The following is a 57,671-nucleotide window of genomic DNA, read 5'->3' on the forward strand; positions in this document are numbered from 1 at the left end:
ATCGAGACCCATATGGCCGCGAGCAGCCTCAAGGACGTGCTCGAACTGCGCCGCCATGTGACGCACATGGAAGAGCTCGTGCAGGAGATGCGGCGGGGGGGGGGGGGGGGGGGGGGGGGGGCGGCCCGGGCGCGGGCCCCCCCCCCCCCCCGCCGCACTCTTTTCCCCTCCTTCTCATCCCTTTCCGCCCAAGTACCGCTACGTCGAAGGGACATCGACGATGCACGGCAACAACGCAGCGCGCACAACCGTGGCCCGCGCCTCCCGGAGAGGTCTGCTGGCCGCCGCGCTCGGCGGGGCCGCCGCCCTCGCTCTGCCCGCCCACGGCGCGCGGGCCGCGAGCGCCCTCACCAACGGTGGCTTCGAGAACGGCCTGACGGGATGGTCCGGATACGGCAGCACGGGCGCCGCGTTCACGGAGGCGGGTGGCCGCAGCGGCAGCACCCGCCTCTCCCACTGGTCGGCCTCCGCCTACAAGGTGGAGACGTACCAGTACCTCACCGGCCTGGCCGACGGCCCGTACACGCTGACGGCCTGGGTCCGCTCCAGCGGCGGCCAGAACGCCGCCTACATCGCGCTCAAGAGCGGAAACGCCGAGCAGCGCACGGACCTGCCGACCACGCCGAACGGCGGCTGGATCCGGCTCGTCACGTCCGTGCGGGTCACCGGCGGCGCCTGCACCGTGCGCCTGTACTCGGACGCCCACGCGGGGGAGTGGGCCAACTTCGACGACGTCACCTTCGCGCCCGGCTCGACCGGCCTGGCCGTCAAGGGCGGCGACGTCTCCACGCTCGCCAAGAACGAGGCGCACGGCGCCACCTACCGCTACGCCGACGGCACGGGCGGCGACGCCCTCGCCATCCTGAAGTCGGCGGGCATGAACTACGCCCGCCTGAAGGTCTGGGTGAACCCCGCCGACGGCTACAACAACAAGGCGAAGGTCCTCGCCATGGCGGCACGCGCCAAGGCCCGCGGCATGAAGCTCCTCATCGACTTCCACTACTCCGACAGCTGGGCCGACCCGGGCAAGCAGAACAAACCCGCCGCCTGGGCATCGCACGGCTACAGCCGGCTGACCAAGGACGTGTACGACCACACGTACGACGTCCTGAACGCCCTGAAGGCGCAGGGCACCACCGCCGACATGGTGCAGATAGGCAACGAGCTCAACGCGGGCATGCTCTGGCCCGAGGGCTCGACGGACAACTGGGCGCAACTGGCGGGCCTGTTGACGTCCGGCGCCCGCGCCGCCAAGGCCGTGTCGTCGGGCACGCGGGTCGCCCTGCACCTCGCCAAGGGCGGCGACAACGCGGGCACGCGGTGGTGGTTCGACCAGGCCGTCTCGCGCGGCGTGCCCTTCGACGTCATCGCCCTCTCGTACTACGGCTACTGGCACGGACCGCTCAACGAACTGCAGGCCAACCTCGATGACACGGCGGCCCGTTACGGCAAGCCGGTCCTCGTCGCCGAGACCGCGTACGCGCACACCCTCGCCAACGGCGACGGCCTGGAGAACAACGTGGCCAGGGCCGACCAGCTCGCCGCCGGCTACCCCGCGACACCCGCCGGACAGGCCGCCAACCTGCGCGACGTCATGAACGTCGTCGAGGCCGTGCCCGGCGGCCGCGGGCTCGGCGTCGTGTACTGGGAGCCCGCCTGGACGGCGGTCGACGGCAGTGGCTGGGACCCCGCCGACCCTTCCTCGGGCAACGCCTGGGAGAACCAGGCGCTGTTCGGCTACGACCGTCAACTGCTTCCGGCGGCACGCTGGTTCGGGCACCGCTGACGTCGCCGGGAAATTCGCCGGCGCTTCTTTTGTCAGAAGCGTTGACGAAGCCGGGGCGCCCTCTTAGCTTCTACGCGTCGTACTTCGTACGTCATATATGAGACGTGATACGCGATACGTGAGATCTGAGGGTGCCCATGACGTCCGTGCCGACCCCGATCCCCTCGCGCACGCAGTTCGTGCTCGAAGCGATCAAACACCGCATCCTCACCGGCGAGTTGAGACCAGGACAGCCACTGGTCGAGACGGAGCTCGCCGGTGAGTTCGGGGTCTCCAAGACGCCCGTCCGCGAGGCCCTCAAGACACTGGCGGGCACCGGGCTCGTCGCGATGAGCCAGTACAAGGGCGCAGCGGTACGCACCGTGGACGCGGCCATGGCGCGCGAGGTGTACGACGTTCGGCTGCTCCTGGAGCCGGAGGCGCTGCGCCGCACCGTCCGGCGCGGCGCGGCGCTCGACACCGCCCGCGACGCGCTGGCGCGGGCCGACCTCGCCGAGGACGCGGCCGAACGCTCCCTGGCCAACCGGGAGTTCCACCGCACGCTGTACTCGGCCTGCGGCAACCCGCTCCTCGGCCGCCTCCTCGACGAGGTGCGGGACCAGGCCGCCCTCGTCTCCGCCGTCGCCTGGTCGGCCGACCCCTCGTGGGCCCGCGAGGCGACCGAGCACCAGGAGATCCTGCGGCTCGCCCTCGCCGGTGACGCCGACGGTGCCGCGGAGGCGCTGCACCGCCACATCGCCTCGTTCGTGCAGCGCGCCTTTCCCTCGGAAGGGGACCTCCAGTGACCCACGTGACACCGCCGCCCTTCGCGGACCGGCGTGCCGCGCTCGCCGACGTCGTGGCGATCCCGGTGACGCCCTTCGCCGAGGACGGCTCGATCGACCACGGCGCCCACCGCAAGCTGCTGCGCCGGCAGCTCGACGCCGGGGTGCGCACCCTCACGCCGAACGGCAACACGGGGGAGTTCTACGCCCTCACCCCCGACGAGCGCCGCGCCGTCGTCGAGACGACCGTCGACGAGGCGGCGGGGCGCGCCGCGATCCTCGTCGGGGTCGGCCACGACGTGCCCACCGCGGTGGCCGCCGCCCGGCACGCCGAGGCTCTCGGCGCCCACATGGTGATGGTGCATCAGCCGGTGCACCCGTACGTCTCCGACGGCGGCTGGGTCGACTACCACCGGGCGATCGCCGAGGCCGTCCCCGGGCTCGGCGTCGTCCCCTACCTGCGCGACGCCGCCCTGCCCGGCGCCCGCCTCGCGGAACTCGCCGACGCCTGCCCCAACGTCATCGGCGTCAAGTACGCCGTGCCGGACGCGGTCCGCTTCGCCGGGTTCGCGCGCGACGCCGGACTCGACCGGTTCGTATGGGTCGCCGGGCTCGCCGAGCCGTACGCCCCCTCGTACTTCTCGGCGGGCGCCACCGGCTTCACCTCCGGGCTCGTGAACGTCGCCCCGCGCCTTTCGCTGCTCATGATCGAAGCGCTTCGATCCGGGGACCACCCGGCCGCCATGGCGGTGTGGGAGCGGATCCGCCGCTTCGAGGAACTGCGCGCCGCCGACGGCTCGGCGAACAACGTCACCGTCGTCAAGGAGGCCCTCGCCACGCTGGGCCTCTGCCGCCGCGACGTACGCGCCCCGAGCAGCCTCCTGCCGGAGGCCGAGCGGGCCGAGGTCGCCGCCATCGTCGCGGAGTGGTCCATATGACCGGCGCGGGCGGACACCCGCCCCGGGAGCTGCGCAGCAGCCAGTGGTACGGGGACAGCGTCTCCGCGGGGCTGCGGTCCTTCAGCCACCGGGCCCGCACCCGGCAGCTCGGCTACCTGCCCGAGGAGCACCTGGGCAAGCCCGTCATCGCGGTGCTCAACACCTGGTCCGACATCAACCCCTGCCACTCCCACCTGCGCGACCGCGCCCAGGCCGTCAAGCGGGGCGTGTGGCAGGCGGGCGGCTTCCCGCTCGAGTTCCCGGTCTCCACGCTCAGCGAGACCTTCCAGAAGCCGACCCCGATGCTCTACCGGAACCTCCTCGCCATGGAGACCGAGGAGCTCCTCCGCTCCTATCCCGTCGACGGCGCCGTGCTGCTCGGCGGCTGCGACAAGACGACGCCCGCGCTGCTCATGGGCGCCGCGAGCGTCGACCTGCCGGCCGTCTTCGTGCCCGCGGGGCCCATGCTGCCCGGGCACTGGCGGGGCGAGACCCTCGGCTCCGGCACGGACATGTGGAAGTACTGGGACGACCACCGCGCCGGACTCATCGGCGACTGCGAGCTGACCGAACTGGAGAGCGGGCTCGCCCGTTCCCCGGGTCACTGCATGACGATGGGCACCGCCTCCACGCTCACCGCCGCCGCCGAGGCGCTCGGCGTGACCGTGCCGGGCGCCTCGTCCATCCCCGCCGTCGACTCCGGGCACGACAGGATGGCGGCCGCGTCGGGACTGCGGATCGTCGAACTCGTCCGCCGTGACCTGCGGTTGTCCCGAATCCTGACCCCGGACGCCTTCGAGGACGCCGTCACCACCGTCCTCGGCCTCGGCGGCTCCACCAACGCCGTCATCCACCTCATCGCGCTGGCCGGCCGCGCCGGGGTGAAGCTCACCCTCGACGACTTCGACCGGATCGCCCGCACCGTGCCCGTCCTCGCCAACGTCAGGCCGGGCGGCGAGAAGTACCTGATGGAGGACTTCCACTTCGCGGGCGGCCTCCCCGGGTTCCTCTCCCGGATCACGGACCTGCTGCACCTGGACCGCCCCACCGTCGCGCACGACACCTTGCGCGAGCAGCTCGCCGGCGCCCGCGTCCACCACGACGACGTGATCCGGCCCCGCGACAACCCCGTCGCCGGGGAAGGCGGCGTCGCCGTCCTGCGCGGCAACCTCTGCCCGGACGGCGCCGTCATCAAGCACATCGCCGCCGACCCGCGACTGCTCCGGCACACCGGACCCGCCGTCGTGTTCGACGACTACCGCACGATGCAGCGCACCATCCACGACCCGGCGCTCGGCATCACCCCCGACCACGTGCTCGTCCTGCGCGGATCCGGCCCCAAGGGCGGACCCGGCATGCCCGAGTACGGCATGCTGCCCATCCCGGACCACCTGCTGAAGCAGGGCGTGCGCGACATGGTGCGGATCTCCGACGCGCGGATGAGCGGCACCTCGTACGGCACGTGTGTGCTGCATGTCGCGCCCGAGTCGCACGTCGGCGGGCCGCTCGCCCTGGTGCGCACCGGCGACCTCATCACCCTCGACGTCGCGGCGCGCCGCCTCCAACTCGACGTATCAGACGAGGAGTTGGCGCGTAGGCGGGCCGATTGGACCGCGCCGCCCGCCCGCTACGAGCGCGGCTACGGCGCCCTCTACAGCGAACAGATCACCCAGGCCGACACGGGGTGCGACTTCGCGTTCCTGGCCAGGCCGGGCACGGTGCCGGACCCGTACGCGGGCTGACCGCCACACCCAGCCCCCCCTTTTTCTTGTCCGAGATACCGGACGCCGTACGCGAAGCGCTTCACTCGTACATCCACGATCGGAGAAGTGTCATGGCCCACGCCGCAGCCGTGGCGAAGCCACCGCCCAGCACCGCCGGGACGGCGCCACCGCCCCCGCACAAGAAGCGGCGCAGGACCGGGACGACCCCGCGCCGCCTGCCGTACCTGCTGATCGCCCCCGCCGCCCTGCTGATGCTCGGCTTCATCGCCTACCCGGTGATCAGCGTCTTCTACTACAGCCTGCGCCACTACAACCCCACCAAGCCGTGGCGCAACGGCTACGCGGGCTTCGAGAACTTCGTGACGGCGTTCACCGACGACCCGGACTTCTGGCGCACCCTCGGCTTCAGCTTCCAGTGGGTGGCCGTCGAGGTCGTCCTGCAACTCCTGCTCGGGCTCGCGCTCGCCCTGCTCGTCAACCAGACCTTCGTCGGCCGCGCGATGGCCCGCGCCCTCGTCTTCTCGCCGTGGGCCGTCTCCGGCGTGCTGACCTCCACGATCTGGCTGCTGATATTCAACTCCCAGACCGGCATCACCCGTTACCTCGCGGACGCCGGCATCGGCTCCTACGGCACGTCCTGGCTCTCCGACACCGGCACCGTCTTCCCCGCCGTCGTCGTCGCCGAACTCTGGCGCGGCGTGCCCTTCTTCGCGATCCTCATCCTCGCCGACCTCCAGTCCGTCTCGAAGGACCTGTACGAGGCGGCCGAGGTGGACGGCGCGAGCCGCGTCCGGCAGTTCTTCCACATCACGCTGCCGCACCTGAAGGACGCGATCATCCTGTCCACGCTGCTCCGCGCGGTCTGGGAGTTCAACAACGTCGACCTGCTCTACACCCTCACCGGCGGCGGCCCCGCGGGCGAGACCACGACCCTGCCACTGCGCATCGCGTCCATCGCCGTCGACTCCCACGACTTCGGCTACGCCTCCGCGCTGACCGCCATCGCCTTCGTGATTCTTCTCTTCTGCTCGCTGCTCTATCTGCGGCTCAGCAAGTTCGGGGGGCAGGACAAGTGACCGCCGTGACCACCGCGACCGTCGCGGAACAGCAGCAGCTTCACCACCAGCACAAGCAGCGGCCGGGCAAGGGCAGGAAGCGCGCCTGGGACGAGGCGCCCCGCTGGCAGATCTACCTCCCCCTCGGCCTCTACCTCCTCTTCACCCTCATCCCCTTCTACTGGATCCTGCTCTTCGCCCTGCGGCCCAGCGGCTCCACCTCGCTCGTGCCGTGGCCCATCACCTTCGAGCACTTCGACAAGGTGTGGACCGAGCGCAGCTTCGCCACCTTCTTCCAGAACAGCCTGCTCGTCGGCGTCGCCTCCATGGTGATGACCACGCTCGTCGCCCTCGCCGGCGGCTACGCCCTGGCCCGCTTCGACTTCCGCATCAAGCGCGGCTTCATGCTGGCGCTGCTGTGCTCGCAGTTCATTCCCGGCGCCCTGATGCTCGTGCCGCTCTTCCAGATCTTCGCCGAGCTCCAGATGATCAACTCGCTCGGCAGCGTCATCATCGCGGAGACCGTCTTCCAGCTCCCGCTCTCCATGATTTTGATCAGCGGCTTCATCAAGAACGTGCCGTACTCCCTGGAGGAGGCCGCCTGGGTCGACGGCTGCGGCCGCTTCCGCGCCTTCTGCGCCATCGTCCTGCCGATGCTGCGGCCCGGCCTCATCGCCGTCGGGTCCTTCGCCTTCGTGCACAGCTGGAACCACTTCCTGTTCGCCCTGATGTTCCTCAGCGACCAGGGCAAGCAGACGATCCCGGTGGGCCTCGCCACCCTCATGGGCGCCGACAGCGTCGACCTGGGCGCGCTCGCCGCGGGCGGTGTCGTCGCCGCCGTGCCCGTGGTGATCGTCTTCGCCTTCATCCAGAAGTGGCTGGTGACCGGGTTCAGCGCCGGGGCGGTGAAGGGATGAGGGACCTGCGCCCACCGCTGCCAGTCGTCCTCGCCGGGGCGCGCGGTCACGGTGCCTGGCACCTGGAGAACATCCGCCGTCTCCAGCACGCCGGTCGCGTACGCCTCGTGGGCGTCTGCGAGCTGCGGCCGCTCGACGGCGCGGAGCTCACCGGGTTCGACACGGTGCAGCAGTCCGACGACTTCGCTGGGCTGCTCGACTCGACCGGCGCCGCCGTCGCCGTCGTCTGCACCCCCATCCCCACCCACACCACCCTGGCGCTCGCCGCCGCCGCGCGCGGCGTCCACCTCCTCCTGGAGAAGCCGCCCGCCCCGTCCTACGCGGAGTTCCGGCGGATGGCCGACGGCGCTGCCGCGGCGGGCATCACCGTCCAGATCGGCTTCCAGTCGCTCGGTTCGCACGCGATCCCCGCGATCCGCCGACTGATCGCGGACGGGGCGGTCGGTGAGGTGACCGGGGTCGGCGGTGCGGGCGCCTGGGTGCGGGACGAGGCGTACTTCCGTCGCGCGCCGTGGGCGGGGCGCCGCCGCCTCGACGGCGTGGACGTCGTCGACGGCGTCCTGACGAACCCCCTCGCGCACGCCGTCGCCACCGCCCTCGCGCTGGCGGACGCCACCACCGCCGAGGACGTCAGCTCGGTGGAGACCGAGCTGTTCCGGGCCAACGCCATCGAGTCCGACGACACCTCGTGCGTCCGCGTCCACACGGCGGGCGGCGCCCGGATCGCCGTGGCGGCGACGCTGTGCGCGGACACGAGCGAGGAACCGTACGTCGTCGTGCACGGCACCCGGGGGCGCATCACCTTCTGGTACCGGCAGGACCGGGTGGAGGTGCGCCGGGAAGGTGCGGGCCCCGTCCCGGCGCACACCACCCTCCACGGCAGGACCGACCTCCTGGAGAACCTGGTTGAGCACCTCGCCGGACGCGCCCGCCTCCTCGTCCCGCCCGCCGCGACCGGCGCCTTCATGCGGGTCGTCGAGGCCGTCAGGACCGCCCCCGACCCGGTCGCGCTGCCCGCGCCGGCCTGGAGCACCGCTCCGGGGGAGCGCGCGGAACGCCGCATCGTGCACGGCGTCGACGAGCTGGTCGCGGTCGCCGCCGACACGCTCTCCCTCTACTCCGAGCTGGGCGCCGACTGGGCCCGGCCCGCCCCGACGACATTCACAACGAGGTGAGTACGTCATGAACCACGCCCTCGTCCTGCGCTGCGCGGGACGCCCCGTCGGCCGCTACACCTACCGGCCGGAGCTGGACCCGCACCTGTCCCCGCGCCCCTACCTGCACCCGGTCAGCACCCTCGCGGGCACGCCCGTCAGCGAACTGTGCCCGGCGGACCACCTCCACCACCTCGGCGTCGGCGTGGCCGTGCCCGACGTGGCGGGCCGCAACTTCTGGGGCGGCCGGACCTTCGTACGGGACCAGGGCCCCGTCGATCTCGACAACCACGGAGCCCAGCGCCACCAGGGGTTCAAGCTCCAGGACCCGGACGGGTTCGTCGAGGACCTGACCTGGTCGGCCGGGGGAGAGGTCCTGCTGCGGGAGCGCCGCACCGTCGCCGCCGCCGAACTCACCGCCGCCGCATGGGCGTTGGACTTCACCTTCTCCCTCACCAACGCCACCGGTGAGGAGCTCTCCATCGGTAGCCCCGCCACCAACGGCCGTCCCGGCGCCGGATACGGCGGCTTCTTCTGGCGCGCCCCGAAGGAGCCCGCGCCGCCGCGCGTGTTCACCGCGGACGCGGACGGCGAGGCGGCGGGGCACGCCGCCCGCGCGGACTGGCTCGCGCTGTCCGGTGACGGCTGGACCCTGGTGTTCGCCGGGGCCACGGCGGCGACCCGCGACGACCCGTGGTTCGTGCGCGCCGCCGAGTATCCGGGTGTGGGTTCCTCCCTGGCCGCCGACGGCCGACTGCCGATCGCCCCGGGTGACACGGTCGTACGCCGCGTGGTGACCGTCGTCGCCGACGGCGCCCTCGGACGCGACGAGGCGGCGGCGCTGGTCCGCAAGGCGGTGACGGCGTGACCGCGCCCGGACCGAGCCCGGTCACCGGGGACCTCGGCGACGGCACCTACCGCAACCCCGTCCTCGCCGCCGACTGGTCCGACCCCGACGTGCTGCGCGTCGGCGACGACTTCTACCTCACCGCCTCCAGCTTCGGCCGGGCCCCCGGCCTGCCCCTGCTGCACTCGCGGGACCTGGTCAACTGGACGCTGATCGGGCACGCCGTCGAGCGGCTCGAGCCCGCTGAGGCCTTCGCCGTGCCGCGGCACGACTGCGGGATCTGGGCGCCGTCCCTGCGCCACCACGACGGGCGGTTCTGGATCTTCTGGGGCGACCCCGACCACGGCGTCTTCCAGATCAACGCTCCCGCGATCCGCGGCCCCTGGACCCGGCCGCACCTCCTCAAACCCGGCAAGGGCTACATCGACGCGTGCCCCCTGTGGGACGAGGAGACCGGCGCGGCCTACCTCGTGCACGCCTGGGCCAAGTCACGGTCCGGCGTGAAGAACCGCGTCACGGGCCACCTCATGAGCGCCGACGGCCGTGAACTCCTCGACGAGGGGCAGGTGTTGATCGACGGCGACCGCATCCCCGGCTGGTTCACCCTCGAAGGCCCCAAGATCTACCGGCAGGACGGCTGGTTCTGGATCCTCGCACCGGCCGGGGGAGTCGAGACCGGCTGGCAGGGCGCCTTCCGCGCCCGCCGCTTCCACGGCCCCTACGAGGAACGCACCGTGCTCCAGCAGGGCGGCACCGACGTCAACGGGCCGCACCAGGGCGGCTGGGTGCGCACCGCGCGCGGCGAGGACTGGTTCCTGCACTTCCAGCAGCGCGGCCCGTACGGACGCGTCGTCCACCTCCAGCCGATGCGCTGGGACGCCGAAGGGTGGCCGGTGCTCGGCGACGACGGCGCCCCCGTCGACGTACACAGGAAGCCCGTGCTCCCGGAGCAGCCCCGGTCCGCGCCCGCCACCGACGACGACTTCCCCGGCGGGCGGTACGGACGGCAGTGGCAGTGGACGGCCAACCCCCGTGACGGGTGGGCGGCCTCGCACTCCGGGGACGGTCTGCACCTGGCCTGTGTGCGCGGCCCGCGGGCGGACGACCTGCGCACCCTGCCGCACGTGTTCACGCAGCGCCTGCCGCTCAGGCCGTGCGTCGCGGAGGTCGGGCTGACCCTGCCCGCTCAGGCGCCGGGCGCGCGCGCCGGGTTCGCGGTGCTCGGCGACGCGTACTCCTGGATCGGCCTGGAGCGGGACACCGACGGCACGGTCCGGCTCGTGCACCGGTTCGCCGAGCGGGGCGGCCAGGAGCGCGACGCCGAACGTCCGCGACCGGCGCCGGACGGCACGGCCCGGCTGCGCGTCGAGGTCACCGCGGGCGCGCGCTGCCGCTTCCACGCCGACACCGGCGACGGCTTCCGCCCCTCGGGCCCCGTCTTCGCCGCCACCCCCTGGAACTGGGTCGGCGCCCTGTTCGGCCTGTTCGCGGCCGCGCCCGCCGGCACGGGACCCGCCGGTACCGCCCTGTTCACGCACTTCCGGATCACCCACTGAAGAAGAGAGCCGACGATGAACACGAGAACGAGAACGAGTACGACCGCCATCGCCCTGACCGCCGTCCTCGCGCTGACCGCCACCGCCTGCGGTGACGACGGCGGGGGCGCGGCCGGGGACGGCGGCGGCGAGGGTTCCGGCAAGGGCGAGATCACCTTCTGGGACAACAACACGGCCGTCCGGCACGACATCTGGAAGGAGATCATCAGGGACTTCGAGAAGGCGAACCCCGACATCAAGGTCAAGTACGTCGGGGTGCCCGCGGAGAGCGTCCAGTCCAAGTACGACACCGCCATCCAGGGCGGCGGCCTGCCCGACGTCGGCGGTGTCGGCGCCGCCATGCTCGCCGGGATCGCCGCGCAGGACGCCCTGGAGCCGCTCGACAAGCGCCTCGACGGCAGCGCGCTGAAGGGCAAGCTGAACACGGGCATGGTCGACAGCGTGCGCGCGGCCGGCGGCGGCAGCGACCTGTTCACCGTGCCGACCTCCGCCAGCAACGGCGTCCTCTACTACCGCACCGACCTGTTCGAGGCGGCCGGTCTGGACGCGCCCACCACCTGGTCCAAGTTCTACGAGGCGGCCGGGAAACTCACCGACCAGAAGGCCAACCGCTTCGGCTACACCATCCGCGGCGGCGAGGGCTCCATCGCGCAGGCCCTCGACGCGATGTACGGCCAGTCGGGCATCGGCTCGTTCTGGGACGGCGACGAGACCACCGTCAACCACCCCAAGAACGTCGCCGCGCTGAAGAAGTACGCCGCGCTCTACAAGAAGGCCACGCCGTCCGCCGACCTCAACAACGACTTCACCAAGATGAACGCCCAGTGGGACAACGGGCAGATCGGCATGCTCAGCCACAACCTCGGCTCCTACGCGGACCACGTGAAGGCGCTCGGCAAGGACAAGTTCCGCGGTCTGCCCAACCCGACGACCGACGCCGGGGTCCGCGTCCAGGTCTCCAACCCGGTCGACGGCCTCGGCCTCTTCAAGTCGAGCAAGAAGAAGAAGGCCGCCTGGAAGTTCATCGAGTTCGCCGCCTCGCACGCCTCCAACAGCAAGTGGAACGAGTCGGCCGGCGCCATCCCCGCCAACACCGAGGCCGCCAAGGACGGCTGGATCAAGAAGGCCGAGCCCACCAAGCTCGCGGCCGCCGCGCTGAACGACGGCTCCACGAAGATCGTGCAGCTGCCGTACTACCTGCCGGACTGGAACACCATCAGCAAGGCCGAGAACGAGCCCGACTACCAGAAGGTGCTCCTCGGCAAGATGTCCGCGAAGGACTTCCTCGACAGCCTCGCCGAGCAGCTCAACGAGGCGCAGGCCGAGTGGCAGAAGCAGGACCGGTGACGGCGGCGGGTCCGGGCGTGCGCACCCTGTATGTCGCCGGGGACTCCACCGCCGCCCAGAAGTACGCGTCCGCCGCGCCGGAGACCGGCTGGGGCATGGCTCTGCGGTTCTTCCTGCGCGACTGGCTGCCGGTCGCCAACCACGCGATGAACGGCCGCAGTTCGAAGAGCTTCATCGACGAGGGCCGGCTCGACACGATCCTCGGCCTGATCACCCCCGGCGATTTCCTTCTCGTCCAGTTCGGCCACAACGACCAGAAGAAGGACGACCCGGCCCGCTACACCGAGCCCTGGACGAGCTACCGGGACCACCTGCGGCGGTACGTCGACGGGGCGCGGGCACGCGGGGCCCGGCCGGTGCTCCTCACCCCGGTGGAGCGCAGGAGGTTCGACACGGCGGGCAACGCGCTGCCCACCCACGGCGAGTACCCCGCGGCGATGCGCGCCCTCGCCCGGGAGGCGGACGTCGCGCTCCTCGACATCCAGGACCTGTCGCGGACGCTGTGGCAGAAGCTCGGCGCCGAGGAGACGAAGAAGTACTTCAACTGGACGGCGACCGAGCAGGACAACACGCACTTCAATCCGCCCGGCGCGATCGCCGTGGCCCGCCTCGTCGCCGCCGAGCTGCTGCACCGCCGGGTGCTCGCCCCCGGTGACGTACGCCGTCTCGACGACGAGATCCCCGAGTCCTGGATCACCTGGCCACAAGGAGCCTGACCATGCGTACGTCCTACGCGGTCCTCGCGGGCTGCACCGCGCTCGTCCTCGGAGCCACCGCCACCGCCACCACGGCGCAGGCCGCCCCGCCCGCGCGCCACGTCCTGCCGCCGCACGACGGCTGGGCGTCGGCGGACGGCGGCACCACCGGCGGCGCGGGCGCCGACGCCGCGCACACCTTCACGGTCACCACCTGGGAGGAGTTCCGGGCGGCGCTGGCCGCGGGCGGCGACGTCCCCAGGCTCATCAAGGTCAAGGGCACCCTGCGCGCCGACGCGGCGGGCTGCGGCGCGTTCGAGGCCGAGGGGTACGACTTCGCGAAGTACCTCGCCGCCTACGATCCCGCCGTGTGGGGCAGGGACCGGCCGGTCAGCGGCGAACAGGAGGAGCTGCGCGCCGCGTCGGCCGCCCGGCAGGCCGCGGCCGTCAAGGCGTACATCCCCTCCGACACGACGATCGTCGGCGTCGGCAGGAACGCGGGGATCACCGGCGGCAGCCTCCAGATCAAGGACGCCGACAACGTCGTCGTCCGCAACCTCACCCTGGAGAGCCCGCTGGACTGCTTCCCGCAGTGGGACCCCACGGACGGCGCCACCGGGGCCTGGAACTCCGAGTACGACAGCGCGGTCGTGCACGGCTCGACGCACGTGTGGCTGGACCACAACACGTTCACCGACGGCGCCCACCCCGACAGCACGCTGCCCTCCTACTACGGAGAGCTCTATCAGCAACACGACGGTGAACTCGACGTCGTGCGCGGCGCCGACCTCGTGACCGTCTCCTGGAACGTCTTCGCCGACCACGACAAGACCCTCATGATCGGCAACAGCGACAGCGCGGGCGCCACCGACCGCGGCAAGCTCCGCGTCACCCTGCACCACAACCAGTTCCGGAACGTCATCGAGCGGGCTCCGCGCGTCCGCTTCGGCAAGGTCGACGCCTACAACAACCACTTCGTGGTCCCGGCGAGCGGCTACCAGTACAGCTTCGGCATCGGTGCGGAGTCGCAACTCGTCGCCGAGGCCAACGCGTTCACGCTCCCCGCAGGAATCGGAGCGGGACGCGTCCTCAAGAAGTGGAAGGAGGCACCGGTCACCGCCACCGGCAACCGCGTCAACGGCAGGACCGTCGACCTGATCGCCGCCCACAACAAGGAGTTCCCCGCCGAGCCCCTGCGGTCCGGGGCGGGCTGGACCCCGACGCTGCGGACCGGTGTGGACGACGCGCGGCACGTGCCGCACACCGTCGGCAGGGGCGCGGGGGCAGGCCGGATCCGCTGACGCCCGGCCCCGCTCCGGCCCTTGTCAGAGGGGCTGGATGCGGGCGCGCAGCAAGCAGAACTCGTTGCCCTCCGGGTCGGCCAGGACGTGCCAGTTCTCGGTGCCGGTCTGGCCGACGTCGGCGGGCTTCGCGCCGAGCGCGAGCAGCCGCTCCAGCTCGGCGTCCTGGTCCCGGTCGGTGGCGTTGACGTCGATGTGCAGCGGCAGCTTGCCGGCCCGCGGGGCGCTGCTGGGGCTGAGGACGAGAGTGGGCTGCGGGCCGCCGAAACCGGTGCCGGGCGGTCCGATCTCGATGCTTCCGTCGTCCTCCCGGCCCAGTTCGACGTATCCGAGCACCTCGCTCCAGAAGGCGGCGAGCCGCTCCGGGTCGGCGGCGTCGAGGACGAGCTCACTGATGCGGCATGCCATGCGCGTCAGTGTACGGAGATCGCCGGAGTCGTCAGAGTTCTTTTCGGCGCTGGTCCCGCATCTCGGGGAGCTGCGCGAAGCCCGCCGACCGGTAGGTGGCGACGGCGGCCGTGTTGCGGCTCGGGGTGTAGACGACCGCGCTCGACGAGCCCAGTTCCCGCAGCGCGGCCGACGCGGCGAGCGTGATCGCCCTGCCGTGGCCGTGACCCCGGTGGTCCGGGTGCACACCCATCGGCTCCAGCAGGCCGGGCCTGTCCGGTCCCGCCGACCACACCGTCACCGCCGCCACCGCGTCGTCCCGCTCGTCGTACGCGACCAGACACCGGGCGTCGGCGTACGGCAGCCCGGCCGCCATCGTGCGCCAGCGCTCGTCCGTGAACGTCGGCCTGTCGAACGCCGCCCGCTGCACGGCGGTCCGCACGTGCGCCCGCTCCGGCCCGACCACCTCGATCCGCACGCCCGGGTCCGCGACCGGCTCCGTCAGGTCACGGCGCAGCGGCGTCCACGGCTCGTCGGCCGACCAGCCGCTCTCCGTCAGCAGGTCCTGGACCAGGGCGCCTCGCGGAGCCTCGACGTACGCCTTCTCCCCGGCCAGCACGCCGCGCTCCGGCCGGCTCGCGTCCTCGGCCAGCCGCCGCGCCAGCTCCTCGTCCGCCACGGCGTCCGGCGCGATCGTCAGCCGCAACAGCCCGGGCTCGTCCAGGAGTCCCAGGGCGACGATCCGGCCGTCCTTGCGCCACGCCCGGACCGCGGCGGCCACCGCCTGCGCGCCGAACCGCCAGAACCAGCCCAGGTCCCCGGGGTGCAGCTGCATCGGCGCCCCTTCGTACTGCCACTCCCGCAGCACGGCCACGACCTCGGCAAGCCCGTCGGCCTCCGGCGCGCGCAATGTGATCGGCATGCGCCGAGGGTAGCCGAGCCGATACCGGCCACTCCCGGCGCCCGCCGTCCGGACGGCACCCGTCAGCGTGAGCGGCGCGCCGCCGTGTCGCCGTAGATGATGCCGCGGCCGTTCGTCGCCACGTACACCCGGCCGAAGACCTTCGGGTCACCGGTGATCGCCGCGCCGGTCCAACCCCACTGGTGGCGACTGTCGTTGACGCGCACCCAGGTCGCGCCCGCGTCCGTGGAGCGGAAGATGCCGCGGACCCCGCCGATCTTCGCGCTGGTGTAGAGCGTCTGGTACGAGGCGCCGGGCGCCGCCTTGCCGAAGCCGATGGTGTCGGCCTCCTGGACCCCCTTGTTCTTCTTGAAGGTGGCGCCGCCGTCGGTGGAGTGCCACAGGCCGTACGTCGCCCCCGACTTGCCGCCCGCCAGCCAGATGTCACCCTTCCTGCCGGGCAGGGCCTGGAACTTCACGGGCCCTTCGGCGGGCAGCCCGGCCGACGCCTTCGCGCTGAACGTCGCACCGCCGTCGGAACTCACATAGAACGTGCCCGACTTGAAGCCGTAGAACGTCTTCGGATCGACCCGGTCGGCCTCCACGACCGCGCCCTGCGGTATGCCCTTCGACGCCGTCCACGACGAGCCGAACCCGGCCGCCGTGTGCACGCCCGCGCCGTCCGGGCTCCACACGAAGCGGCTCCCGTCGGCCGCCGCGGCGACCGTGCCGCCGCCCGTGACACCGGACGGCTCCTGCCCGGCGAACCAGTGGGCGCCGTTGTCCGTGGAGAAGCCGATGCGCGGCGCCGCGTCGGCGTTGCCGACCCGCACCACCGTGTTCGGATTCGAGGCGGCGTAGTCCAGGCTGGTCGTGGTGGAGAGGTTCGGCTGCGTGTACATCAGGGGCGGCACCTTGGACACGTCCGTGTGGCGGAAGCCGCCGATGTCACCGAGCGCGCTGAACAGCGGCGCGCCGGACGGGGGCGCGGCGAGGTCGTTGACCGCGGTCTCCTCCAGTCCCTTCACCATCGGCCTGATGCCGAACTTGCCGCCGCTCGCGTCCCATTGAGTCAGGTTCTCCGTGCCGTAGACGGTGGCGCCCGTGCCGTACAGCATCCGGTCCGAGTCGAACGGGTCGATCTCCAGGGCCTCCGTCATCCAGCCGAGCTTGGGGGTCTGCTCGGGCGGAGCGGGGTTGGCTCCCCAGGAGAGCCACGGCACGGACGAGACGTCCATCGTGTAGCGGTTCTCGCGGTTCGGGTACGAGGAATAGCTCCACGCCGACGTCCAGTTGGAGCCGCTGTCCGTGGAGCGGAAGATCTGCGTGTCGGGCCACCAGGAGCTGTAGCCGGTGACCATGACCGTGCCCGGGCGCTGCCGGTCGACGGTCAGCCCGCTGTAGCCGTAGAACGTGTCGGCCTCGGCGGCCGGGCTGATGTTCTTCCACTCACCGCTCTTCGTCGCGTACCGCCACACCTGGCCCTTCCCTCCGTCGTAAGGGCCGCCCTTGTCGCTGTACGCGAGATAGAGGTATCCGTTCTCGGCGTCGAGGACGCCCTTGTGCGGGAGGTAGCCGGTCGGCTGTCCGCCGACCCGCTCCCAACTCGCCCCAGCGTCCGTCGACTTGTATACGGCGTTCTCCTTGTCGGCGACCCCGGCGTAGATGGTCCGGGTCCTGCCGCCGCCCGTCCCCGTCGACTCGTCGAAGGTCACCCAGACGACGCCCTGGTTGTCGGAGGCGTAGCCGCTGGTGTCCGCCGGGTTCTCCGCGTAGTTCCCGGGGTTGGGGAAGCTCGTGACCTGCTGCCAGGTGGCGCCCGAGTCCGTGGAACGCCACAGGCCCTTGCCGCTCGGCGCGCCCAGGTACAGCACGCTGTTGTCGTGCGGGTCGACGGCGAGGCGCTCACCCATGCCGCGCCCCGGCATGTTGCCGCCCAGCTTGAAGGGCAGATCCGCCTTGCGCCAGGTCTCGCCCCGGTCGCCGGAGCGCAGCACGGCACCGTTGCCGGGGTCCCAGTCGTTCGTGTACGTGCCGACGGCCGCGTACACCTTGTCCGGGTCGACGGAGTCGGAGGCGATGCTCGCGACGCCGGTATGCCCCCAGTCGTCCCAGCCGACCGAGTCGAGCAGCGGCTTCCACGACTCGGTGGCCTCCTGCCAGCGGTAGGCGCCGCCGATGTCGGTGCGGGCGTAGGCGAGACCGGGCTCGGTGCGGTTGAAGACGATGCCGGGGACGAAACCGCCCCCGTCGACGCGGACGTTCTTCCAGTCGTACGGCACGGAGGCGGGCGCGGCCGCCGCCGTCCCGTCGAAGGTGTCCGCACCGGCGGGCGCCACGGGCCCACCGGCGAGAAACCCGACGAGCAGCCCGAGGAGGGCGGGGAGGGCGCGCGCTCTGCGGGCGCGGGGGAGAGGGGGCATGGGGGTTCCCTTCACATGGGGGACGGAGGACGGACCTTCGCTCGGCGGACGGGGAAGGAGCCGGCCGGTCCCCCCGGCGGGGGTCCCGACCGGCCCGTACACGGAGCGGCAGGGCTAGACGAGTAGCTCCGCATACGCCCCGAGCGCCAGCGCGATGTCCGCCTGCGCCCAGAACCGGTGGTACGTGAAGGTGGGCACCGCGCCGCCCGCCAAATACGCTTCGACCTTCGGCCAGTCGGGGTCCTGCTTGTAGAAGGAGCGGATGGAGAGGAACGTCGACGACCCGTTGATCGGGTCGCCGTTCGGCATGGTGCCGCTCCAGCCGTTCGGCACGTACACGGCGTCCTTGAAGCGGCTGAAGTCGGCCCGCTTCTCCGGCACCGCGATGCCCCGCGCGTCCTGGTGGTGCGTCCACATGCCGTCGAGGAGCGCCTTGGCGGTCCGCTTCGCCGCCGCGTGGCCGGACTTGGCGGCGTAGTAGACGAGGGTGCGCGCGTACGCCCCGGCCACACCCACGTCGTTCGTGCGGTCGACCACCGAGACGTGCAGTCCGCTGTTGGCGCCGGGCCTCGCGGGGTTCCAGGTGTCGGGCGCGCCGCTCCACCGCAGCGTGGAGGGGAACGTGTACGTGCCGTCGGCGGCGACCCGCGTCTCGGCCAGCGCCCAGGCCACCCACTTGTCGAGGACGGCCTTGGCGTCGGCCGCGCCCGTCTGGTGGTAGTACTCGGCGACCCGCTCCATCGACCACGCCTGGAAGCCGAACCACTGGTTGGACGGCGGGTCGTGGTAGACGGGCTTCTCGTCGTAGTACATGCCGTAGAAGGTGGGCGTGCCCGCGGGCGGCTGCGCGTACCGGCCCTGCCAGCTGTTGGTCGCGCCGCCCGCGATCGCGCCCTCGGCGGACTGCAGCCAGCGGTAGAACTCCAGCTGGCGGGTGAGGCTCTGGCGCCAGTCCGCCCTGCCGGTCGCCGACTTGGGCGCGAGGGCCGAGTACGAGCTGAGGGCGTAGGCCGCGAGGGGGTTCTGGTAGCCGCCGTGGCTGTGGCTGCAGCCGATGCGCCAGGCCCAGCCCGCCGAGGTGTCGAGCGCGCCGCCCCAGGCGTAGTACCAGGACAGCAGGTAGTGCGAGCTGCTCTTGCCGCTGCCGGGGGCGCAGCCGGACGGGCTGGTGCAGTCGCCGACCTTCTTGAAGTACTTGTCGAACAGGGCGTACCGGAGGTAGTCACCCATCTTGGCGGCCTTGGCGACGGTCGCCGCCACCTGGCTGGCCCTGCCCTGCGCGGAGGCCCACTTGTGCGCCCAGTAGGCGGCCTGCACGGCGCGCGCGTCGGCGTCGGGAGCATTGGTGAACTTCCACTGCTTCGCGTACGAGGAGTCGCCGGTGAACAGGTCCAGATAGCCGTTCCTGCCGCCGTAGGTGAACGCGTCGCGGCAGGGCTGCGTGACCGTCTCCCACACGGACTCCTGCGCGCCGCGCTGGAAGGTGTTGATGTACGTCGGCGCGGAACCGGAGCCGCCCAGGCCGTAGGTGTTGTCGACGTCCTGGAGCCAGTGCATGCCGTAGACGTCGTCGGTGCCGTACGCGCTCCTCAGCTCGGCGGCGAGCGGATCGGTGCCGGTGGAGACCGAGGGGTCCAGGCGGGCCGGATACTGGGAAGGCTGATCCCATTCGGGAGCGTAGGTGGCCGGTTTCGAGGGATTGTAGAAACTGTTCGTCGGCTGGTCCGCGCGGGTCGGGATCATGAATTTCTCCATGGTTTCCCACGCCGCGTTGAAACGGCTCCAATCACCCGTGACCTTGCCGTACATGGCTTGCAGCCAGATCAGATAGCTGTATGCCTCGGACGTCGTCTCGTGGCCGTGGTCGGGGGCCTCGACGATGAGTGTTTCGACGGAGTGGTACGGAATGCCCTCCGGCGAGAAATAGCCGTTCGCCGGGTCGGTGATCTTCGCGTAGAGGTCGAGGAAGCGCTGCTCGTACTCGTTCGCGGCGGCGGCCGGGGCCTCGCCCGCGTGGGCCGTCCGACCTGCGGGTGTCAGGGCGGTCGTGGCGGGTACGGCGACGGCGGCGGCGCCGATCGCGAGCAGCCGGCGTCGGCTGAGTGGGGGGCTGGTCTCCTCGGGCTCTGCTGCTGATCCGGGGAAGGCGCGCATGCGCTGGTCCCTCCTGTCGGTGCGTAGGGGGGCGAGCTCCAAGAGATGGGAGCGGGGAACCAGTGGGAGCGCTCCCAAGGTCAACGTGTTACAAGAACATGTCAAGAGAGTCGGCGCGCATTGGCGCGTCGAATTCATTCGACGGCGGAACTGTCGAATGAATTCGACAAGTAAATCCCCGGAGAATGCGCGAACCCATCTGGCCCCGGCGGCAACTCACTGATAGCTTCCGCGTTCAACAGTGGGAGCGATTCCGTTCAGTTGACCTCGGAACCGGCCGTGCGCCGACGTCGAGTTGACCGCGAAGGACTCGCTCATGCGACATACCCCACGCCTGTCACGCATGTTCGCCCTGCTGGCCGGCGTCCTGCTCACCGCCGGCGGCCTGACCGCGCCGGCCGTACTGTCCACGGCGAGCGCGACCGAGCCCGCCGCGCCCGGGACCGCCTCGGCCGCACCCCCGCCCGTCCTGCGCGCCGAGGGCAACAAGCTCGTCGACGCGCGGGGAGACACCCGCCGCCTCCTCGGAGTCAACCGCTCCGGCGGCGAGTTCGCCTGCGTCCAGGGCTGGGGCGTCTTCGACGGCCCCGTCGACGACGCCTCGGTCCGGGCCATCGCGGACTGGAAGGCCAACACCGTCCGCATCCCCCTCAACGAAGAGTGCTGGCTCGGCACCGCCAACATCGACCCGAAGTACGCGGGCGCCAACTACCGGGCCGCGATAGACGAGTTGGTCCAGCGCGTCCAGCGGCACGGCATGACACCGGTCGTCGAACTGCACTGGTCCCACGGCCAGTACACCGGCAACTCGGCCGGCTGCCACGACATACACGCCAGCTGCCAGAAGCCGATGCCGAACGCGCGGTACACCCCCGCGTTCTGGACCTCGGTCGCCCGCACCTACAAGGACGACCCCGAAGTCGTCTTCGACCTCTTCAACGAGCCCTATCCCGACCGCGCGACCCCCACCACCGCCGAGGCCTGGACCTGCTGGCGCGACGGCGGCCGCTGCCCCGGCATCGGCTACGAAGTCGCCGGGATGCAGGACCTGCTGGACGCGGTCCGCGCCACCGGCGCGAAGAACCTCGTCCTCGCCGCCGGTATCGCGTACGCGAACGACCTGAGCGGCTGGCCGCGGCACGCGCCCGCCGACCCGGCGGACAATCTCGCCGCGGCGTGGCACGTCTACAACTTCAACACCTGCGCCGACGAGGGCTGCTGGAACCGCACCCTCGCCCCCGTCGCCGCCGAAGTCCCGCTCGTCGCCGGCGAGATCGGCGAGAACACCTGCTCCCACGGCTTCATCGACCGCGTCATGAAGTGGTTCGACGACCGCGGGCTCTCCTACCTCGGCTGGACCTGGAACGCCTGGGACTGCTCATCGGGTCCAGCCCTCATCAGCTCCTACGACGGCACACCCACCCCGTTCGGCATCGGGCTGCGCGACCACCTGCGCGCCCTCGACACCCGGAAGGCAACGACCACATCATGAGCCGCACCCACCACAGATCACGCACCCTCCTCCTCGCACTCGCCACGGTGCTCGCCGTGAGCGGCGGCACCGCCGTCGCGCTCACCGGCGGCACCGGGGCCGAGGCCGCCGCCGCCCGCGTCGACAACCCCTACGCGGGCGCCAAGGGCTATGTGAACCCCGAATGGAAGGCGAAGGCCGACGCCGAACCGGGCGGCAGCCGCATCTCCAGCCAGCCCACCGGCGTCTGGCTCGACCGGATCGCAGCGATCCAGGGCGCCAACGGGAAGATGGGCCTGCGCGCCCACCTCGACACGGCCCTCCGGCAGGGCGCCGGCGTCATCCAGCTGGTCATCTACAACCTGCCGGGCCGGGACTGCGCGGCGCTGGCCTCCAACGGCGAGCTCGGGCCCACCGAGATCGACAGGTACAAGACGGAGTACATCGACCCGATCGCGAGGATCCTCGCCGACTCCAAGTACGCCAACCTGCGCATCGTCACGACCGTCGAGATCGACTCCCTGCCCAACCTCGTCACCAACACCGGTGGCCGCCCCACAGCGACCCCCGAGTGCGACGTGATGAAGGCCAACGGCAACTACGTGAAGGGCGTCGGCTACGCCCTGAACAAGCTCGGCGCCGTCCCGAACGTCTACAACTACGTCGACGCGGGCCACCACGGCTGGATCGGCTGGGACGACAACTTCGCCGCCTCCGCGCAGATCTTCCGCGAGGCGGCCACCGCCGAGGGCAGCACGGTCGACAAGGTGCACGGCTTCATCACCAACACCGCCAACTACAGCGCCCTGAAGGAGGAGAACTTCAAGATCGGGGACTCGGTCAACGGCAGGTCGGTCCGCGAGTCCAAGTGGGTCGACTGGAACCGCTACACCGACGAGCTCTCCTTCGCCCAGGCCTTCCGCAACCAGCTGGTCTCCACCGGCTTCCGGTCCGACATCGGCATGCTGATCGACACCTCCCGCAACGGCTGGGGCGGCACGGCACGGCCCACCGGACCCGGCCCGACGACCGACGTCAACACCTATGTGGAGGGCGGCCGCTACGACCGCCGCATCCACATCGGCAACTGGTGCAACCAGTCCGGCGCGGGCCTCGGTGAACGTCCCAAGGCCGCACCCGCCGCCGGCATCGACGCCTACGTGTGGATGAAGCCGCCGGGCGAGTCCGACGGCGCCAGCAAGGAGATCCCGAACGACGAGGGCAAGGGATTCGACCGGATGTGCGACCCCACGTACGGCGGGAACGCGCGCAACGGCTACAACAAGCCCGGCGCGCTGCCCGACGCGCCGCTCTCCGGACACTGGTTCTCGGCCCAGTTCCAGGAGCTCATGAGGAACGCCCACCCGAAGCTGTAGGGCGGGCCGGGGCGGACCGGGCCCGGCCCGGTCCGCCTGCCCGGCAGTCGAAGCGCTTCGACAGGCCTCTGGACAGGTCAAGCCCGCAGCTTTAGGGTCGGTGGGCCGGTCCGCATCGAAGCGGTTCACCGCCCGAACCGCTCAGTCGGAGGAGTTACTCCATGGTCACCCTAGCCGAGGTAGCCAAGCACGCCGGGGTCTCGGCCAGCACGGTCAGCTATGTGCTCAGCGGCAAGCGCTCGATCTCCCGGGGCACCCGCGAGCGCGTGGAGCGCAGCATCGAGCAGCTCGGCTACCACCCGAACGCGGGCGCCCGCGCCCTGGCCAGCGCGAAGTCGAACGTCATCGCGCTGATGATGCCGCTGCGCACCGACATGTACGTGCCGGTGATGATGGAGATCGCCCTCGCGGTCACCACGACGGCCCGGACCTACGGGTACGACGTCCTGCTGCTCACCGGCGCGGAGGGCCCGGCCGCCGTGCGCCGCGTCACCGGCAGCGGCATCGCCGACGCGATGATCCTCATGGACGTCGAACTCGACGACGAGCGGCTGCCGTTGCTGCGCGCCAGCGACCGGCCCGCCGTCCTCATCGGCCTCCCCGCCGACCCCGGCGGACTGACCTGCGTGGACCTCGACTTCGCGGCGACGGGCGCGCTCTGCGCCGAGCACCTGGCCGGCCTCGGCCACCGCGACGTCGCCGTCATCGGCGAGGCCCCCGCCGTCTACGAGCGCCACACCGGTTTCGCCGAGCGCACCCTCGACGGACTCCGCACCAGGGCGCGGGAGCTGGAGCTGCGGCTGCTGCACCGCCCCAGCGACGGCGGTTACGACGCGATGGCCACGACGCTCTCCCGGATCTTCGACGAGCGCCCCGGCACCACGGGCTTCGTCGTGCAGAACGAGTCGGCCGTGGAGCCGCTGCTCGCGCTCCTGCGCCAGCAGGGCCGCGCGGTCCCCGAGGACGTCTCGGTGGTGGCGATCTGCCCCGACCAGGTCGCGGTCGGGGCATCCGTGCGGCTCACCTCGGTCTCCATCCCCGCGCAGGAGATGGGGCGCCGTGCGGTGGAGCGGATCGTCGCCAAGCTGGAGGCCCGCGGCACGGACGGGGTGGAGCTCCTCGCCCCCGAGCTGACGGTGCGGGCCAGCACGGGCCCCGCACCGCACCCGGCGCCGACGCGCTGAGAGCCTGTCTCTGAACCCCCGTCGTATCGCCGGGCCGTTCGCCTACGGGAGGCTGTGCACCTTCGGGCCGACCGCGTTCGACCAGGCGTTGCCCGCCGTCGCGTCCCAGTTCGTCGACCAGGTCATGGCGCCGCGCAGCGACGGGTAGGTCTTCGACGGCTTGAAGGAGCCGCAGCCGGTGCCGCGGGTCAGGCAGTCGAGGGCGTTGTTCACGATCGACGGGGCCACGTAGCCGCTGCCCGCGCCGCGCGTCGACGCCGGGACGCCGATGCCGACCTGCGACGGGTCGAGGCCGCCTTCCAGCTGGATGCAGGCGAGCGCGGTCAGGAAGTCCACGCTGCCCTGGCTGTAGACCTTGCCGTCGCAGCCGAGCATCGAACCGCTGTTGTAGTACTGCATGTTGACGACGGTGAGGATGTCCTTCACGTTCAGCGCCGTCTGGAAGTAGCCGCCGGACGTGGACTGCATGTCGATGGTCTGCGGCGCCATCGTGAGCACCATCTTCGGGCCCGCCTTCGCGGAGAGCTGGCGCAGCGCCTTCGTCATGTAGGTGGGGTTGAGGCCGTTCTCCAGGTCGATGTCGACGCCGCTGAACCCGTACTCCTGCATCAGTGCGTAGGCGCTGTTGGCGAAGGCCGTCGCGGAGGCGTCGCTGTTGACCGAGATGGTGCCCTTCTCGCCGCCGACCGAGAGGATCACGGACTTGCCCGCGGCCTTCTTCGCGGCGATGTCCGCCTTGAAGTCGGCGGTGGAGGAGTAGCCGACGGCCGGGTCCAGGTTGAAGGTGATCTGGCCCGGTGTGGCGGTGGCGTCGGCGAAGGAGACGGCGATGATGTCGTACTGCGACGACACGTCCCGCAGCTTCTGCACGGCCGCGCCGTTGTCGAAGTTCTGCCAGTAGCCGGTCAGCGCGTGCTTGGGCACCGTGCCGCCGTCCCCGCCGCCGCCCTTGGTGGTCCGCGCGGAGACCGCAGTCGACTTCGCGGACTCGCCCGCCGCGTTGGAGGCGCTCACCTGGAAGCTGTAGGTGGTCTCCGGGGTGAGGCCGGTGACGGTCGTGGCGGCGCCGCTGACCGAGGCGACCTTCGTGCCGTCGCGGTAGACGGTGTACCCGGTGGCGGTGGACACCGGGGTCCAGGACAGGTCCACCGACGTGGACGTCGTCGTGCCCGCCGCGAGGCCTGCCGGCACGGCCGGTATCTCCACCGGGTCGGTGCCGCCGCCCCCGTCGGGCCCGAGGACGCTGACGTCGTCGACGTAGTACGCGCTCTGCCCGTACCAGCCGTGCGTGTACACGGTGACCGACGTGGTGTTCGCGCCGGTGGTGAAGCTGGTGGAGAGCTGCTGCCAGGACGAGGTGCCCGGCGTCCACGTCGACACGTCGGTGGTGCCGGTGCCGCGTGCGCCGAGGTAGGCGTAGCTGCCCTGCACCCAACTGCTGAGCTTGTACGTGGAGTTGGGCTTGACCCTGACGATCTGGAAGCACTCGGCGGTGCCCTGGCCCGACGGGGTGGCCTTGAGCGCCTTGGCGCCGCCGTGCACGGGGGACGTGACGGCGGCGCCGCTGTTCGAGGCGCAGGTCCAGTTGGCCAGGTCCGACTCGAACCCGGCGTTCTTGGCGACGTTGACGTCCGCCGCGACGCCGGGCGGCGGGGCGTCCGCCGACCGGGCGGGCGCGGCGAGTGCGGTGACGGCGAGCGCGGCGGCGGCACCGGTGGCGATCACCGCACCGAGTCGCCGGCGGATGCCGGGTCTGCCCTGACGTACACGGTCCACGGAGTGCCTCCAGGAAGAGGTGAAGGGCGGATGTGAACGACGGTGGCCACCGCTGCTGTGCGCATAGTTGGTCCAGACCAATCAGCTTGTCAAGACGGTCAGCGAGTTCGTCGTGAAGTCGAGACCGCCGGCCGACCCGCTGATCTCGTAACCGAACTGCACGTCACCGATGGTCTCGTTGCCCATCCAGCCCTTGGTGTTCTTGATCCACTTCAGGATGGGGAGGATGTCGACCGTCCCGGCCGACGAGTCGGAGGTGCGCAGGAACGAGAAGACCTCGTTGTGGCCGTTGCTGCCCTTGTAGACGTTCCAGGTGTGGCCGCCGCGCGTGACGGTGCCCTGCGGGGTGCCGAGCGGCCCGACGTTGCCGTGGTGGTTGACCCACAGCATGATCTCGTAGTCGTAGTCGGTGTCCCAGATGTCGTACGAGGAGTTGTAGTCGCCCGCCGCCGGGACCGTCACGTTGTACGAGCTCTTCAGCGAGGTCAGCGAGTCGACCGGCTTGCCGATCACCTTCTTGGAGTTCGGGTAGGACTTGATGCCGCTGGTGTTCGGGTGGTCGGCGCGCACCTTCCACTTGGTGCCGGAGTCGGCGGAGACGCACTGGCTGCCCGCGCCCGAGCCCCAGATGTTGTTGTAGAGGGTGTAGCCGTTCAGGGTGGTGTTGCCCCACTGCTCGCAGCTGCTCCACACGGCGGCCTGGGCCGGCGCGGAGGTCAGCCCGACGGCCACGCCCGCGGCGAGCGCGGGGGCGAGGAGCAGCCGGGTCACGGTGGTGCGGCGGGTGTGTCGTCCCATGGTGTTCTCTCCAAGGTGGGGGGATGTCTCCGCGGACTCAGGACGAGCCCGCGGGTCGTGCGTCCTCGCGCAGGACGGCCACGCCGTGGCGGCCCAGCGTGACCGTGCCGTCGACCGGCTCACCGGTCAGCAGGTCCCGGTGCGGGCCCGGCACGGTCACGGTCACCTCGGTGCGGCCGTGGTGCAGGAGGAAGAGCAGGTCACCGCGGCGTACGGCCTCGACTCCGTGGGGGAGGCCGGGGAGCGGAGGCCGTACGCCCGCTTCGGTGGCGGCGCGGACCAGCAGGCCGCGCAGGGCATCGGGTTCGAGCAGCGTGGACACGTACCTGGCACGGCCGTGGCGCAGCACGGCGGGCAGTCCGTCGAGCTCGCCGCCCCGGTACGCGGCGACCGTCTCGGCCCCGTCGGCGGCCGTCAGCTCCTCCGACCAGAGGGTGCCGGTGAACTCCCCGCAGTCCACGTTCTCGTCGGCGTCCAGCGGCCACCACTCGTGGAGGGTGCGGATGCCGAGCAGGGCGCGCAGCCGCGCGTCGGTCCCGCCGGGCCGCACCCGGTCGTCCCCGTCGGCCACGCCCGTGAAGAAGCCGCAGACGAGCGAGCCGCCCCCGCGGACGTACGCGACGAGCCGGTCGACCGCGGTGTCGGTGAGGAGGTAGAGGTGCGGCACGACGACCATGCGGTACGCCGACAGGTCGCGCTCCGGGTGGGCGAAGTCGGCCTGGAGGTTCGCCTCCCACAGGGCGCGGTGCCAGGCGCGGAGCACCTCGGCGTGGTCGAGCAGGGAGGAGGGGCGGCCGTCCTGCTGCCCCGCCCACCACGACTCCCAGTCGTGCAGGACCGCCACCTCGGCGGTCACCCGTGTGCCCGCCACCTCCGGTCCCAGCGCGCGGAGTTCGGCGCCGATCCGCTTGACCTCCTGGAAGGTGCGGCCCTCGTCGCCCGCGTGGCCCACCATCCCCGAGTGGAACTTCTCCGCGCCCTGCCGGGACTGCCGCCACTGGAAGTAGCAGACGGCGTCGGCGCCGCGCGCCACGGCCTGCCAGGTCCAGAGCCGGTTGAGCCCGGCGGGCTTGGGGTGGTTCACACCGCGCCAGTTGACGGGTCCCGCGGCCTGCTCCATCAGCATCCACGGCCCGCCGCCCGCCTGCGAGCGCGTGAGGTCCTGGACCAGCGCCCCGTACTGGCCGCCCAGCGGATCCTTCGGGTCGGGGTACAGATCCACCGACACCACGTCCTCCTCCGCCGCCCACTTCCAGCCGTCCTGGCCCTGCCACAGCGGCATGAAGTTGGTGGTGACCGGGAGATGCGGAGTGTGGGCGCGGACGATGTCGCGCTCGGCGGCGTAACACTCGAGGAGGGCGTCGGACGTGAAGCGCTTGAAGTCGAGGACCTGCGTCGGATTCTTCAGGTAGTGGGCGCGGCGGGGCGGCAGGATCTCCTCCCAGGCGTCGTAGCTCTGACCCCAGAAGGCGGTGCCCCAGGCGGAGTTGAGGTTGTCCAGGCTGCCGTACCGCTCCCGCAGCCAGCGGCGGAAGGCGGTCGCCGACTCGTCGCCCCAGTCGTAGGTGCAGTACTCGTTGTTGATGTGCCACATGGTGAGCGCGGGGTGGTGCGCGTACCGGGCGGCGAGGGCCTCGGTGATGGCGGCCGCGTAGCGGCGGTAGGCGGCGCTGGAGTGCGCGAAGTGCTGGCGCGAACCCCACCACTCGACGTTGCCGTCCTCGTCGCGCGGCAGCGTCTCGGGATGCAGCCGGCCCAGCCACGGCGGGGGAGAGGAGGTCGGGGTGGCGAGGACGACGCCGATGCCGTGCTCGTGCATGAGGTCCATCAGCCGGTCCAGCCAGCCGAACTCCCGGGCGCCTGGGCGCGGTTCGAGCTTCGCCCAGGAGAAGACACCGAGGGTGACGGTGGTGACGCCGGCCTCCTTCATCAGGCGCACGTCGTCGTGCCAGACCTCCTCGGGCCACTGCTCGGGGTTGTAGTCGCCGCCGAAGAGGATCCGGCCGCGGGTGACGTCCTGGAGGGAAGGCATCGGTGTGGTCAGCCCTTCACTGCGCCGGTGAGCATGCCCTGCTTGAAATGCCGCTGCACGAACGGCGAGAGCACGGCCACGGGGATCAGCGCGAGCACCATCACCGCCATCTGGATGGCGAGCGGCGACAGGTGGCCCGTGTTGATGGCCTGGCTCAGACCGGTCGGCTTCTGCTGCTTGAGGACCAGCTGCTGCATGATGTTCTGCAGCGGCAGCATGTCCGGGTCGCTGAGGTAGATCGACGCGTTGAACCACGCGCTCCAGTAGCCCACCGCGTAGAAGAGGGTGATCACGGCGATCACCGCGCGCGAGAGGGGCATCACGATCCGCCACAGGATGCGCAGATCGCCGGCGCCGTCGATGCGGGCGCTCTCGATCAGCTCCTGCGCCGTGCCCATGAAGAACGCGCGCAGCACGAGGATGTTGAACACGTTCAGGGCGCTCGGCAGGATCAGGGAGAGATACGTGTCGGTGAGGCCGAGGCCCTGCACCACCAGATACGTGGGGATGAGACCGGCGCCGAAGAACATCGTCGCGACGATCACAAGGAGGATCGGCCGGTGCAGCACGGACCCGGGCCGCGACAGACCGTACGCGCAGAGGATCGACACGACCATGCTGAACAGCGTCCCGACGACCGTGACGCCCACGCTGACCAGCGCGGCCCGCGACACCTGACCGCCGCCGAGCAGCTCCTGGTAGTGGATGAACGTGACGCCCCGGGGAATCACCACGAGGCCGCCCGTCTCGGTGATCGTCCGCACCGAGGACAGGCTGGTGACGACCACCACCCACACCGGGAAGAGCACCGCCAGGCAGACCAGCGTCAGGGTCACGCCCTTGGTGGCGAGCCCGGCCCGCGTCGGCGGCTCCTCCCACACCGGGCGCAGACCGGACCTGCTGCCCGGCTTGACGCCGAAGTTCAGCACGTTGAGGGAACTCACCGCTTGTACACCCCCTGCTCGCCCATGAGATGGGCCACCTTGTTGGCCCCGAGCACCAGCAGCAGCCCGAAGACGCCCTTGACGATGCCGATCGCGGCGCCGTAGCCGAAGTTGCCGTTGTCGAGGCCGGTGTTCCACACGTACGTGTCCAGGACCTCGGAGGCCGCGGCGCCCACCGCCGCACGTTGCAGGAGGATCTGCTCGAAGCCGACCGTCAGCGCGTTGCCGACCTGGAGGACCAGGAGCAGGGCGACGACCGGGCGCAGCGCCGGGAGCTGGATGTGCCACATGCGGCGCCAGCGGTTCGCGCCGTCCATCGCCGCCGCCTCGTACAGGTCGGGGCTGACGGCGGCGAGCGCGGCGAGGAAGACGATGACGCCCCAGCCCGCGTCCTTCCAGATCATCTCGAAGGTCAGCAGGAACTTGAACAGGCCCGGGTCGGTCATCAGGTCGAAGCCGTCGTGCCCGTGGTCCCGCAGGACCTGCGCGACCAGGCCCGCCCCGCCGAACATCTGCTGGAAGACCGTGATGACGAGGACCCAGGAGAAGAAGTGCGGCAGGTACAGGATCGCCTGCGCCACCGCCCGTACGCGCGGGCGCACGAAGCTGTTGATGAACAGCGCGAGCGCGATCGGCACCGGGAAGAACAGCGTCAGCTGGATCGCGAAGATGGCGAGGGTGTTCCTGACCGCCTGCCAGAACAGCCGGTCGTCCACCATGTGCCGGAAGTGCTCGAAGCCGATCCACGGGCTCTGCGACATCGCCTGGAACGCGTTGTCCGCGATGTACGGGTCGTAGTCCTGGAACGCGACGACGTTGCCGGCCAGCGGGACGTAGTTGAAGACGATGAGCAGCAGTAGCGCGGGCATCACCATCAGGAGCAGGACGCGGTCGCGGCGCAGCCGGTGCCGGAGCGGGACGCGCGCCGGGCGCGCCTTCACCGGCCGGGGCGGCGGCGTCTCCGGTGGGGGCGCGGCGGCCTTGCCGGGGGCGGCCGGGCGGGTGCCGGTCGTACCGTGCGCCATGTCAGGACGCCGATCCGCCGGACTCGTCGAGCAGCTTCTTGTACCAGTCGCGCAGCTTGTCGCCGCCGCCCGACTTCCAGTCCGATGCCGCCCGCTGCATGTCGGAGACCTTCTTGCGGCCGCGCACGATGTCCTTCTCCAGGTCCTCGAACTCGGCGTTCAGCTCGGTGTACCGGGTCGGCTCGATGATCATCATGCCGTGGAAGAGCGGCTTCTTCGTGTGCGCGCCCTGGCGCTGCTGCCAGCCGACCATGCCCTCGGTCACGTCCGGCAGGTCGGGGTAGGCGACGAAGGGCGCGGGCGACGCCAGGTACTCGTACGTCGAGAAGACCTCGTTGTTGCCCTTGCCGTTCTTGGTGAGGACACCGTCGTCGTACGTGTGGTGGACGCCCTCGACGCCGTACATCCGCAGCCGCTGCTCCTTCGAACCGTAGGGAGCGGCCGTGTAGTTGGCGAGGGCGAGGATGTCGCGGACGGTCTTCTCGTCGGCCTTCTCGCTGATGAACGTCCAGATGTCGGCGGGCGGCCGCGCGTACAGGGTGGGCGCGCCGCCGTCGGGGGCGAAGTAGTCGAACGCCTCCATCCGGAACTTCTTGTTGTCGACGCGCTGCACGGCGGCCTTGCCGTACCAGTCGGACAGGTCCTGGCAGTACATCCAGACCTTGCCGGCGGCGCACAGGTCACCGATGTTGCCGGTCTCCGCCTTCGCGTCGGGGTGCACGAAGCCCGCCGAGTAGAGCTTGCGGGACCACTCCAGGGCTTCCAGGTACTCGTCGGTCTCGTAGCGGTTGACCAGCTTGCCGCCGACGAGCTTCCAGTAGTACGGCTTCTCGGGCAGCACGCCGAAGATGTGCCAGGCCGCCCATGTCATGTCGCCGCACGCCCACACCCTGCTCTTCGGGGCGTTGAGCTGCTTGCACAGGTCGTAGAACTCCTGCGCGCTGGTCGGCGCCTCGATGCCCTCCTTCTCGAAGAGGTCGGTGCGGTGGAAGGGCGCGATGTTCGGGGTGGTGGCGGCGGGCATCGGCAGCCCGCGGAGCTTGCCGCCGAAGACCGAGCGCTGCCAGGCGCCGGTGGGGATCGCCGCGAGGTTCGGGTACTCCTTGACCTTGTCGCCGCTCAGGTAGGGGCCGAGGTCGGCGAACTTGTTGGCGATGGCGCTCGGTATCTTGCCGGTCAGCTCCCAGCCGGGCACGACCACGGCGTCCGGCACCCGGCTGGAGGCGAGGACCGCGCCCAGCTTCTGGCCGTACGTGTCGCCCTGCTGGTTCTGCCACGTGACCCGGACGCCCGCGGCCCGGTCCATCGCCGTCCAGTACGGGTTGCCCTGCTTGGGGACGTTGCCCCAGATGGGGGCCATGACGGTGAACCGGCCGCCCTTGCCGAGCCGCTCCGGCACCGACACCTTCAGCTCGGCCGCGGGCAGGGCCTTGGTGAAACCCGCGGCCGAGCCGTTCTTGGCCGGGATGTCCGGCGCGGCGACGTCCGAGGCGACGTACGCGGGCAGCAGGTCCTTGAGCTTCTTCCCCGTCGTGGTGCCCTCGTTCTTCGAGCCGCTGCCGCCGCATGCGGCGAGCAGCGGGGCACCGCCCGTCAGGGCGAGCGCGGCGAGCCCGGAGGAGGCGAGGAAGCCCCTGCGGCTCGTACCGGCCCTCGGGGAGGGGGAGTTCGGCGTCATTGCGTCAACCCTTCGTGGGGCGGGCACTCGAAACCCTTGTCGAAGCGCTTCGATTTCGGAGCGAGATTAGGTGAAGGGGAGAAGCGGGACAAGGCTTCGGAACCGAATTCGTCGACGACGTAAGTAAGTTGGCGGGCGCAGTTGCCGCACGAACTAGCGGGCCCTTCGGGCGGGGAGCCCCGGACCTTCCCTTGACATGGACGGCACCGAACACAGAGCATCGAAGCGCTTCGAAGGAGCCTGTCGCCAGCCCGGAGGACCCCCACGTGACCGAGAACCCGCCGCCGTTCCGCGACCCCGGCCTGCCGCCGGACAAGCGGGTGGACGACCTCCTCGCGCGGCTGACCGCCGACGAACGCGTCGCGCTCCTGCACCAGTTCACGCCCGCGGTCGAGCGGCTCGGCATCGCCGCGTTCCGCACCGGACAGGAAGCGCTGCACGGCGTCGCCTGGATGGGCCCCGCGACCGTCTTCCCGCAGGCCGTCGGGCTCGGCGCGACCTGGAACGACGACCTGCTGCGGCGCGTCGGCGAGGCCGTCGGCACCGAGGCGCGGGCCATGCGCGCGCGGGACGACCGCGTCGGCCTCAACCTCTGGGCGCCCACCGTCAACCTCCTGCGCCACCCGCTGTGGGGCAGGAACGAAGAGGGTTACGCCGAGGACCCCCACCTCACCTCGGCCCTCGCCGTCGCCTACACGCGCGGCCTGCGCGGCGACCACCCCACGCGCTGGCGCACCGCGCCCGTACTCAAGCACTGGCTCGCCCACAACAACGAGACGCACCGCGACACGTCGAACTCCTCCGTGCGCCCGCGCGTCCTGCACGAGTACGACCTGCGCGCCTTCCGCGCCGCCGTCGAGGCGGGCGCGGTCGCCGGCGTGATGCCCGCCTACAACCTGGTCAACGGCCGCCCCAACCACGTGTCGCCGTACCTGCGCGAGCAGCTGCGCCGCTGGACGGACAAGGACCTGCTCGTCTGCTCCGACGCGGGCGCGCCCAGCAACCTCGTCGACTCCGAGCACTACTTCGACACCCACGAAGAGGCGGTCGCCGCCGCCCTCGTCGCGGGCGTGGACAGCTTCACGGACCACGGCACCGACTCGTCGGTGATCGTCGGCCGCCTCCAACAAGCCCTGCACAAGGGTCTGTTGACGGAGGCGGACATCGACGCTGCGGTGCGCAGGCAGCTCTCGGTGCGGCTGCGGCTCGGTGAGTTCGACCCGGACGGCGGTCCGTACGCGACCGCGTCCCCGGACGACATCGACACGCCCGCCCACCGCGAACTCGCCTTGGAAGCCGCCGAACAGGCCGTCGTCCTGCTCAAGAACGACGACGGCCTGCTCCCGCTCGCCGAAGGCACCCGGATCGCGGTCGTCGGCCTGCTCGCCGACGAGTGCAAGACCGACTGGTACAGCGGCACCCTGATCCGCCGCAGCACCGCCCTCGACGGCCTCCGCACCCGCTTCGGCGCCGACCGGGTCACCTTCGCGGAGGGCGCGGACCGGGTGCGTTTGAGGTGCGGGGCGGGCTGGCTGCGGGTGCCGCCGCCGACCCCTTCGGACCCGGCCGGCCAGGCCCCGGCCGCCGAGGGCGCGCTCGATCCCGCCCTGCTCGCAGGCCGTACCGACCTGCCGCCACTGACCGTCTGCGGGGAACAGGCCGACGCCACCGAATTCGCCCTCGTCGACTGGGGCGGCGGGGCGTGGACCCTGCGGGCCGCGGACGGGCGCTACCTCTCGGTCGCCGACGACGGGTTCGTGCGTGCCTCGGCGGAGCAGCCGGGCGGCTGGGTCGTGCAGGAGACGTTCGGGCTCGTCGAGCACGGGGGCGGGCACGGGGACGGGCACGGGGACGGATACCTCATCACGCATGCGGGAACGGGTGGGTACGTCTCTGTCGCCGCCGGTGCGGTGAAGGTTGCCGCAGTGGGGGAACTTTTCACCGTCGAGGTGCTGGAGCGCGGCGAGGACGCCGTGGCCCGGGTCGCCGCCGACGCGGACACCGTCGTCGTCGTCGCGGGCAACGACCCGCACATCAACGGCCGCGAGACCCAGGACCGCACGACCCTCGCCCTGCCGCCCCACCAGGAGCGGCTGTGGCGCGCGGCGCGCGCCGCCAATCCGCGCACCGCGCTGGTGCTCACCTCCTCCTACCCGTACGCGGTCCCCGACGCCCACGCGGAACTGCCCGCGCTGCTGTGGACCGCGCACGGCGGCCAGGCCGCGGGCACCGCGCTCGCCCGCGTCCTCGCCGGTGACGTCTCCCCGGCCGGCCGGCTCCCGCAGACCTGGTACGCCGCCGACTCCGACCTGCCGGATCTGCTCGACTACGACGTCATCGGCTCGCGGCAGACCTACCTGTACGCGGACGCGGACGCCAAGCGGCCGCTGTATTCCTTCGGGCACGGCCTCAGCTACTCCGCCTTCACGTACAAGGGCTTCACGGCCGTACGCGAGGGCGAGCGGCTCCGGGCCGCGTTCACCCTCACCAACGCCGGCGCCGTCGCCGCGGACGAGGTGGCGCAGCTCTACGTACGCGCACCACGGAACGGCGCGGCGGGCCTCACCCTGCCGGACAGGCAGCTCGTCGCCCACCGCCGCGTGCACCTCGCCGCCGGAGCCACGTGCCGGCTCGACTTCGAAGTGCCGCTGTCCGGCCTGGAGTTCTGGGACGTGCGGCACGACCGCTGGGCCCTGGCGCCCGGCGCGTACGACCTGCTCGCCGGGGCCTCCAGCGCGGACATCCGGCTCACCGCGTCCGTCGGCATCGACGGCGACCCGATCGCCGCCAGGCCGACGCGGAGGGACGGCCTGGCGGCGACCGGCTACGACACGCAGTCCGGTACCGAGATAGTCGACCGTGCGAGGACGGCGGCGGGCGATGCGGTGCGCGCCCTGGATGACGGGGCCGGTGAACTGCTCTTCTGCGACTGCGACTTCGGTTCCGGCGTGCGCGGCGTCTCCGTCGAGGCTGCGGGCGAGGGCGCCGTCGACCTCATCTCGGGCAGCACCGCGACCACCGTCACGGTCCCGCCGACGGGCGGCAGGTACGACTACGCCGTCCACGGCGCGGTCTTCGCCGCCTCCGGGGTGCGTGACCTGCGCGTACGGCTGCGCGGACCGGTGCGGCTCGCGCGGATCACCTTCACGGCAGGCGGAGAGGGCGAGGGCACGGCATGAGGTTCACCGACGGTTTCTGGCTGATGCGGGACGGGGTCCGGGCCTCGTACGCGACCGATGTGCGCGAGGTGCGGGAGAGCGGCCGCGGCTTCACCGCGTACGCCGCCGTCAAGCCGGTGCGCGAGCGCGGCGACACGCTCAACTCGCCGCTGATCACGGTCGAGTGTTTCTCGCCCGCCGAAGGGGTGATCGGTGTCCGCACGACACACCACGCGGGGAAGGCCCACCACGGGCCGGACTTCACCCTCTTCGCCAGCGAGGGCGCGGCGGCCTCGGGGGACGTGCCGCTGCTCCGGCGCGACGGCACCGTCACCGAACTGACCAGTGGCCCGCTCACCCTCCGGCTGGACAGCGACGGGCCCTGGGGCCTGGAGTTCCTGGACGGCGACGGGCAGCCGTTGACCGCCGTCGAGCGGCGCGGCACCGCCTTCGCGACCACCCCCGACGGGGCCCACCACATGATCGGGCAACTTGCGCTCGGCGTGGGCGAGTTCATATACGGGCTCGGGGAGCGCTTCACCCCGTTCGTCAAGAACGGGCAGAGCGTCGACATCTGGCAGGCCGACGGCGGCACCAGCAGCGAGCAGGCCTACAAGAACATCCCCTTCCACCTCTCCTCACGTGGCTACGGCGTCTTCGTCAACCACCCCGGCAAGGTCTCCTACGAGGTCGGCTCCGAGTCCGTCGGCCAGCTCCAGTTCAGCGTCGAGGACCAGTCCCTCGAGTACTACGTCATCGCGGGCCCCACCCCCAAGGACGTCCTGCGCCGCTACACCGCGCTCACCGGCCGGCCCGCCCTGCCGCCCGCCTGGTCCTTCGGGCTCTGGCTCACCACCTCCTTCTGCACGCCGTACGACGAGGAGACCGTCGCCGGGTTCGTCGACGGCATGGCGGAGCGCGACATCCCGCTCAGCGTCTTCCACTTCGACTGCTTCTGGATGCGCGAACACCAGTGGACCGACTTCCGGTGGGACCCGGACGTCTTCCCCGACCCGGAGGGCATGCTGCGCAGACTCCGCGAGCGGGGACTCAAGGTCAGCATCTGGATCAACCCCTACATCGCCCAGAAGTCCCCGCTGTTCGCCGAGGCCGCCGCCGAGGGCTTCCTCGTCCGGCGGCCGAACGGCGACATCTGGCAGTGGGACCTGTGGCAGCCCGGCATGGCCCTCGTCGACTTCACCCACCCGGGCGCCCGCGCCTGGTACGCGGCCAAGCTGCGCGCCCTGCTCGACCAGGGCGTCGACTGCTTCAAGACCGACTTCGGCGAGCGCGTCCCCACGGACGTGGTCTGGCACGACGGCTCCGACCCGCACCGCATGCACAACTACTACGCGCAGTTCTACAACAGCACCGTCTTCGAACTCCTGGAGAAGGAGCGCGGCACGGGCGAAGCGGTCCTCTTCGCGCGCTCCGCGACCGCCGGCGGCCAGCAGTTCCCCGTGCACTGGGGCGGCGACTGCTTCGCCTCGCTCGGCGCCATGGCCGAGTCGCTGCGCGGCGGCCTGTCCCTGTCGCTGAGCGGCTTCGGTTTCTGGAGCCACGACATCGGCGGCTTCGAGGGCACCCCGGACCCGGCGGTCTTCAAGCGCTGGCTCGCCTTCGGCCTGCTCTCCTCCCACAGCCGCCTGCACGGCAACGTCTCCTACCGGGTGCCGTGGGCGTTCGGCGAGGAAGCCGTCGACGTGGCACGGAAGTTCACCCGCCTCAAACACCAGCTGATGCCGTACCTGTACGGTGCGGCCGCCGAGGCCCACCGCGACGGCGTGCCGGTGATGCGCCCGATGGTCCTGGAGTTCCCCGACGACCCGGCCTGCCGCACCCTCGACCGGCAGTACATGCTCGGCCCCGACCTGCTGGTCGCCCCCGTCTTCAGCGCCGAGGGCGACGTCGAGTTCTACGTACCCAAAGGCACCTGGACCCACCTCCTGACCGGCGAAACCGTGCAGGGCCCGGGCTGGCGGCGCGAGACCCATGGATTCGACAGCCTGCCGCTGTACGTGCGGCCCGGCGCCCTGCTCCCGCTCGGCGCCGACGACCAGCGGCCCGACGGCGACTGGCTCGACGACCTGACGCTCCTGGTCACTCCGGGAGCGGTGCTCCGTACCGAGATCACCGTCCCCGACCACGAGGGCAGGACCGCCGCCGTCTTCCGCGCGACGCGGCACGGCACCGGCGTCCGCGTCCTCGCGTCCGGCTCCCGGCGCCCCTTCCGGGTGCGCACGGTCGACGGGCGCGCGTCGGCGCACGGCGTGGGGGAGGTGATCCTGCCCGATGTCCGCACGGACGGAGAGACCCACTAGAGTTCCCGCTTCCGTCACGGTGACGGACAGCGAGGAAGAGAGGGCACCCATGACGCCGGCCGCGGACGACGCGGCCGCCGAGTTCCACGCCTTCTTCGAGCGGCACTACGCCGAACTCGCCCGCCTCGCCCACCTCCTGACGGGCGAGGCCGACGGCGCGGACGACCTGGCGGCCGACGCGCTCCTCGCCCTCTGGCACCGCTGGGACCGGGTGCGGGCCGCCGACCACCCGGCCGCGTACGCCCGTGGCGTCGTCGCGAACATGGCGCGCAGCCGCATCCGCAGCGCCGTACGCGAGCGGCGCCGCATCACGCTCTTCTGGTCGGGCCGCGACGAGGACGTCGCGGACCCCGACATACCGGCCGTCGTCGACGTGCGGGACGCGCTGCGCGCGCTGCCCTTCCGCAAGCGGGCCTGTGTGGTCCTGCGGCACGCCTTCGACCTCTCGGAGAAGGACACCGCACTGGCCCTCGGGGTCTCGGTGGGTACGGTGAAGAGTCAGACGTCGAAGGGAATGGCTGAGCTGCAACGACGCCTCGGCCCGCACCCCGCCCTCGCACGGGTGCGCGCGGTCACGGCGGACACGGGGGGAAGCTCATGAGGGACGACGGACACGACGACGAGGGCGTGCGCAGGAAGCTGCGCGGCGCGGCGCAGGCGCACCGGCCCGACCGGGAGCGGATGCGGGCCCGCATCGAGCGCGGCATGGCCGAGGGGGAGCGGCGGCCGGAGCGGCGGTCGCAGGCCACCCGTCACGCGGGCAGCGCGTCCTGGCTGCGGGTGGTGAGCGCGACGGCCGCCGTGGCAGGGGTCTTCGCGGTCGTCGGGTACGGGGTGGCCGCCGTCCTGCGGGACGACGAACCCTCGCCGCAGTCCGTGGCGACCAGCACCACACCCCGGCCGCCGACCGCGGCGCCGGACCCGTCCCGCACCCCCGACACACCGACCCGCCGCCCCAGCGGCACACCCACGACGCCCCCCGAGTCACCAAAGACACCGAAGACCCCAAAGGCACCGAAGACACCGAAGAGCGTGCCTGCGGACCGTCTCCTGTGGGCGGACGGCTCGATCGACCCGGGCTCCAGCACGTACTGGTCACAGAGCGACATCACCATCAAGGCGAAGAAGCCGCTGACCGCGCTCACCGTCGAGGTGCGCGTCGCCCGGAGCGGCGAGGTCGCCGACACCGGCGACTGGCGCTCCCTGCCCGAGGACGACTTCGACGTCTCGGTCGCGGAGCGGGACGGCTTCCTCGTCTACCGGTGGACGCTCAAGGAGGGGAGGAGCGTGGCTGTCGGGGAGCACGTCTTCGCCGGGCAGTTCAACCACCCGGGAGGCAAGCGGGACGCGGGCGCCGACACGTATGCGGTCCATGCGGGCACATCGGACGAACGGGCGGTGTGGCGGGGCGACTTCGCCTGAACGCGCGGAAACTTTCGGAACGGCGGCAACCCATTCCCGGCCGGCGGAGACCACACAGCGGAAACGTTCTCCCCCCACGTCGAGGAATGGGACACATGACACCACGAGCTGAACTGCGCAAGGGCCGCAAGCGGCGCCTGACCAAGCGCCGGGCCATCGGCGCGGCGACCGTCGCCCTCGCTCTCACGGGCGCCGGGGTCGCGACCAACATGATGCTGTCGCCGGCGGGCGCGGCCACGACCGCGGCCGCGGCCTGGCCGGAGGCCAGGGGCCAGGCCCCCACGGCGAAGACCATCGAGGTCTCCGGCACCCGCGACGGCGGCCTCAAGCGCTACTACGGCACCGGTGACCTGGGCGGCGACGGCCAGGACGAGGGCCAGGACCCGATCTTCAAGCTGAAGGACGGCGCGGTCCTCAAAAACGTCATCATCGGCTCCCCGGCCGCGGACGGCATCCACTGCCAGGGCAGCTGCACCCTGGAGAACGTGTGGTGGGAGGACGTCGGCGAGGACGCCGCCACCTTCAAGGGGACCTCGGCGGGCTCGACGTACACGGTCTACGGCGGTGGCGCGCGGAAGGCCGACGACAAGGTCCTCCAGTTCAACGGCGCGGGCAAGCTGGTCGTGACCAAGTTCCAGGTCTCCAATTTCGGCAAGCTGGTCCGCTCCTGCGGCAACTGCTCCAAGCAGTACAAGCGGTCGATCATCATCAACGACGTGGACGTCACCGCGCCCGGCAAGTCGATCGTCGGCATCAACACCAACTACGGCGACACGGCGGCGCTGCGCAACGTCCGCATCCACGGCGACAGCAGCAAGAAGATCTCCACGTGCGACCGCTTCACCGGCAACAACACCGGTGACGAGCCGACCAAGACGGGCTCCGGCCCCGACGGCACGTACTGCAAGTTCACGGCCGCGGACATCAGCTACCAGTAGCACGTACGGCAGATGCCGGGAGAGCGCCCCTCGCGCGGGGGCGCTCTCCTCCGTGCCTACTGTCCGGCGAGACCCGTGTGCGCCACTCCCGCGACGATCTGCCGCTGGAAGAAGACGAACACCACGATCAGCGGCAGGCCGGCCATCAGGCCGCCCGCCATCAGCTGCGCCCACTGGATGCCGTAGGAGTTCATGACGGTCGCGATGCCGTTCGGCATGGTCATCAGCTCGGGGTTGTTGGTCACCATGTACGGCCACAGGAAGTTGTTCCAGGAGCCGATGAAGGTGAAGATGCCGACCGCGGAGAGCGAGGGCCGGGCCAGCGGCAGCACGATGGTGAAGAAGATCCGCCACCGTCCCGCGCCGTCGCAGAACGCCGCCTCCTCCAGCTCCTTCGGGATGCCCTGGAAGAACTTGTAGAGGATGTAGACCATCGCGGCCGGCGCGCACTGCGGCAGGATCATGCCCCAGTACGTGTCGACCATCCCCAGCGACTGGACCGTGGTGAACAGCGGGACGCCGAGCACCGCGGGGGAGATCATCAGGCCCGCCATGACGAGGCCCATCAGCGCGCTCTTGCCGCGGAACTCGGTGCGTGCGAAGCCGTAGCCCGCGAGCGCGCCGGTCAGCACGACGACGAAGGTGACGCAGACCGAGACGACGACCGAGTTCACGAACCAGTTGGTGATGTTGCCGGTCTCGAAGATGCTCCGCCAGGCCTGGGCGGTCCACTCGTCGGGCAGCCACCCGACCGGTACGGCGACGGCCTCGGCCTCCGACTTGAAGGAGGTGAACAAGGTCCAGACGAGCGGCGCGGTCATCACAGCGGAGACCAGCAGGCCGACGGCGGTGAGGACGATCTGGCTCGGCCGCCACTTGCGGCGTACTCCCATGGCGGTGCTCACTGGACGCCCTCCTCACGCTTGCGCAGCAGCCACATGCGCCCCAGCGCGATGACCGCGATCATCAGGAAGAACAGGATCGAGATGGCGGAGGCGTAGCCCACGCGGTAGCTGGTGAAGCCCTGTTCGAGGGTGTACTGGACCATGGTCCGGGTCGATTCCTCGGGGCCGGGGCCGAAGTCATACATCACCACGACCTGGTCGAAGACCTGGAGCGAGGCGAGGATCTGCAGCGCCACGACCAGGCCCGTGATGGAGCGCAGCATGGGCAGGGTGATGTGCACTGTCCGGTGCCAGGCGTTGGCGCCGTCAAGCGCGGCGGCCTCGTACAGGTGCTGCGGGATGTTCTGCAGCGCGGCGAGGTAGAGCAGGAAGCTGAAGCCGACGGTCCACCAGAGGGTGGCGACGACGACGGCCGTCATCGCCGTGTCCTTCTGGGTGAGCCAGGCCGTCTCCATGCCGAAGACGTGGTCGAGCAGCCCGGTGTCCGGGTTGAACATCCAGCGCCACATGTTGCCGACGACGGTCGACGGCAGCAGGAACGGCGCGAAGAAGCAGAGCCGCCACAGCCACTTGGCGTGCTCGATGTGGTGCGCGAGCAGCGCGAGGAGGAGGGCGACGAGCACGATGCAGGGGACCACGAGGAGCGTGAAGTAGGCGCTGTGGCCCAGTGAGTCCCAGACCAGGGGGTCCTGGAGGGCCTCGGTGTAGTTGTCGAGGCCCACGAAACGGGCGCCCTCGCCGGAGATGTTGGCGTCGGTGAGGCTCAGCCACACGCCGCGCAGCACGGGCACGATCACGAAGAGCAGGAAGAGCAGCAGGAACGGCGCGACGAACCAGCCGCCGTGCTGGAACCGGCGGCCGGTGCGGGTCCCTGTCGTACTGCGTTCGGCGGTGGCGCGGACAGCCCGGGGTGTCGCGGTGGCCGGGGCGGTGGCCCCGGCGCTGGTCGTGGTCATGCCGTCGGGCTCCCTTCGGCCGCGGTTCTGCCTTCCATGGGGTTCTTCATCTCCAGGAGCTTCTCCAGGACGCCCCGCATCCGGCGGGCCGCCGCGGCGGGCTTGGCCGAGCCGAGGTTGGAGGAGACGACGACGGGGCCGACGCGCTGTGCGAGCGTTCCGGTGGAGCCCGCGAACCAGGCCTCCGGTTCGAGCGCCATCTGGTCCATCACCGAGACGTACTCGGACTGCGGGCGCAGCTTCCGGTACGCGGCGGACTTCAGGGTCGGCAGGTGGGCGGGGATGTGGCCGCCGCGCGCCCAGTCGGCGCCGTGCCGCACGATGTACGCGGCGAGGCGGTGGGCGGCGTCGTTGGCGGGGCCGCCGCGGTCGGCCTGCCGGGGCAGCACGAAGCAGTGCGACTCGGCCTGCGTGGCGGGCCTGCCGAAGAGCGCCGGCATCGGGGTGGCCCCGTACTTCAGCTTCGGCCCCGAGTAGACAGGGACGGACCAGCCGCCCTCCCAGACGAACGCGCCGCCGTTGATGAAGTGCTCGGCGTCGGGGGCGCCCGTGGTGGCGTAGCCGTCGACGATGTGGCGGCGCAGGAACTCCAGGATCTCCGTGGCCTTGTCCTCGTCGAACGTGACGTCGGTGAGGCCCGGGTCGTAGTAGGCGCCGCCGGCCTGCGCGAAGAACGACATGAAGAACCACCAGGCATGGTTCTGGTTGGACGCGTGCAGTCCGAGGGTCTGCACGCCGGGGCGCACCGCCTTCTTGGCGGCCTTCAGCCCGTCGAACCACTCGTCGACGGAGGTGAAAGGGACGAGGTTCCCGTCGTCGCCGATGAGCCCGGCCTTCTCGCAGACGTCCTTGCGGTAGAAGTGGAGCTGCGGGTGGATGTCGAGGGGGACGGCGTACAGCTTCCCGTCGACGACGGACCGTTTCCACAGGGCGGGGTTGAAGTCCTCCTGCCGCACCCCGTACCGGGCCAGGAGCTCCACGTCGAAGGGGTCGAGCAGCCGCTCGGGGGCGAAGCCCGCGAGCCGTCCCAGGTGCAGGACGCCCAGCTCGGGGGCGCGGTTGCCGGAGGCGGCCATGGCGAGCTTGGTGTAGTACGGATTGCCCCAGAGCAGGGTCGAGTCCAGCACGTCAACGCCCGGGTTCGCCCGGCGGAAGGCGTCCAGCATCGCGATCATGTTCACGCCGTCGCCGCCGCTGAACAGGTTCCAGTAGCGGAGCCGCACGTCCGCTCCGGAGGTCAGCGCGGAGGCGCTCCGGTTCGCGGCGGCGAGCCCGAAGCTGCCCGCGACGGCGAGTGCTCCGAGCCCGCCGAGCACGCCGCGGCGGCTCGGGAGGGAGGGTGACATGACGCCTCTCTTCTCTTCGTCATCTCTCACGGCCGTTCCGGTTGTTCGGTATGTCGAATGACGGTCGCAACTTCGAACGGACCGTAAGGTCGAACATCGTGCGCGTCAATGGTTCGGACGAAGTCGCTGTGAATTGCGGGGCGTTCTGTGCGAGGCGTTGACGTGCTCATCTCTGCTGCCTAAGTTGCCGTTCGTAATCCTGATCAGTGTCCGAAATATCGAACGCGAGTATCGAGAACGGCAGAGGTGGACATGGCGCGCAGGAGATGGAAACTCGGGCTCACCGTAGGGGCGTTGGGGCCTCTGCTCGCGGGGACGCTCGCCGCGAGCCCCGGCGCGGCGGCCGGGCCCGCCGCTCCGGACGAGCCGGCCGACTACACGATCGACGTCGACACGGACCGTACCGGCGCGAAGATCGACGACTCGATGTACGGCGTCTTCTACGAGGACATCAACCGTGCGGCGGACGGCGGGCTCTACGCGGAGCTCGTGCAGAACAGGTCCTTCGAGTACAGCACCGACGACAACAAGGCCTACACGCCGCTGACGTCGTGGGACGCCTCGGGCGCCGCCCGCGTCCTGAACGACGACGGCCGCCTGAACGCGCGCAACCGCAACTACCTCTCGCTGTCCGCCGGTTCGGCCGTCGCGAACTCCGGCTACAACACCGGCATCGCGGTCACCAAGGGCAAGCGGTACGACTTCTCCGTCTGGGCCCGCACCGACGGGGCGGCGACCGCGCCGCTGACCATCGGCCTCCGGGACTCCGCCGGTGAACTGGCCGCGGCCCGCCGCGTCACCGCGCGCGGCGGCTGGGCCAAGTACAAGCTCTCCTTCACCGCAACGCGCACCTCCGCGACCGGCCGGCTCACCGTCACCGCCGGCGCCCCCGTCGCGCTCGACGAGATCTCCCTCTTTCCGCGCGACACCTACAAGGGCCGCGAGAACGGCCTGCGCAAGGACCTCGCCGAGAAGATCGCCGACCTGAACCCCGGCTTCCTGCGCTTCCCCGGCGGCTGCCTGGTCAACACCGGCAGCCACGAGGCGTACGACGAGAAGTCGGGCTGGCAGCGCAAGCGCTCCTACCAGTGGAAGGACACCATCGGCCCGGTCGAGCAGCGCGCCACCAACAGCAACTTCTGGGGCTACAACCAGAGTTACGGGCTCGGCTACTACGAGTACTTCCAGTTCGCCGAGGACACCGGCGCCATGCCGCTGCCCGTGGTGCCCGCCCTGGTCACCGGCTGCGGCCAGAACAAGGCCACCGACGACGACGCGCTCCTGAAGCGGCACATCCAGGACACCCTGGACCTCATCGAGTTCGCCAACGGACCCGCGACCAGCGAGTGGGGCAAGAAGCGCGCCGCGATGGGCCACCCCAAGCCCTTCCGCCTCACGCACCTGGCGGTCGGCAACGAGGAGAACCTGCCGCACGAATACTTCGCCCGCTTCAAGCAGTTCCGCGCGGCCATCGAGGCCAAGTACCCGGACATCAGCGTCGTCTCCAACTCCGGCCCCGACGACAGCGGCGCGATATTCGACACCGCCTGGAAGCTCAACCGCGAAGCGAACGTCGACATGGTCGACGAGCACTACTACAACAGCCCCCAGTGGTTCCTGGAGAACAACGACCGCTACGACTCCTACGACCGCAAGGGCCCGAAGGTCTTCCTCGGCGAGTACGCCTCCCAGGGCAACAAGTTCTCCAACGCGCTCTCCGAAGCCGCGTTCATGACCGGCCTGGAGCGCAACGCCGACGTCGTGAAGCTCGCCTCGTACGCGCCGCTGCTCGCCAACGAGGACTACGTGCAGTGGAAGCCGAACATGATCTGGTTCGACAACGACCAGTCCTGGGGCTCGGCCAACTACGAGACGCAGAAGCTCTTCATGCGCAACGTCGGCGACGAGGTCGTGCCCTCCACCGCCTCCGGCACCCCGGCCACCTCGGGACCGATCACCGGCGCCGTCGGCCTCTCCACCTGGGCGACCAGCGCCGCGTACGACGACGTGAAGGTCACGGGCGCGGACGGCAAGACGCTGCTCACCGACGACTTCTCGGCCGGTGACAACCAGTGGAAGAAGGCCTCGGAGAAGGGCAGCTGGGCCGTCAGGGACGGCGCGTACGTCCAGTCCGACGAGTCCGCCGAGAACACCCTGGTCACGGCCGGCGACAAGGGCTGGCAGAACTACGACCTGAACGTGAAGGCCACCAAGAAGGCGGGCAAGGAAGGCTTCATGGTCGCCTTCGGCGTCAAGGACACCGGCAACCACTACTGGTGGAACCTCGGCGGCTGGAACAACACCCAGTCCGCCGTGGAGAAGACCACCGACGGCGCCAAGCAGACGATGATCCAGGACGGCACGACCATCGAGGCGGGCCGCAGCTACGACCTGCGCGTCGAGGTCCGCGGCCGCCAGGTGACGCTCTACCTCGACGGGAAGAAGTGGGGCTCCTTCACCGACGACAAGCCCGCCGAGCCCTTCCGCCAGGTCGTCACCCGCGACAAGGCCACCGGCGAACTGATCGTCAAGGTCGTCAACGCCCAGGGTACGGAGGCTCGCACACAGGTCGACCTCGGTGCGGGCACGAAGGTCGCGTCGAAGGCGCGGGTGACCACGCTGGCCGCCGACCCGGCCGCCGAGAACACCAAGGACGCCCGGCCCGTCGCGCCCAGAACGTCCACCTTCAGGGGAGTGGACGACAAGTTCTCGTACACCTTCCCCGCGAACTCGGTGACGTTCCTGCGCATCAGGACCGAGTAGCCCGGAGCCGTCCGCACGGACGGCCGCTCGACAGCCGCAATCCCAGATCAGGTTGAGGGAGTCATGACCCGTTCCGCCCGCTTCACCCTGCACCCGGACTTCGCCGTCGGCGACGTCGACCCGCGCCTCTTCGGCTCCTTCGTCGAACACCTCGGCAGGTGCGTCTACACCGGCATCCACGAGCCCGGCCACCCCACCGCGGACGAGGCGGGCCTGCGCGGGGACGTCCTCGACCTGATCCGCGAACTCGGGGTGACCGCCATCCGTTACCCCGGCGGCAACTTCGTCTCCGGCTACAAGTGGGAGGACTCCGTCGGCCCGGTCGACGAGCGGCCCCGCCGCCTCGACCTGGCCTGGCGCTCCACGGAGTCCAACCGCTTCGGCCTCTCCGAGTACATCGCCTTCCTCAAGAAGATCGGCCCGCAGGCCGAGCCGATGATGGCGGTCAACCTCGGCACCAGGGGAGTGGCCGAGGCGCTGGAGCTCCAGGAGTACGCCAACCACCCCTCCGGCACCGCCCTTTCGGATCTGCGCGCCGCACACGGCGACAAGGACCCCTTCGGCATCCGCCTCTGGTGCCTCGGCAACGAGATGGACGGCCCCTGGCAGACCGGCCACAAGACCGCCGAGGAGTACGGGCGGCTCGCCGCCGAGACCGCCCGCGCGATGCGGCAGATCGACCCCGCCCTGGAACTCGTCGCCTGCGGCTCGTCCGGACAGTCCATGGACACGTTCGGCGCGTGGGAGGCCACCGTCCTCGCCGAGACGTACGAACTCGTCGACCACATATCCCTGCACGCCTACTACGAGGAGATCGACGGCGACCGCGACTCGTTCCTCGCCTCCGCCGTCGACATGGAGTCCTTCATCGAGAACGTCGTCGCGACCTGCGACCACGTGGGGGCGCGCCTCAAGTCGAAGAAGAAGATCAACCTCTCCTTCGACGAGTGGAACGTCTGGTACCTGTCCAGGACCCAGGAAGAGGCGGCGGCGAATCCCCTCAACTGGCCCGAGGCGCCCCGCCTCCTTGAGGACAACTACTCGGTCACGGACGCCGTCGTCTTCGGCTCCCTCCTCATCGCGCTGCTGCGGCACGCGGACCGGGTGGCCGTCGCCTGCCTCGCGCAGCTGGTGAACGTGATCGCGCCGATCCTGACGGAGCCGGGCGGCCCGGCCTGGCGGCAGACCACGTTCTTCCCCTTCGCGCAGGCGTCGCGGTACGGACGCGGGCGGGTCCTCGACGTGCGGGTGGACTCACCGACGTACGAGACGGCGAAGTTCGGCGAGGTGCCGCTGCTGCACGCCACGGCGGTACGCGCCGACGACGGCACCGTGACCGTCTTCGCCGTCAACCGCCACCAGTCCGAGCCGCTGCCCCTGGAAGTCGCCCTGCACGGTCTCGACGTGACGTCCGTCGCCGAGCACAGCGCGCTCGCGGACGCCGACCCGGAGGCCCGCAACACGCTCGCCGAGCCGGAGCGGGTCGTCCCGCACGAGGTGACGGGCGCGGAGCTCCGGGACGGCACGCTGACCGCCACGCTGGAGCCACTCTCCTGGAACGTGATCCGGCTCACCTGACCGGCAACCTGCCGACGGGTGGCGGCGACTACCCGGCGTACCCCTCCCATGAGCCGCTCTGAAGGGACATCCGTATGAGCACGCACCGCAGGGGCCCCAACCGTCGCCGCCACCTGATGCTGTTCGCCGGGGCCGCCGCCGCGGCCCTCGGGCTCGGCGCCGCGCTGCCGCAGCTCGCCACCGCCGAACCCGCCCGGGCGGCCGACCGGGCGCCGGCCGTACGGGCCGAGAACGCACCGGTCGGCTTCGGCGCGGGGACGACGGGCGGCGGCAACGCCACCCCCGTCACCGTCAGCACGCTCGCCGCCTTCAAGTCCGCCGTGGCGAGCGACACCGCCAAGGTCGTCAAGGTCAACGGCCTGATCCCGCTCAGCGGTCAGGTCGACATCGGCTCCAACACCACGGTCCTCGGCACCGGTTCGGCCTCCGGCTTCACCGGCGGCGGCCTGCGCGTCAAGGAGGCCACCAACGTCGTCGTGCGCAACCTGAACATCAGCAAGCCGGTCGCGCCCGCCGACGGCATCACCGTGCAGGAGTCGACGAAGGTGTGGATCGACCACAACTCCTTCTCGGCGGACCGCGAACACGACAAGGACTATTACGACGGTCTGCTCGACATCAACCACGGCTCGGACAACGTCACCGTGTCGTGGAACACCTTCAAGGACCACTTCAAGGGCTCCCTCGTCGGACACAGCGACAACAACGGGTCCGAGGACAAGGGCCACTTGAAGGTGACCTACCACCACAACCACTTCAGCAACGTCTACTCGCGCATCCCCAGCCTCCGCTTCGGCACCGGCCACTTCTACGACAACTACGTCCAGGGCGCCGAGACGGCCGCGCACTCGCGGATGGGCGCGCAGCTGCTCGTCGAGAACAACGTCTTCCGCTCCACCAAGGTCGCCGTGACCACCAGCCGCAGCAGCGACGTCGACGGCTACGCGGTGCTGCGGGGCAACGACCTCGGGGGCGCCGCCACCGAGATCTCACAGGTGGGCTCGTTCACGAACCCGCCGTACGGCTACACCGCCGAGCCGGCCTCGTCCGTCGTCGCGTCGGTGACGCAGGGCGCGGGCACCGGAAAGCTCTGACGCCCTCGAAAGCTCTGACGCCTTAGAAAGCTCTGACGCCTTCAGAAGCAAGGAGAATCGTGTGAGCCGCAGCCGCAGCCGCAGCCGCAGAGCACTCCTCGTCCTGCCCGCCGCCGTGTTGCTGGCCCTCGTGCCGGGCACCGCCTCGGCCTATCCCAACCCCGGAACCGTCACCGGCAGCACCGTCGTCCACGACCCGACGATGGTCCGCACCCCGTCCGGCAAGTACCTCCTGTACGCCACCGGCGGCGGCATCGGCCACCGGGCCTCCACCGACCGGATCGCCTTCCGCGCCGGCGCGGACGCCTTCGGCAGCAGGCCGGGCTGGTGGTCGCGGTACTCCACGGTGCCCGAGGCCTGGGCACCCGACATCTCGTACCACGGCGGGAAGTACCTGATGTACTACTCCGTCTCCAGCTTCGGCTCCAACACGTCCGCGATCGGACTCGCGGGCTCCACCACGGGCGAGCCGGGCACCTGGACCGACTACGGAGCGGTTGTCACCTCCGGCCCGGACAGCGACCACAACGCCATCGACCCGAACCTCTTCGTCGACGACGACGGCAAGTGGTGGTTGTCGTTCGGCAGTTGGTGGACGGGGATCAAGATGATCCGCGTCGACCCCGCGACGGGCAAGCCGTACGCGGGCGACACGACCCGCCACTCGCTCGCCTCCCGGCCGACCGGGACGAAGGCGGTCGAGGCGCCGTACGTGATCAAGAGGAACGGCTCCTACTACCTCTTCGCGTCGTACGACACCTGCTGCGCGGGCACGAACTCGACGTACAAGATCAAGGTGGGGCGCGCCTCATTGCCGACGGGCCCGTACTACGACAAGAACGGCGTCGCGATGACGAGGAACGGAGGCACGACCGTCCTGGAGTCGCACGGCCGGTACATCGGGCCCGGCGGGCAGTCCGTGCTGAAGGACGTCGACGGGGACCTGCTCGTCTACCACTACTACGACGGCCAGGACAACGGCACCCCGAAGCTCGGGGTCAACCTGCTCGACTGGAGTTCGGGGTGGCCGGTGGCCCGCTGACCGGGCCTGGGACGGGACACGTCGACACCTCGACACCTCGGCACATCGACTCGTTATTGAAAACGATTGTCATGCTGCTATGGTCAAGCGGCCGCAAAGTCGACGTCAGCCGCAGAGTCGACGTGTCCCGTTCCAGGAAGAAGTCCCGTGCGCCCTCGCAAGCTGCTGCCTCCCGCCGCCCTGACCCTGTCCTCCGTGCTCGCTCTCACCGGGTGCTTCGCCGCGAGCACGGCCGGCTCGGGCAAGGCGTCGGACGGCGGACGGATACGCGTGGCGATGATGAACCCGCCCCGCTCCGGCCTCTCCCCGCTCAGCGACGACGCCTTCAAGCTGTCGCGCTGGTCCACCGCGGAGACGCTGGTCACCCTGGACGAGGACGGCGACGCCGAACCCGCGCTCGCGACCAGGTGGAAGCGGACGGACGACCGCACCTGGACCTTCACGCTCCGCGAGGGCGTGACGTTCCACGACGGCACCCCGCTGACCGCGCGGGCCGTCGAGCGCTCCCTCACCGAGGCGGCCACCGCCTCCCCCAAGCCGCGCATCCTCGACGGCGTCGACTTCAAGGCCGAGGCCGGGGCCGGGGGCGACACCGTCGTCGTCACCACGGGCGAGCCCGACCCGCTCGTCCCGCAGCGGCTCTCCTCGCCGCAGCTGTCCATCCTGGCCGCCAAGGCGTACCGGGGCAGGACGGTCGACCCGGTCGGGGCGGGCACCGGCGCCTTCGTCCTGAAGGGGGCCGACGGCACGTCGTCGGCGACCCTCGACCGCAACGAGAAGTACTGGGGCGGACGCGCCAGGGCCGCCGGGATCGACGTGACGTTCGTCCCCGACGGCGCCGCGCGGGCCGCCGCCCTGCGCAGCGGCGACGCCGACATCGTCGAGGCGATCCCGGTCTCCCAGGCCTCGCTCCTGGAGAAGGACCAGATCACCGAGGTGCCCATGCCGCGCACCAACACCCTCTACCTGAACACCGCCAAGGGCGTCTTCAAGGACGCCGGACAGCGGGCCGCCGCCCGCGAGGCCATCGACGCCGACGCCCTCGTCGACGACATCTACGAAGGGCGCGCCGACACCGCCGAAGGCCTGCTCGGACCCGCCCTGCCGTGGGCGGCGGAGCGTGCCGGGCGCACCCGCGCCGCCGAACCGGCGAAGCCGTCCGGCGAGACCATCACCATCGGCACCTTCACCGACCGGGCCGAACTGCCCGAGGTGGCGGCCACGCTCCAGCAGCAGCTGAAGAAGGCCGGGTTCAAGGTGAAGCTGGAGGTGCGCGAGTACGCCGCCGTCGAGGCGGACGCGCTGGCCGGGAAGTTCGACGCGTTCATCCTCTCCCGCGCCACCGTCATCGACTCCGGCGACCCGGCCGCGTACCTGCGCAGCGACTTCGCGGGCGACGGCTCCTTCAACATCTCCCAGCTCGCCGACCCGGACGTCGACAACGCCGTCCGCACGGCGGAGGAGACCACGTCCGGCGACGCCCGCCGCGCCGCGGTCCTCGACGCCGAGACCGCCGTCCTCAACACCGACGCGGCCGTCCCGATGCTCCACGAACGGGTCATCCAGGGCGACGCCACGAACGTGGTGGGCTCCGCGAAGGATCCACGCGAGCGTGAGCTGATCACCCTCGACACGTACGTCAAGTGATGGCCGACATACGCTACTTGGCCCGACGGATACGGCTCGTGACGCGCCGGGCGCGTGGGGCGATGTTGCGGGGCATGGGGTCGGGCGCGGCTCGGGCCGGGCTCGTGCGGGTCTGCGCGCTCGCCGTCGTCCTCGCCGTCGTCGGACTGCTGCCCTGGCTGTCCGGCCGGGACCCGGCACTCACCGTGCTCCGCGCGCGCTCCGCCGAACAGGAGCCCACCGCCGAGGCGCTGTCGGCGATCCGCGCCGACCTCGGCCTGGACGCCGGGCCCCTCACCCTGCTCACCGGCTGGGCCGGCGGCGTGCTCCGGGGCGACCTCGGCACCTCCTGGGTCTCCGGAGCCGACGTGCTCCCCTCCGTGCTCTCCGGACTCGGCGTCTCGCTCACCCTCATGGGCGCCTCGCTCGCCGTGGCGCTGCTCGTCGCGGCCGCCGTGTGCCTGCCCACGCTGGTGCGCGGCGCGCGCGGCACCCTGCGGGGCGGGGGAGGCGCGGCCGGGGCGATGCTCGCCGCCGTACCCGAATTCCTGCTCGCCACCGTGCTGCTGATCGTCCTCGGCGTGTGGTGCGGGCTCCTCCCCGTCTCCGGCTGGCAGGGGCCACGCCACCTCGTGCTGCCCGCCCTCGCCATGGGCCTCCCCGCGGGCGGGCTGCTCGGCCGGCTCGTGGACGACGCGCTGCCCGCGGTGTTCCGCGAGCGCTGGACGGACGTGTGGCGGGCGAGCGGGACGAGCCCCGCCCGGCTGACCGGGGCGGCACTGCGGCGCGCCCTGCCCGCGCTCGTGCCGCAGGCCGGCCTGGTCACGGTCGGGCTGACCGGCGGCGCGGTCGCCGTCGAAACCGTCTTCGCGGTGCCCGGCCTCGGCCGCACCGCGCTCGGCGCCGCCAAGTCCCAGGACCTGCCGCTGCTCCAGGGCTCGGTCCTCGCGCTGCTGCTCCTCGCCCTGGCGGCGGGCGGCTGCGCGGCCCTCGTACGGAAGGCGCTGTTCGGCGCCGCGCTCAAGGGCTCGGCGCTCGCGCTGCCCGCACCGCCGCCGGGACACGTGCCGGCGAGGGTGCCGGCCCTGCTCGGAGCGGCTCTCGCGGCCGTCATCGGGTGGGGGCTGCTGCGTGACCCGTACGGGGTCGACACGACGCTGCGACTCGCGGCGCCCTCCACCGCGCACCCCCTCGGCACGGACGCGCTCGGCCGCGACGTGCTGGCCAGACTCGGACACGGAGCCGCGAGCACCGTCGGCGTGGCGCTCGCCGTGTGCGCCGTCTCGCTGCTCGTCGCGCTCGTCCTCGGCTTCCTGCCGAACGTGGCCGCGGGCGCCTCCGACATCGCCAACGCGCTGCCGCCCGTCGTCGTCGGCGTCCTCGCCGCCGCCCTCACCGGGCCCAGCACCTTCGGCGCGTCCCTCGCGGTCGCGCTCATCTCCTGGCCTCCGCTGGCCGCGCACGCCGCGGCGCTCGTCCAAGAGACGCGCGCCGGGGCCCACTTGGCGGCACAACGCGCGATCGGGGCGAGCCCTCTGTGGATCCTCACCCGGCACGTGCTGCCCGCCGTCGCGGGCCCCGTCGCCCGGCACGCGCTCCTGCGCCTCCCCGGCACCGCGCTCGCCCTGGCGGCCCTCGGCTTCCTCGGCCTCGGCGCACGGCCGCCGTCCCCCGAGTGGGGCCTCCTGCTCGACGAGTCACGCCTGTACGTCGAGAGGGCACCGGTGGCGGCCCTCGCACCGGCGGCCGCGCTGGCGCTCCTTGCGGGCCTGGCGGTGACGCTGGCGGCGGTACGGCCGCGCGCGTCGCGTCCGGCACGGTCCACGATGCTCGCGGAGGTCAAGGCATGAGCAGCCTCTTGTTCGCGGTGCGGGATCTGCGGGTGCCCGCGGCCTTCGCACCGGCTGTCGTGCTCGTGCTGCGGCCGCGCGCGGCGCGTACGTCGCGTCCGGCACAGTCGACGATGCTCGCGGAGGTCAAGGCATGAGCACTCCCTTGCTCGCCGTGCGGGACCTGCGGGTGACCGTCGGCTCGGTGCCCGCCGTGCGTGGCGTCTCCTTCGATGTCCACGCCGGCCGGGTCACCGCCCTGGTCGGCGAGTCCGGTGCGGGCAAGTCGCTGACCGCCCGGGCCGTCCTCGGGCTCGCGCCGCGCGGCGCCCGGGTGACCGGCAGCGTACGTCTCGACGGCGAGGAGATCGCCGGGGCGGGGGTGGACGTCTACGGCCGCCTCTGGGGGCGGCGCATCGCGTACGTCCCGCAGGACGCGCTCACCGTACTCAGCCCCGTGCACACGGTAGGCGCCCAACTCGCCGCCGCCGTACGCTCGGTGGCCCGCGTCCCGCGCGCGGAAGCCCGGCGCAGGGCGGTCGCGGCGCTGGACCGCGTCGGCATCGCGGACGCGGCACGGCGCGCCCGCCGCCTCCCGCACGAGTTCTCCGGCGGCATGCGCCAGCGCGCGGTGATCGCGATGGCGCTGGTGAACTCCCCGGACCTGATCGTCGCCGACGAACCGACCACGGCGCTCGACCCCCGCCTCCGGGAGGAGATCCTGCACACCCTGACCGCCTGTGACGAGTCCGAGGACAAGACCCCGGCGCTGCTCCTCATCACCCACGACCTCCCCCTGGCGGCCGCCCACGCCGACCACACGGTGGTCCTGTACGCGGGAAGACCCACGGAATCGGGCCCGACGTCCCAGGTGCTCACCCGTCCCAAGTCCCCGTACACGGCGGCCCTCCTGGCCTCGCTGCCGCAACCCCCGGAGGGGCGGCGTGCGGCCCGCGAGCCGTTGCCCGTCATCGCGGGGAGTCCGCCGTCACCGCTCGCGCTCCCCGCGGGGTGTGCCTTCGCGGCCCGGTGCCCGGTGGCCGTCGACGGGTGCCGGGCGGCGGAGCCCGCGCTGGTCGACGGGGGCGGCGGGCACGCTGTCGCATGCCGTCGCTCTGAAGAGCTGCCCGCGCCCCTCACCGGGCTCTTCGCCGAGGAGGCCGTCGCGTGACTCCGCTGCTCGAAGTGACCGATCTGGTCGTGCGCTACGGGGAGCACACCGCCGTGGACCGCGTGTCGTTCCGTGTCGAGGAGGGTGAGACGCTCGCGCTGACGGGGGAGTCCGGCTGCGGTAAATCGTCCACGGCGAACGCCGTGCTCGCGCTGCGCAGGCCCGAGCGGGGCAGCAGCGTCCGGTTCGCCGGACAGGAGCTGACGACGCTGCGCGGCCGCGAACTGCGCGCGCTGCGTCCGCGGTTCCAGCCCGTCTTCCAGGACCCCTACGCCTCCCTGTCCCCCCGCACCCCCATCGGCGCCACCATCACCGAGCCGCTGCGCGTGCACGGCAGACCCGTCGCCGGAAGGGCGGCCGAGCTGATGGAGCTGGTCGGCCTCGATCCCGCGTACGCGGGCCGCCTGCCGCACGAGCTCTCCGGCGGCCAGTGCCAGCGTGCCGGAATCGCCAGGGCCCTCGCCCTCGGCCCCCGGCTCCTCGTCCTCGACGAACCGGTCTCCGCGCTCGACCCCTCCGTCCGCGCGGGCATCGTCAACCTCCTCGCCGACCTCCAGGACCGCCTCGGCCTCGGCTACCTCTTCATCTGCCACGACCTGACCCTCGTCCGCCACTTCGCCCACCGCGTCGCCGTCATGTCGGCCGGCCGCATCGTGGAGACGGCCCCCACGCACGAACTCTTCGACGCACCCCGGGACCCGTACACCCGCCAGTTCCTCACCGGCGGACGGTCGGACCGCCGGCGCGAAGGCCGATGAGCCGCTGCCGCCCGCCGCGCCGTCAGCCCCTCTCCGGGCCCATGAGCCCGTGCCCGGGAGCCGGGAACGCGGCGCGCAGCAGGAAGGTGCCGTCCGGTGCCGGGCCTGCGGTGAGTGCGCCGCCCAGGACTCGGGCGCGTTCGCGCAGACCGGTCAGGCCGTGGCCGCCGCTCCCCTCCGGGGCGGCCGGGGCCGCTTCCCCCGCGGGTTCCCGGGCCGGCGCGCTGCGGACCTCGACGACCAGGCAGGTGTCGCCGTCCACGGACTCCACGCGCACAGCTACCGGGGCGCCGGTGTCACCGTGCCTCAGTACGTTGGTCAATGCCTCCTGCACCGTGCGGTAGGCGGCGAGCTCCACGGTGGCGGGCCAGTGCACCCCGTCCCCGGGGGCGATGGTCAGTGGCCGCACCGTGAGTCCGCTGCGCTCGACGAGGACGGGGATGTCGGCCAGGCGGGAGCCGAGCGGCACGCTCGTCTCCTCGGGGTGCTGTCCGCGCAGCGCGCCGACCAGGTGCCGTACCTCGTTCAGGGCGCGCAGGCTCACCGCGCGGATCACTTCGGCCTCCCGGCGGGTGTCCGCGTCCGGGGCCCGCCGGGCCAGCGCCGCCGCTCTGACCGAGATCAGGCTCATCTCGTGCCCCACCACGTCGTGCATCTCCCGGGCGAGCCCGGCCCGCGCGGCCTCCTCGACGGCGGCGCGCTCACTCCTGAGGGCCCGCTCCTGGCTCTGTCGCAGGGCCAGGACCTGTTCGGCGACGCGGGCCCGGGAGCGGAGCAACTGCCCGAGCGCCGCCGGTGCCGCCCCGAACACCACGCAGTACACGAGGGCCTGGAGCACGTCACCGGACGCGTGTGACGAACCGCCGCGCCACAGCGGATGGTCGAGGAGTTCGATGCCGGACACCACGAGCGCACACAGCGACGCCGCCACGAGCGGGAGTACGCGTGCCGCCGCCACCAGGGCCACCAAGGGGGCCAGTTGCATGCCCGCCGGGAGCGCGGGCAGCGTCAGGGCGAGCACGAGCACCGGTCGGCGCCGCCGCCACGGCAGGACGGCCAGCGCGAGCACCGTCAGCACGAGGCCGTACGGGCCCGGCCGCTCCTTCTCGCCTTCGAGGAGTTCCACCAGCAGGTCGGTGCCCGCGAAGAGCAGTACGGCGGCCTCGGTCGCGCAGCGGCGCGGGAAGGACGGGAGCCGGGACGCGGTGAGCGTCATCGGGCCGGTTCCGGGGGCGGCAGGGATGCGCCGACGAGACCGGCCCGGTGGGCGATGACCGCGGCGCGCACGCGGTTGTCCGTGCCCAGCTTGGCGAGCGTGGCACTGACATGTTCCTTGGCCGTGCCGGGAGTGATGCCGAGCCGTTCGGCTATCTCCGGGTTGGACAGGCCGGTGCCGAGCAGCGCGAGCACCTCGTGCTCCCGGGCGGTGAGCCGGGCCAGCCGCTCCCGCAGTTCGCGCGGTGCGGTCCGTGGTGCGGCTCCGGCCGTGGCGGGGCCCGGGACTTCCCGGTCCGAGGCGTCCGGGCCAGGGGGCGCCGGGGCGTCGAGCGAGGAGGCGTACCCCTCCACGACCGCCGTGGCGATGGAGGGGGAGAGCAGCCCACCGCCCACCGCCGCCGCGCGCACGGCGCGGATCAGGTCGTCCGGATCGCTGTCCTTGAGCAGGAAGCCGTCCGCCCCGGCGCGCAGCGCGCGCACCACGTACGCGTCGGCGCTGAAGGAGGTGAGCATGACCACGGCCGGTGTCGGAATGCGTCCCTTGAGGTCCTCGAGCACCGCGAGGCCGTCGCGCTGAGGCATCCGGATGTCGAGCAGCACCACGTCGGGAGAGTGCGCGGCCACGGCCTTGAGCACGCCGTCGGCCTCGCACGCCTCGACCACGCGGATGTCCCCGGCCGTCTCCAGGACCATCCGCAAGCCCGTACGGAACAGTTCCTCGTCATCGACGATCACGACGTCGATGACATCGCCAGGCCGGCCCGCCCGTCTGTCCGTCACTGTCTCCGCAGCCCCCGTCGTCGCTCCTGCTCCCCCGGTTGATCAAGCATCAAGTCACCATCATGGGATTTACGTCCTGACTTGCGCAAACCGGTCGCGATCGATCCGGGTGCGGGCGGGCCGGACCCTTATTCCAGGACCCGCTCCGCTATTCCAGGACCCGCTCCGCCCGGAAGACCAGCGGCATCAGGACGAGCAGCACGGCCGTCAGCACCAGGGTGCCGCTCACGTACCAGCCCGTCACCGTCGTGTACGCGTCGGGTGCCAGGCTGCCGGCCGTCGTCGCTCCCAGCGCCGGTAGCAGGGCGACCGTCCGCGCGAGGCCACCGCCGAGTCCCGCTGTCGGGCGCAGTCCGGCAGGCCAGCGAAAGCCGACGAACACGGTGGCGGACGCGGCCCACAGCACGGAGGCGGCCGGGACCAGCAGCCCCAGCAGCAGGTATCCGGCGCTGAGATGGACGGTGCTGCCGCCGAGAGCCAGGGCCAGCCAGGCGAGTCCGGTGAAACCGAGGACGAGCACGAGCCAGGACAGC

At 71.4% G+C, this 57,671-nt stretch carries 45 protein-coding genes (1 of these 45 running past the window's edge); 29 read left to right on the plus strand and 16 right to left on the minus strand.

Translation table 11 applies throughout. The features are described 5' to 3' along the window. Nucleotides 1-220: 220 nt before the first annotated feature. The 12 genes from ACI2L3_RS20055 (at nt 221) to ACI2L3_RS20110 (ending at nt 14,084) form a co-directional block, all read left to right on the plus strand. Nucleotides 221-1,786, plus strand: coding sequence for a glycosyl hydrolase 53 family protein (locus ACI2L3_RS20055; protein WP_404753700.1), 1,566 nt, complete (start codon nt 221-223; stop codon nt 1,784-1,786). Nucleotides 1,787-1,923: 137 nt separating this feature from the next. After that, nucleotides 1,924-2,571, plus strand: coding sequence for a GntR family transcriptional regulator (locus ACI2L3_RS20060; protein ID WP_404753701.1), 648 nt, complete (start codon nt 1,924-1,926; stop codon nt 2,569-2,571). A 5-nt stretch (nt 2,572-2,576) separates the two neighbouring features. After that, on the plus strand, nt 2,577-3,488 hold the full coding sequence (locus ACI2L3_RS20065; protein ID WP_404754028.1) for a dihydrodipicolinate synthase family protein: 912 nt from the start codon (nt 2,577-2,579) through the stop codon (nt 3,486-3,488). Further along, nucleotides 3,485-5,230: an L-arabinonate dehydratase gene (gene araD, locus ACI2L3_RS20070; protein ID WP_404754029.1), complete on the plus strand. Its 1,746-nt coding sequence runs from the start codon at nt 3,485-3,487 to the stop codon at nt 5,228-5,230. The genes ACI2L3_RS20065 and araD overlap by 4 nt, the downstream gene beginning before the upstream one ends. 92 nt (nt 5,231-5,322) lie before the next feature. After that, nucleotides 5,323-6,288: a carbohydrate ABC transporter permease gene (locus ACI2L3_RS20075; protein WP_404753702.1), complete on the plus strand. Its 966-nt coding sequence runs from the start codon at nt 5,323-5,325 to the stop codon at nt 6,286-6,288. Between the two features lie 5 nt (nt 6,289-6,293). Then, on the plus strand, nt 6,294-7,184 hold the full coding sequence (locus tag ACI2L3_RS20080) for a carbohydrate ABC transporter permease (protein ID WP_404753703.1): 891 nt from the start codon (nt 6,294-6,296) through the stop codon (nt 7,182-7,184). Next, nucleotides 7,181-8,359, plus strand: coding sequence for a Gfo/Idh/MocA family protein (locus ACI2L3_RS20085; RefSeq protein ID WP_404753704.1), 1,179 nt, complete (start codon nt 7,181-7,183; stop codon nt 8,357-8,359). Before ACI2L3_RS20080 ends, ACI2L3_RS20085 begins: the two co-directional genes overlap by 4 nt. 7 nt (nt 8,360-8,366) lie before the next feature. Next, entirely contained in the window at nt 8,367-9,206 is an 840-nt protein-coding gene (locus tag ACI2L3_RS20090; protein WP_404753705.1) for a PmoA family protein, read from the plus strand. Next, nucleotides 9,203-10,741: a family 43 glycosylhydrolase gene (locus ACI2L3_RS20095; protein WP_404753706.1), complete on the plus strand. Its 1,539-nt coding sequence runs from the start codon at nt 9,203-9,205 to the stop codon at nt 10,739-10,741. The genes ACI2L3_RS20090 and ACI2L3_RS20095 overlap by 4 nt, the downstream gene beginning before the upstream one ends. A gap of 15 nt (nt 10,742-10,756) precedes the next feature. Then, entirely contained in the window at nt 10,757-12,088 is a 1,332-nt protein-coding gene (locus tag ACI2L3_RS20100) for an ABC transporter substrate-binding protein (protein WP_404753707.1), read from the plus strand. Further along, nucleotides 12,067-12,804, plus strand: coding sequence for a rhamnogalacturonan acetylesterase (locus ACI2L3_RS20105; RefSeq protein WP_404753708.1), 738 nt, complete (start codon nt 12,067-12,069; stop codon nt 12,802-12,804). The genes ACI2L3_RS20100 and ACI2L3_RS20105 overlap by 22 nt, the downstream gene beginning before the upstream one ends. 2 nt (nt 12,805-12,806) lie before the next feature. Continuing rightward, entirely contained in the window at nt 12,807-14,084 is a 1,278-nt protein-coding gene (locus ACI2L3_RS20110) for a polysaccharide lyase family 1 protein (protein ID WP_404753709.1), read from the plus strand. A gap of 24 nt (nt 14,085-14,108) precedes the next feature. Here ACI2L3_RS20110 and ACI2L3_RS20115 read toward each other — a convergent pair whose 3' ends face one another. The 4 genes from ACI2L3_RS20115 to ACI2L3_RS20130 form a co-directional block, all read right to left on the minus strand. Then, nucleotides 14,109-14,492 (minus strand): VOC family protein, encoded by a 384-nt coding sequence (locus ACI2L3_RS20115; RefSeq protein ID WP_404753710.1) that lies wholly within the window; start codon nt 14,490-14,492, stop codon nt 14,109-14,111. 31 nt (nt 14,493-14,523) lie between these two features. Continuing rightward, nucleotides 14,524-15,393, minus strand: coding sequence for a GNAT family N-acetyltransferase (locus ACI2L3_RS20120; protein WP_404753711.1), 870 nt, complete (start codon nt 15,391-15,393; stop codon nt 14,524-14,526). A 62-nt stretch (nt 15,394-15,455) separates the two neighbouring features. Continuing rightward, nucleotides 15,456-17,795, minus strand: a complete 2,340-nt coding sequence (locus ACI2L3_RS20125; protein ID WP_404753712.1) for a WD40/YVTN/BNR-like repeat-containing protein — start codon at nt 17,793-17,795, stop codon at nt 15,456-15,458. A 114-nt stretch (nt 17,796-17,909) separates the two neighbouring features. After that, the gene (locus ACI2L3_RS20130) at nt 17,910-19,949 is read right to left on the minus strand and encodes a glycoside hydrolase family 48 protein (RefSeq protein ID WP_404753713.1); all 2,040 of its coding nucleotides are present in this window, start codon (nt 19,947-19,949) and stop codon (nt 17,910-17,912) included. A 316-nt stretch (nt 19,950-20,265) separates the two neighbouring features. Between ACI2L3_RS20130 and ACI2L3_RS20135 the strand changes: the two genes are divergently transcribed. The 3 genes from ACI2L3_RS20135 (at nt 20,266) to ACI2L3_RS20145 (ending at nt 23,980) form a co-directional block, all read left to right on the plus strand. Continuing rightward, nucleotides 20,266-21,441, plus strand: a complete 1,176-nt coding sequence (locus ACI2L3_RS20135; RefSeq protein ID WP_404753714.1) for a glycoside hydrolase family 5 protein — start codon at nt 20,266-20,268, stop codon at nt 21,439-21,441. Then, nucleotides 21,438-22,796, plus strand: coding sequence for a glycoside hydrolase family 6 protein (locus ACI2L3_RS20140; protein WP_404753715.1), 1,359 nt, complete (start codon nt 21,438-21,440; stop codon nt 22,794-22,796). The genes ACI2L3_RS20135 and ACI2L3_RS20140 overlap by 4 nt, the downstream gene beginning before the upstream one ends. 161 nt (nt 22,797-22,957) lie before the next feature. After that, complete coding sequence (locus ACI2L3_RS20145; RefSeq protein ID WP_404753716.1) at nt 22,958-23,980, plus strand: LacI family DNA-binding transcriptional regulator; 1,023 nt, start codon at nt 22,958-22,960, stop codon at nt 23,978-23,980. Between the two features lie 42 nt (nt 23,981-24,022). Here ACI2L3_RS20145 and ACI2L3_RS20150 read toward each other — a convergent pair whose 3' ends face one another. The 6 genes from ACI2L3_RS20150 to ACI2L3_RS20175 form a co-directional block, all read right to left on the minus strand. Further along, nucleotides 24,023-25,756, minus strand: a complete 1,734-nt coding sequence (locus tag ACI2L3_RS20150; RefSeq protein ID WP_404753717.1) for a chitinase — start codon at nt 25,754-25,756, stop codon at nt 24,023-24,025. 81 nt (nt 25,757-25,837) lie between these two features. Beyond that, nucleotides 25,838-26,554 carry a hypothetical protein gene (locus tag ACI2L3_RS20155; RefSeq protein ID WP_404753718.1) on the minus strand — a complete coding sequence of 239 codons (717 nt, stop codon included), beginning with the start codon at nt 26,552-26,554 and terminating at the stop codon, nt 25,838-25,840. Between the two features lie 37 nt (nt 26,555-26,591). Further along, nucleotides 26,592-28,586, minus strand: a complete 1,995-nt coding sequence (locus ACI2L3_RS20160; protein ID WP_404753719.1) for a beta-galactosidase — start codon at nt 28,584-28,586, stop codon at nt 26,592-26,594. Between the two features lie 8 nt (nt 28,587-28,594). After that, nucleotides 28,595-29,530, minus strand: a complete 936-nt coding sequence (locus tag ACI2L3_RS20165) for a carbohydrate ABC transporter permease (protein WP_404753720.1) — start codon at nt 29,528-29,530, stop codon at nt 28,595-28,597. Continuing rightward, the gene (locus ACI2L3_RS20170; protein ID WP_404753721.1) at nt 29,527-30,555 is read right to left on the minus strand and encodes an ABC transporter permease; all 1,029 of its coding nucleotides are present in this window, start codon (nt 30,553-30,555) and stop codon (nt 29,527-29,529) included. The genes ACI2L3_RS20165 and ACI2L3_RS20170 overlap by 4 nt, the downstream gene beginning before the upstream one ends. 1 nt (nt 30,556) lies before the next feature. After that, nucleotides 30,557-32,233 (minus strand): extracellular solute-binding protein, encoded by a 1,677-nt coding sequence (locus ACI2L3_RS20175; protein WP_404753722.1) that lies wholly within the window; start codon nt 32,231-32,233, stop codon nt 30,557-30,559. Nucleotides 32,234-32,499: 266 nt separating this feature from the next. Between ACI2L3_RS20175 and ACI2L3_RS20180 the strand changes: the two genes are divergently transcribed. The 5 genes from ACI2L3_RS20180 to ACI2L3_RS20200 all read left to right on the plus strand — a co-directional run bounded on the left by ACI2L3_RS20180 (nt 32,500) and on the right by ACI2L3_RS20200 (nt 40,072). Then, the gene (locus ACI2L3_RS20180; RefSeq protein WP_404753723.1) at nt 32,500-35,412 is read left to right on the plus strand and encodes a glycoside hydrolase family 3 C-terminal domain-containing protein; all 2,913 of its coding nucleotides are present in this window, start codon (nt 32,500-32,502) and stop codon (nt 35,410-35,412) included. After that, nucleotides 35,409-37,712: an alpha-xylosidase gene (gene yicI, locus ACI2L3_RS20185; protein WP_404753724.1), complete on the plus strand. Its 2,304-nt coding sequence runs from the start codon at nt 35,409-35,411 to the stop codon at nt 37,710-37,712. The genes ACI2L3_RS20180 and yicI overlap by 4 nt, the downstream gene beginning before the upstream one ends. A gap of 49 nt (nt 37,713-37,761) precedes the next feature. Next, a complete protein-coding gene (locus ACI2L3_RS20190) occupies nt 37,762-38,313 on the plus strand; it encodes a SigE family RNA polymerase sigma factor (protein WP_404753725.1) in 552 nt (183 codons plus the stop codon). Continuing rightward, on the plus strand, nt 38,310-39,134 hold the full coding sequence (locus ACI2L3_RS20195) for a hypothetical protein (RefSeq protein ID WP_404753726.1): 825 nt from the start codon (nt 38,310-38,312) through the stop codon (nt 39,132-39,134). The genes ACI2L3_RS20190 and ACI2L3_RS20195 overlap by 4 nt, the downstream gene beginning before the upstream one ends. A gap of 95 nt (nt 39,135-39,229) precedes the next feature. Then, nucleotides 39,230-40,072, plus strand: coding sequence for a pectate lyase (locus tag ACI2L3_RS20200; RefSeq protein ID WP_404753727.1), 843 nt, complete (start codon nt 39,230-39,232; stop codon nt 40,070-40,072). 56 nt (nt 40,073-40,128) lie between these two features. On the opposite strand, the gene ACI2L3_RS20205 is transcribed toward ACI2L3_RS20200, so the two are convergent. Genes ACI2L3_RS20205 through ACI2L3_RS20215 form a run of 3 tightly spaced genes read right to left on the minus strand, consistent with a single transcriptional unit; the run spans nt 40,129 to nt 43,279 of the window. Next, entirely contained in the window at nt 40,129-40,965 is an 837-nt protein-coding gene (locus ACI2L3_RS20205; protein WP_404754030.1) for a carbohydrate ABC transporter permease, read from the minus strand. Nucleotides 40,966-40,973: 8 nt separating this feature from the next. Further along, nucleotides 40,974-41,933 carry a carbohydrate ABC transporter permease gene (locus tag ACI2L3_RS20210; RefSeq protein ID WP_404753728.1) on the minus strand — a complete coding sequence of 320 codons (960 nt, stop codon included), beginning with the start codon at nt 41,931-41,933 and terminating at the stop codon, nt 40,974-40,976. Further along, on the minus strand, nt 41,930-43,279 hold the full coding sequence (locus ACI2L3_RS20215; RefSeq protein WP_404753729.1) for an extracellular solute-binding protein: 1,350 nt from the start codon (nt 43,277-43,279) through the stop codon (nt 41,930-41,932). The genes ACI2L3_RS20210 and ACI2L3_RS20215 overlap by 4 nt, the downstream gene beginning before the upstream one ends. Nucleotides 43,280-43,531: 252 nt before the next feature. Between ACI2L3_RS20215 and ACI2L3_RS20220 the strand changes: the two genes are divergently transcribed. From ACI2L3_RS20220 to ACI2L3_RS20260, 9 genes are all read left to right on the plus strand, one after another. After that, complete coding sequence (locus tag ACI2L3_RS20220; protein WP_404753730.1) at nt 43,532-46,042, plus strand: alpha-L-arabinofuranosidase C-terminal domain-containing protein; 2,511 nt, start codon at nt 43,532-43,534, stop codon at nt 46,040-46,042. 63 nt (nt 46,043-46,105) lie between these two features. Then, nucleotides 46,106-47,620 carry an alpha-N-arabinofuranosidase gene (locus ACI2L3_RS20225; RefSeq protein ID WP_404753731.1) on the plus strand — a complete coding sequence of 505 codons (1,515 nt, stop codon included), beginning with the start codon at nt 46,106-46,108 and terminating at the stop codon, nt 47,618-47,620. 74 nt (nt 47,621-47,694) lie between these two features. Further along, entirely contained in the window at nt 47,695-48,714 is a 1,020-nt protein-coding gene (locus tag ACI2L3_RS20230; protein ID WP_404753732.1) for a polysaccharide lyase family 1 protein, read from the plus strand. A gap of 61 nt (nt 48,715-48,775) precedes the next feature. Next, the gene (locus tag ACI2L3_RS20235; RefSeq protein WP_404753733.1) at nt 48,776-49,756 is read left to right on the plus strand and encodes an arabinan endo-1,5-alpha-L-arabinosidase; all 981 of its coding nucleotides are present in this window, start codon (nt 48,776-48,778) and stop codon (nt 49,754-49,756) included. A 147-nt stretch (nt 49,757-49,903) separates the two neighbouring features. Then, nucleotides 49,904-51,403 carry an ABC transporter substrate-binding protein gene (locus ACI2L3_RS20240; RefSeq protein ID WP_404753734.1) on the plus strand — a complete coding sequence of 500 codons (1,500 nt, stop codon included), beginning with the start codon at nt 49,904-49,906 and terminating at the stop codon, nt 51,401-51,403. A gap of 74 nt (nt 51,404-51,477) precedes the next feature. Further along, on the plus strand, nt 51,478-53,232 hold the full coding sequence (locus ACI2L3_RS20245) for an ABC transporter permease subunit (RefSeq protein ID WP_404753735.1): 1,755 nt from the start codon (nt 51,478-51,480) through the stop codon (nt 53,230-53,232). Beyond that, nucleotides 53,229-53,369, plus strand: a complete 141-nt coding sequence (locus ACI2L3_RS20250) for a hypothetical protein (RefSeq protein WP_404753736.1) — start codon at nt 53,229-53,231, stop codon at nt 53,367-53,369. The genes ACI2L3_RS20245 and ACI2L3_RS20250 overlap by 4 nt, the downstream gene beginning before the upstream one ends. After that, nucleotides 53,366-54,382 carry an ABC transporter ATP-binding protein gene (locus ACI2L3_RS20255; RefSeq protein WP_404753737.1) on the plus strand — a complete coding sequence of 339 codons (1,017 nt, stop codon included), beginning with the start codon at nt 53,366-53,368 and terminating at the stop codon, nt 54,380-54,382. The genes ACI2L3_RS20250 and ACI2L3_RS20255 overlap by 4 nt, the downstream gene beginning before the upstream one ends. Then, on the plus strand, nt 54,379-55,140 hold the full coding sequence (locus tag ACI2L3_RS20260) for an ATP-binding cassette domain-containing protein (RefSeq protein WP_404753738.1): 762 nt from the start codon (nt 54,379-54,381) through the stop codon (nt 55,138-55,140). Before ACI2L3_RS20255 ends, ACI2L3_RS20260 begins: the two co-directional genes overlap by 4 nt. A gap of 22 nt (nt 55,141-55,162) precedes the next feature. On the opposite strand, the gene ACI2L3_RS20265 is transcribed toward ACI2L3_RS20260, so the two are convergent. The 3 genes from ACI2L3_RS20265 to ACI2L3_RS20275 form a co-directional block, all read right to left on the minus strand. Next, nucleotides 55,163-56,356 (minus strand): sensor histidine kinase, encoded by a 1,194-nt coding sequence (locus ACI2L3_RS20265; protein WP_404753739.1) that lies wholly within the window; start codon nt 56,354-56,356, stop codon nt 55,163-55,165. Further along, nucleotides 56,353-57,093 (minus strand): response regulator, encoded by a 741-nt coding sequence (locus ACI2L3_RS20270; protein WP_404753740.1) that lies wholly within the window; start codon nt 57,091-57,093, stop codon nt 56,353-56,355. Before ACI2L3_RS20270 ends, ACI2L3_RS20265 begins: the two co-directional genes overlap by 4 nt. A gap of 193 nt (nt 57,094-57,286) precedes the next feature. Further along, nucleotides 57,287-57,671 carry the 3' end of a hypothetical protein gene (locus ACI2L3_RS20275; RefSeq protein WP_404753741.1) on the minus strand. 404 nt of this gene lie beyond the right edge of the window, so 385 of the gene's 789 nt are visible here — the last part of the coding sequence; the start codon falls outside the window, past its right edge; its stop codon occupies nt 57,287-57,289.

Origin of the sequence: Streptomyces sp. NPDC029674 (assembly GCF_044903205.1) — a bacterium.
Taxonomy (GTDB): domain Bacteria; phylum Actinomycetota; class Actinomycetes; order Streptomycetales; family Streptomycetaceae; genus Streptomyces.

What these genes read in the sequence shown, in the direction of transcription:
- ACI2L3_RS20055 (WP_404753700.1), top strand. Translation starts at nt 221, where the DNA reads ATGCACGGCAACAACGCAGCGCGCACAACCGTGGCCCGCGCCTCCCGG.
- ACI2L3_RS20060 (WP_404753701.1), top strand. Translation starts at nt 1,924, where the DNA reads ATGACGTCCGTGCCGACCCCGATCCCCTCGCGCACGCAGTTCGTGCTC.
- araD (WP_404754029.1), top strand. Translation starts at nt 3,485, where the DNA reads ATGACCGGCGCGGGCGGACACCCGCCCCGGGAGCTGCGCAGCAGCCAG.
- ACI2L3_RS20075 (WP_404753702.1), top strand. Translation starts at nt 5,323, where the DNA reads ATGGCCCACGCCGCAGCCGTGGCGAAGCCACCGCCCAGCACCGCCGGG.
- ACI2L3_RS20085 (WP_404753704.1), top strand. Translation starts at nt 7,181, where the DNA reads ATGAGGGACCTGCGCCCACCGCTGCCAGTCGTCCTCGCCGGGGCGCGC.
- ACI2L3_RS20090 (WP_404753705.1), top strand. Translation starts at nt 8,367, where the DNA reads ATGAACCACGCCCTCGTCCTGCGCTGCGCGGGACGCCCCGTCGGCCGC.
- ACI2L3_RS20100 (WP_404753707.1), top strand. Translation starts at nt 10,757, where the DNA reads ATGAACACGAGAACGAGAACGAGTACGACCGCCATCGCCCTGACCGCC.
- ACI2L3_RS20110 (WP_404753709.1), top strand. Translation starts at nt 12,807, where the DNA reads ATGCGTACGTCCTACGCGGTCCTCGCGGGCTGCACCGCGCTCGTCCTC.
- ACI2L3_RS20115 (WP_404753710.1), bottom strand. Translation starts at nt 14,492, where the DNA reads ATGGCATGCCGCATCAGTGAGCTCGTCCTCGACGCCGCCGACCCGGAG.
- ACI2L3_RS20120 (WP_404753711.1), bottom strand. Translation starts at nt 15,393, where the DNA reads ATGCCGATCACATTGCGCGCGCCGGAGGCCGACGGGCTTGCCGAGGTC.
- ACI2L3_RS20125 (WP_404753712.1), bottom strand. Translation starts at nt 17,795, where the DNA reads ATGCCCCCTCTCCCCCGCGCCCGCAGAGCGCGCGCCCTCCCCGCCCTC.
- ACI2L3_RS20130 (WP_404753713.1), bottom strand. Translation starts at nt 19,949, where the DNA reads ATGCGCGCCTTCCCCGGATCAGCAGCAGAGCCCGAGGAGACCAGCCCC.
- ACI2L3_RS20135 (WP_404753714.1), top strand. Translation starts at nt 20,266, where the DNA reads ATGCGACATACCCCACGCCTGTCACGCATGTTCGCCCTGCTGGCCGGC.
- ACI2L3_RS20140 (WP_404753715.1), top strand. Translation starts at nt 21,438, where the DNA reads ATGAGCCGCACCCACCACAGATCACGCACCCTCCTCCTCGCACTCGCC.
- ACI2L3_RS20145 (WP_404753716.1), top strand. Translation starts at nt 22,958, where the DNA reads ATGGTCACCCTAGCCGAGGTAGCCAAGCACGCCGGGGTCTCGGCCAGC.
- ACI2L3_RS20155 (WP_404753718.1), bottom strand. Translation starts at nt 26,554, where the DNA reads ATGGGACGACACACCCGCCGCACCACCGTGACCCGGCTGCTCCTCGCC.
- ACI2L3_RS20160 (WP_404753719.1), bottom strand. Translation starts at nt 28,586, where the DNA reads ATGCCTTCCCTCCAGGACGTCACCCGCGGCCGGATCCTCTTCGGCGGC.
- ACI2L3_RS20170 (WP_404753721.1), bottom strand. Translation starts at nt 30,555, where the DNA reads ATGGCGCACGGTACGACCGGCACCCGCCCGGCCGCCCCCGGCAAGGCC.
- ACI2L3_RS20175 (WP_404753722.1), bottom strand. Translation starts at nt 32,233, where the DNA reads ATGACGCCGAACTCCCCCTCCCCGAGGGCCGGTACGAGCCGCAGGGGC.
- yicI (WP_404753724.1), top strand. Translation starts at nt 35,409, where the DNA reads ATGAGGTTCACCGACGGTTTCTGGCTGATGCGGGACGGGGTCCGGGCC.
- ACI2L3_RS20190 (WP_404753725.1), top strand. Translation starts at nt 37,762, where the DNA reads ATGACGCCGGCCGCGGACGACGCGGCCGCCGAGTTCCACGCCTTCTTC.
- ACI2L3_RS20195 (WP_404753726.1), top strand. Translation starts at nt 38,310, where the DNA reads ATGAGGGACGACGGACACGACGACGAGGGCGTGCGCAGGAAGCTGCGC.
- ACI2L3_RS20200 (WP_404753727.1), top strand. Translation starts at nt 39,230, where the DNA reads ATGACACCACGAGCTGAACTGCGCAAGGGCCGCAAGCGGCGCCTGACC.
- ACI2L3_RS20205 (WP_404754030.1), bottom strand. Translation starts at nt 40,965, where the DNA reads ATGGGAGTACGCCGCAAGTGGCGGCCGAGCCAGATCGTCCTCACCGCC.
- ACI2L3_RS20210 (WP_404753728.1), bottom strand. Translation starts at nt 41,933, where the DNA reads ATGACCACGACCAGCGCCGGGGCCACCGCCCCGGCCACCGCGACACCC.
- ACI2L3_RS20215 (WP_404753729.1), bottom strand. Translation starts at nt 43,279, where the DNA reads ATGTCACCCTCCCTCCCGAGCCGCCGCGGCGTGCTCGGCGGGCTCGGA.
- ACI2L3_RS20220 (WP_404753730.1), top strand. Translation starts at nt 43,532, where the DNA reads ATGGCGCGCAGGAGATGGAAACTCGGGCTCACCGTAGGGGCGTTGGGG.
- ACI2L3_RS20225 (WP_404753731.1), top strand. Translation starts at nt 46,106, where the DNA reads ATGACCCGTTCCGCCCGCTTCACCCTGCACCCGGACTTCGCCGTCGGC.
- ACI2L3_RS20230 (WP_404753732.1), top strand. Translation starts at nt 47,695, where the DNA reads ATGAGCACGCACCGCAGGGGCCCCAACCGTCGCCGCCACCTGATGCTG.
- ACI2L3_RS20245 (WP_404753735.1), top strand. Translation starts at nt 51,478, where the DNA reads ATGGGGTCGGGCGCGGCTCGGGCCGGGCTCGTGCGGGTCTGCGCGCTC.
- ACI2L3_RS20250 (WP_404753736.1), top strand. Translation starts at nt 53,229, where the DNA reads ATGAGCAGCCTCTTGTTCGCGGTGCGGGATCTGCGGGTGCCCGCGGCC.
- ACI2L3_RS20255 (WP_404753737.1), top strand. Translation starts at nt 53,366, where the DNA reads ATGAGCACTCCCTTGCTCGCCGTGCGGGACCTGCGGGTGACCGTCGGC.
- ACI2L3_RS20265 (WP_404753739.1), bottom strand. Translation starts at nt 56,356, where the DNA reads ATGACGCTCACCGCGTCCCGGCTCCCGTCCTTCCCGCGCCGCTGCGCG.